We start from the raw sequence: 57,671 nt of genomic DNA, 5'->3' as shown, positions 1-57,671 counted from the left end.
TTCGGAAACACTTTTAACAAGGGGGATATTCTGATGAAAATGAAAAAGGTAGCATCTCTTTTCCTTACTGCAACAATCGCAGCATCTGCACTGGCAGGCTGTTCAACAGGCAACGGTGGCGGGAAATCGGCTGACGGAAAAACGACGATCGAATTCTGGGCAGCTCCAAATCCAACGCAGCAAGTGTATTGGAAAGAGATGGCGGAGGAATTTGAAAAAGAAAATCCGAAAATTGATGTTAAAGTAAGTCCGATAAAAGAAAGCCCGACATCAGAAGCAAGCATTCAGTCCGCGATTGCAGGTAAAAGTGCACCAACGATGTCTGAGAATATCAACCGTGGATTCGCAGCACAGCTTGCTGAAAGTAAAGCACTTGTTCCGCTAAACGAGATCGAAGGCTGGGATAAATTGCTGAAGAATCGTAACATGACAGACACCGTTAAAACGTGGAAGTTCGCGGATGACAATCAATATGTTATGCCGATTTACTCGAATCCAATGTTATTTGGCTGGAGAATCGACATTTTAAAAGAAGTGGGAGTTAATGAAATTCCTAAAACGTACAGCGAAGTTCTCGATGCTGTTAACAAGCTGAAAGACAAACACCCGGATAAATACTTGTGGGCGAAGGGTGACCTTGCAGATCCAACTGCCTGGAAACGATGGTTTGACTTTTTCATGCTCTATGATGCAGCATCCGGAGGCAACAATTTTATTGAGGGTGACAAGTTCGTTGCAGAAGATGAAGCTGGCTTAAATGTTCTGAAGTTTATGGGAGACCTTCAAAAAGAGGACGCACTATTAACGAAGCAGGCTACAGATCCGTTTGAGAGCGGATTAGGTATTTTCACTGACCTTGGACCATGGACGTTCAGCTATTGGGAAGAAAAGTTCCCTGAGATGAAGTACAACGAGACTTTTGGACTCGCGCTTCCTCCAGTTCCAGATGGAGCTGATACGGAAAACGTGAACACGTTTGCTGATACTAAAGGAATCGTAATCTATGCGTCAGCAACAGAAGAAGAGCGAAAAGCTGCGATGGAGTTTATGAATTTTGTTTATTCGAATCCAGAAAACGATCTGAAGTGGCTGGAGACAACGAAACTTCCCCCAGCACGTGATGATCTTTCATCAAACGATTCGTTCAAAGCGTTCTTCGACAAAAATCCTGAGCTGAAGCCTTATGCAGACGCTGTACCAAACGCAATACCTTCTATTGATAACGCAAAATACAACGAGCTTCAGACACATATCGGCCGTTACGCTGTGAACCCTGTCGTGAAGGGAGAAGTTGATCCTGAAAAAGGCTGGAAAGAGATGAAGAAGGCCATAAAGGAGGAACTTAAAAAATGATGAAAAGAAACGGGACGGGCTGGCTATTCGCCAGTCCTTACCTTTTATATGCGGTCCTTTTCTTTGCCATACCGCTGATCTGGTCGATGTATTTATCGTTTACGGACTGGAACTTGATTTCGCCAGTCTACTATTTTAAAGGGTTTGATAATTTTATTGAAGCTGTGAAGCATCCAGGAGTACAAGCAGCATTTTTCGTAACGTTCAAGTTCATGGCAGCGTTCGTTCCGATGGTTATCGTTTCATCGCTTGCTGTTGCGCTCGTCATTCATGGGCTGCCAAAGTTTAAAGGACTATTTCTAATCGGATTCTTCCTGCCGTATTTGGCATCAGGGGTTGTTTCATCCTTAATCGTAAAAGGATTATTGTCGCATAATAGTGCGTTCAACGTCTTTTTGCGAAAGTTTGGAATTGAAATCGACTGGCTGAGCACGCCGCTATCCGCATTGCTTGTGGTTGCGGCAATCATCGCTTGGAAGTTCACCGGCTATTACGCACTTATTTTGACTGCTGGGTTTGAAAGCATCAATAAAGACGTTTATGAAGCAGCTGCGATTGATGGCGTAACACCATCACAAAGTTTTTGGAAAATAACTTTGCCGCTGTTGTATCCAGCTATATTTACCGTGTTGATTCTCTCAATCGGCGTCTCATTCGGGATTTTTACCGAGGTTTACCAGCTGACAGGCGGTGGACCGAACTATGCTACAAACACTTGGCAGATGGAGATTTTTAAACAAGCGTTTACAAACTTGAGCGCAGGTTATGCGTCGGCGGTTGCGATCATCGCTTCAGTTGTAACGTTCGCTTCGATTTTAGTCATCAGAAAATTACTAGAGATGTGGGGGAAACGTAATGGTTGGGTCTAAAAAAGGATTAACTTTGCGCTATTTGATCGCTTTTGCATTGCTTATCGTTATGGTCTTTCCGTATCTCTATATGGTGATGAACTCGTTTGCCGACTGGACACAGGTCGATAAAAAGGTTGTGCCGACGGAGTTCACGATGAGATCGTATGAGTGGCTCTTCTCAGGCGGAGAGGCGGGAATCGCGAGACCGTGGCTGAAAGCTTTCCTTAACAGCGTCATCGTTTCAACGGCATCGACTGCACTCATGATGGTGACAGGTGCGATGGTTGCTTTCGCACTCGCAAAAATGAACTTCAAAGGACGGGACTTCATCAATAACGCAGTACTGTTCCAAATGTTTTTCCCAGCGATCATATTGCTGATCCCAACGTTTTTAATCATCCAAAACGCTGGACTTTATGACACGTATACAGCGATGATCCTGCCAAAAGCGATGAGTTTATGGGCCGTCTTCATGTACACGAACTTTTTCCGGGCGATCCCGGACACATTTATTGAAGCGGCTAAGCTCGACGGTGCTTCAAACTTTCAGATCTTATATAAAATCGTGATGCCGATGTCAAAATCAATCACAACTGTCGTTTTCCTATTCTTGTTCATGGAAAGATGGACGGAATTATTGTGGGATATGATTGTGGTTCGCAGTGATAGCATGCTGACGCTGAACGTATTGTTATCTCAAATGTTCGGACCATACGGCGGATACCCAGGTCCGATGTATGCAGCATCCGTCCTATTAACGGTACCAATCATCATCTTGTTCCTATTCTTTTCAAAACAGTTCAAAGAAGGCATGCAGTTTACGCTTAAATAGGTTTAAGGAGAAATGTTATGACAAAAACATGTGCAGAATTAGTGGAGATTTATTTAGAAAAAGATCAGCCGGCGAACCCCGAAAAGCTAACGTTTACAGGTGTTGGGGAACGTGATGTTTACAATATTACAGCTCCGTTTGAAGACGAAGGAGAGTTAGTGATCGCGGGTCGTGTTGAAGCCCGTGACACAGAGCATTCAGAGGTTTACTTTTTCGTGAGCCGTGATGGAGTTTGGACACCTAGAGAAGGTGCGCCGGTTTTGGAACTGCAGGATCCGTTCGTGACACGAATTGCCGGAGAGCTAGTACTTGGCGGAGTGGAGATCTTTCCGCATCCGACGAATGAAGGAGCGCTTGGCTGGCGGACTGTTTTTTATAAAGGTTCTTCCATAAAAATGTTGAAGCCGTTATTCAAAGGACCTGACGGGATGAAAGATTTACGGCTGGCTGAATTGAAAGATGGTGGTGTTGCTGTGCTGACTCGTCCTCAAGGAGAAAAAGGAGGACGCGGAAAAATCGGATTTGAGCGCATCCTATCATTAAATGAGTTAACACTAGATGTGGTTGAAGAGGCACCACTTTTAGAAGGACAGTTTGCTGAAGGAGAATGGGGCGGGGCGAACGAGCTTCACATTCTCAACAACGGTCTGATCGGCGTGCTCGGTCATATCGCAAGTTTTGATGAAGAAGGTAACCGTCATTATTATCCAATGGTGTTTGCGTTAAATCCTGAAACTGGTGAGTACACAGAAATTCAGCTCATTGCAATCCGCGATGACTTTTTAGCAGGAGCTTCTAAGCGACCAGATTTAGTAGATGTGGTGTTTAGCGGCGGACTTTTACGAAAAGAAGACGGAACTGCCAATTTTTACGCAGGGATTAGTGACGCAGAGGCACACAAAATTACGATAAAAGATCCATTCAACCAATTTGAAAAATAAGGGGACATGCAGCATGAATGTGTATCGATATGAAGAAAACCCGCTCGTTACGCCCAGTGACGTGAAGCCGCACCGTGACGATTTTGAAGTGATCGGCGCGTTTAACGCTGGAATTGCTAAATATAATGGCGAAGTGATCATGCTTTTGCGTGTGGCTGAGCGACCGATAAGTGATGATCCAAACATGGTGAAAGCGCCGGTTTACAATGTTGAGACTGGGGAACTGGAGATTCATTCTTTAGATTTGGACGATGAGCGGTATAATTTCTCTGATCCGCGTGTGATCTGTGAAAAAAAGAATGGGAAAAGCTTTTCGTATTTAACATCGATTTCTTACATTCGATTAGCGCGTAGTAAAGACGGACGCAACTTTACGATTGAGGATGATCCTTTCATCTACCCCTCGAATGAACTTGAGACGTTTGGTATCGAAGACCCGCGCGTGACTCAGATTGGGGACACGTACTACATCTATTACAGTGCGGTTTCTCCAGCAGGAGTGGGTGAGTCGCTTGTTTCTACCAAAGATTTTGTGGAAGTTGAACATCATGGGATGATCTTCTGCCCTGAGAACAAAGACGTGTTAATTTTTCCTGAAAAAATTAACGGCCTTTATTATGCATTGCACCGACCGGTTCCAAAAAGCACGGGTGCACCAGAAATCTGGGTCGCGGAATCTACGAACCTTTTACATTGGGGCAACCATAAACATTTGATCGGATTGCGTGATGGTATGTGGGACAACGGCAGAATCGGAGGCGGTGCGGTTCCGATCAAGACGGAAAAAGGCTGGCTTGAACTCTACCACGGCGCATCAAAAGAAGACCGTTATTGCATGGGAGCTGTTTTGCTAGATTTAGAGAATCCGGCAAAAGTGATCGCTCGATCGGAAACACCGATCCTGGAGCCTGAAGCGGATTATGAAGTGGACGGATTCTTCGGCAATGTCGTGTTTTCGTGCGGAGTTCTCGTTGAAGACGATGTCGTGATGATGTATTACGGCGTGGCGGACACATCAATGGCATGTGCAGAGCTCAGTTTACAGGAGATTTTGGACTCGTTGACGTATTTATAAAGAAGATGTGGCCAAAACATCAGGTTTTGGCTACTTTTTATTATGGAAATAATGGGTAAGAGGTTTAGTTGAGCGAAAACAGGGGCAGTTTGAGCGAACGTGTAACAAAATAAAACAACACGTACCGTAAAACACCTAAGCGCAGTTCACATAAACTCGCCACACCCGTTTCATGTTAAAATCAAGCTAACGAAAGGAGCGGTCAACATGATTTTAGGTGCAATTGAAGCAGGCGGTACAAAATTTGTATGCGGAATCGGTAACGAAAACGGAGATATCATAGAGAAGATCAGCTTTCCAACGACAACACCGGAAGAAACGCTAAAACTCGTAACAGATTATTTCAAGGACAAGCAGATTGAAACGCTTGGCGTGGGCTCATTTGGACCGATCGATCTGAACACGGAAAGCTCCACGTACGGATTCATCACGAGCACACCGAAAAAACATTGGAAAAACGTGAACTTGCTGGGCGAACTTAAAAAACATATCGATGTGCCAATGGCTTTCGATACTGATGTAAACGCAGCAGCGCTCGGTGAACTGGAATGGGGAGCGGCAAAAGGGCTCGATAGCTGCATCTATATGACAGTTGGAACGGGGATCGGAGTCGGAGCCGTCACGGAAGGGAAACTCATCCACGGCATGCTTCATCCAGAGATGGGACACATTCTCGTCAAACGGCATGAAGACGACACTTACAAAGGGAATTGCCCGTTTCACGGCGCTTGCCTAGAAGGATTAGCTTCAGGACCAGCTATCGAAAACCGCTGGGGACAAAAAGGTGTGGTACTATCAGCGAACCCTCAAGTCTGGGAACTCGAAGCTTATTATTTGGCACAAGCACTCGTTAACTATATCTTAGTGCTGTCACCAAAAAAGCTCATACTCGGCGGTGGTGTGATGCAGCAAAAACAGCTATTTCCAATCATCATTGAAAATGTGATAAATCTGCTGAACGGCTATATTCAGCATGAGAACCTTTTAGTAAATATGGATGATTATATCGTTCCGCCTGAACTCGGAGATAATGCGGGATTGTGCGGAGCATTGGCATTGGCAAAAAATATGATAACGAAACGGAGCTGATTCCAATAAGGATCAGCTTTTTGTTTGATCAAGCAGATGAAAACACCTCCTTTTACCTATAAATCTTTGGTTGTTATCCTTTTTCAATAAAACTATAATGATAAATAATTAATTAAATTAATCAAACACTCTTAAAATTCAGGACGTATTCATGTCAATTTTCGAAACGTTTCACCAATCTTCTACAAAAGAAAATAGAGGAATACTCAACATGTTAATTCATCAATGATGAAAGAATTATAATTGCCGGTCACAGCGGGAGAGACCTGCAGAATCATCCAGCTATAGAAAGGAACGGTTCACATGATGAAATTAACAGGTTTTGGAGACGAAATTTCCCCTGATCTTACGGAACAACTGAATGTTTTAGAATCTGCAGGCATTAACTATTTAGATTTTCGAAGTGTATGGGGGAAAAGCGTGGTCGAGCTAAACGAACACGAGATTACAATTATAAAAGAAGAGCTCGATAAACGTAAATTTCGGGTTTCATCTATTGCGTCGCCTATTGGTAAGACGGGCATTCTTGAAGATTTTTCATCTCAGTTAAACGACTTGGATAAAGTGATCACGCTTGCGAAGACTTTTGACACCGCTTACATTAGAGTTTTTTCATATTTCATTCCACAAGGCCAAAATCCCTACACATACAGAGAGGTAGTCATCAACAAAACAAAAGCCTTGGTAAAAATAGCAGAAGCAAAAAACGTGATTCTGCTTCATGAGAATGAAAAAGGCATATACGGTGATATTCCACAACGATGCTTAGATCTGCTCACAGAGGTTGATTCTCCAAACTACCGGGCTATCTTTGACATCGCCAACTTTGTGCAATGTGGAGTGATGCCCTTTACAAAAGCTTATCCACTTATAAAACCATATCTCGAGTATGTGCATGTTAAGGATGCGCGTTTTTCCGATTCAAAAGTAGTACCGCCGGGCTTTGGAGATGGCGAGGTGGAAGAACTGCTGACTCAGCTAATGGAAGATGAATATAACGGATTTTTATCCATCGAGCATCATCTAGGTCCAGATGGCGAATTTGAAGGATACAGCAATTCAAAGCTTTTTCAAGAAGCTGCACGAGCGTTGAACAGTGTCTTATCAAACATTAAACCAAAAGGAGGATGAAGCAAGATGAATACAGAGTTTCGATTCGGAATTATTGGCTGCGGTGTGATCAGCCGTACGCACGCTGATGAGATCGGTAAAATCCAAGGGGCATCGTTAGTAGCCGTGGCCGATGTGGCAGAAGATTGTGCAAAGAATATGGCCGAAGCTTACGGGGTAGATTGGTATTCCGATTATCTTGAGCTGCTGAAGCGTGAAGACATTGATATCGTAAACATCCTGACGCCAAGTGGTTTGAGGGCAGAAATTGCGATTGAAGCCGCCCGGTATGGAAGCATGTAATCGCAGAAAAACCGATTGATGTAACGTTTGAAAAAGCCACCGACATGATTCAAGCCTGCAGGGAAGCAGGGGTTAAGCTGGCCGTGATCTCCCAGCACCGGTTTGATACGTCAACGGTGGAAGTAAAGAAAGTGATTGAAGAAGGAAAGATGGGACATGTCGTTCTTGGCGAGTGTGCGGTGAACTGGTACCGGACCCAAGATTATTATGATAGTGGAGCTTGGCGGGGAACGTGGGCCATGGATGGAGGCGGGGCACTGATGAACCAGTCCATCCATACGATCGATCTGCTTCAATATTTGGTTGGCCCGGTCGAAAGTGTTTTTGCCCATACGGCAACACTCGCCCATGAGAGAATCGAAGTGGAAGATGTTGCGGTTGCAACCGTAAAATTTAAAAACGGTGCACTCGGAACGATCGTCGGAACAACAAGTGCGTATCCGGGTCTCTCCTCAAGGCTTGAGGTATTTGGGACGGCTGGTTCTGCGGTTATCGAACATGATAAACTCACGCATTTATACTTGAAATCTGATGAACTGTCCTCCAATTTAGCAGCAAAGAATTTAGATACGCCAGATCCCACAACGGTTTTTGGCTATGCCCATGGTATGCAGATCGAAGACATGATGAATGCAATCCTGGAAGATAGAGAGCCTTTAGTTAACGGTGAAGAAGGATTGAAGCCGCTCGAAATCATATTGGCGATCTATGAATCTGCTAGGACTGGAAAAGAAGTCACATTGCCATTAAAAACGGTGAAAACAGCCCAATAAAAAGGAGAGTGTAAGAATGATAGAAAAGTTTGCCGTACAGCTCTATACACTGCGTCATGAAGTGGAACAAGATCTCTTTAGCGTCCTTAAAGACCTTAAGGACATGGGGTGGAGCGGCGTTCAAATATCCGCGTTACCTCCTAAATATGACCCTTCTGAAGTCGCACACACGCTAAAAGAATTAAATCTAAAAGCAGCCGGCATGCACGTACCGATCCACCGGATGGAAAATGATATGGAGAATGTTTTAAACGAAACAAACCTTTACGAGACAAAAGATATCGTTTGTCCTTATTTAACGGAAGATCTCAGAACCGCTGAAGGGTATCTGCATGTTAAACAGTTGCTTAACTCGATAGCCGAAACGTATCCGGATCTTCGAGTGAGCTATCATAATCATGATTTTGAGTTCCATACGATGATCAACGGACAATCAGCGCTAGAGTTTTTACTAGATCCAACAGAAAAAAATAAAGTGCTGGCAGAGATTGATGTGTATTGGATCAAAAAGGCTGGAAGAGATCCGCTGCAATTTATTCAAACTTATCAGAATCGCATGCCTATCATCCACTTAAAAGACATGACCAATGATGAAGAAGAGACATACGCTGCACTCGGTATAGGGAGTATCGACGTAAAGCCGATCATCGAATGGGGAGAAAAATCGGGAATCGAATGGTATGTAGTGGAACAAGATGAATGTCCGGGAGATCCGTTCGATAGTTTACAAATAAGTTACAACTATATTCAGAGGTTGATAGGCTCATAAGCAGGTGGTATTATCAATATAAAATTAATAAATTTAATGAATTAATTAATTATCTTTTTTAGGAGGTGCACAAAAATGAGCTTACGAATCGGAATTGTTGGAACGGGAAGAACGATCGGTGTGGCGAGTGATCATCTGCACGGCATCCAATCAAATCCCGAATGGATACTCTCAGCTGTTTACGATATTGTCCCTGACAACGCCAAACAATGGATCCAGTTGCACAATCTTGCGTCAACATTGATCTGTTCAAGCCTTGAAGAACTATTAGATAAGGTAGATGCTGTTGTAATCTGTACAGATAACTTATCTCACGGAACGATCGCAAGAGAAGCATTCAAAAGAAAGTTGCCTGTTCTATGTGAGAAGCCTCTTTCAGTCGATTTTCACGAATCAAAAAAACTGGCTGAAGAAGCAACTGCGGCGGGTGTCGTCAATTACATGGGCATGCAATACCGGTACCATCCTTACGCTCAGCTGATTAAAGAGATCATTTCATCAGGTGAACTTGGAGACATCTTTTCATACCGTCATAAGCTTGGCGGGGGGAGAATCGGAAACCCGAACGTTGGTCTCGAATGGCGGATGAAAAAAGAAACATCTGGAGCGGGAGCAGTCGCCGATTTTGGCATACATCAGGTGGATCTCATTCATTTTTTCCTGCATGAAACGTGCGGAGAAATTACAAGCGTACAGGCTGAACTTGCAACAATTATTCAAGCGCGTCAGTCAGATGGTTCATCAAGAGCACCTGTTACAAACGATGATCTAGCCGTTGTCATCGCACGCTTAGAAAACGGAGCGATGATTACACTGAACAACTCCAGGCTTCTGCCGCAAGATGGCGATGGTCTTGAGATTGTGGGGACAAAGGCTGCCATTTCAATGGATCAGCATGGCCGGCTCTTCTTAAGAAAAAGAAATGCTGACGGTTCATGGTCAGGTGAACGGGAAGAGCTCGAGATCGAAGAGAGACATAAGTTCCCTGGACTTGCTCGCGGCAAACAATATAAAGAGTTTTATGAGGCGGTAAAAAACAACCAACCACATGAATTATCGTTTGCGTATGCAGCTCAAGCGGCTAGAGTGATCGATGCTGCTGTATTATCCAGCCAAGATGGAAGAAGAGTCTCTGTTTCAGAGGTCGAATAAAAAGGCTGTTTGTGTAAACTTTGTTGCTCTGTAGGTAATTTGAGCGAAAAAGGGATATTTTGAGCGAAACTAAAGGTAATTTGAGCGTAGCGGGAAGATTTTGAGCGTAACTCGGCGTTTTTGAGCGAAACCTCAATGAGTCTGAGCGAACGTGTAATAAATATAAGAACACGTACCGTAAAACTTCATCAACAAAGGCAGTTAAAAAAGATCTAGAAAAAAACCAATAATTAAAGGAGGATTCTATTATGGAACAAACAAAAACACAGAACACAATCGTAAATCTCGCACCGCTATTCAACCCGGAAGAAGGAAGAACAGTCATCTCGCCGATTGGAAACGAAACAGGGTATTGGGCAGGCGCGCCGACTGTTTTATATGATGAAAAAGATGAGACGTTTTATTTGTATTACCGTCTCCGCAACCCTCGCGGACACGGTGAGGATGAGCGCGGTTTTGAAGTCCGGATCGCGAGCAGCAAAGACGGTGAGAACTTTACAGACGTTTGGAGTGTCCATAAACGTGAACTAAACTCCAGCTCCATTGAACGCTCTTCGCTTGTAAAAGTTAGCGATCAACTGTACCGTCTTTACATCAGTTATGTCGATCCTGCTGATAACCGCTGGCGTATCGATGTCGTCGAAGCGGAGACACCTTCATCATTCCAAGTTGAAAACCGCAAAAAGGTTTTGACTGCAAGCGATCGTTCTAATGTTGAAGGGGTAAAAGACCCTTATATCGTGAAACATGAAAACAAGTATTACATGTATTTTGTGTATGCAAAAGGACTGGATTCAGCTGAAAAAGAAGAGATGCACCAAACAGGCGATGTCCACAATACAGGCCTGGCTGTCGCGCCAACAGCTCTAGCAATAAGTGAGGACGGACTGCATTTTGATTGGGTAGATACAGTGCTCCCGGTATGTGATGCAGGATGGGATCGATATCAATCACGTTTAACTACAATCATTCCAACACAACACGGTTACACAGTCATATGGGATGGAAGTGTCGGGGTAGAACAGAATTATGAAGAAAAAATGGCATTGGCTGTTTCGTTCGATCTGCGAACATTCGCCAAATTAAACGTGGATGGTCCAGCACTCGAAACCGCATCAGGAAAAGCCGTTCGTTACGTGGATGCGATCATACATGAAGATTCCATATGGTACTATTATGAATATACAAGGGAAGACGGTGCGCATGAACTGCGTCTATGCAAAGTGAAAATCTAGTATTTTAAGGAGTCAGGAAGTATGTCATTCATCGGTCAAAATACGTTACGAACAAAACAGTTAAACCGCTCACTCGTACTGCAATCTATTCTTAGACTAAAAAAGCCAACACGTCAGGAGATCGCGGCTTTTACTAAGCTGACACCAGCAACCATCACGAACATTATTGGTGAATTGATGGCTGAGAAACTTGTTGTCGAGACAGGCAGTATGGAAGGCGGGGAAAAGAGAGCGGGGCGCAAAACCATCGTCCTTGATTTAAATGAAGCGTCCAAGCGTATTGCGGGTGTTCATATCCGCAGTGACCGTGTTGAATTAGGAATCATGACATTAAAGGGGAAAGTGCTGCAGTTTCATCATTTTCCTCTTCCTGATAAAATCGATCAAAATGATTTTTTAGCTATATTAATAAAAGAACTCGAGAGCTTTCTGGCGACATCAAAAGTTCCCGTATCCTGTATCGGAATAGGATCAGTTGGACTTGTTGATTTCGATAATGGACGGATCCTAGAAGCAGAACATATGGGGTGGGAGAACGTTGAGCTTGTATCTGCTGTTTCTTCCCGCTTCCATATTCCTGTTTATCTGGATCATCACGTTCGAGGGATGGCACTTGCTGAAAAGCTATTCGGGTCATGCAAGAATGAAACGGACTTCCTTTGTGTTTATCTTGGACAAGGAATCGGTTCAGGGATGTATTTAAGAGACCAATTGTTTCGAAGTGACTTAACAGGAGCTGGCGAGATGGGGCATATGATCTACCAGCCAGAAGGCATTCCTTGTTGGTGCGGAAGCCGCGGCTGCTTGGAGAGATATGCCTCTGAAGCCGCGATTTCAAAAGAATTTCAGGTAAGTTCTATCGATGATTTTATAGCGGGATGCAAGCATGGCGACGAGAAAATGTGTAAAGGTGCAAGAGATGCAGGGAAACAGATCGCATCTGTTCTTACTTCTATCATCAATATGCTGCATGTTAATAAGATCATGCTAGGGGGCAAACTTGCTGATTCAGAACTACCCTTGATCTCTGAAATACGAAAAGAGGTCCGCCAGCTATCTTTTCTTGATAAAAAAAGACGCGTTGAGATCGAGGCTTCGACTATGGGAGAACAGGTCGGCGTGATTGGTGCTGCTAGTCTAGCATTGCTTTATGCCGTATTCAATACGAATTTAAACGAAAAAAGGTGAGGATATGAAGCTTGGTTTTTTAACGAATTCGTTGGTTCATCATGGGATGGACAACATGGAAGAACTAGTGAATTGGTCGGTTCAGCATAAGTTTCAGGCTTTGGAAATAGGACCGAATGTACCCTTTCATTCCCTAGAAAAAGTGGTATCAGAAAGAAAGATAGAAGTAGCTGCATTAACGTATTGCAGAAATTTTTTAAGTGAAGATGAAGAACTTGCAACTCTGCATAAAAATGAGCTCTTTAACCGGGTAAGGATGGCTGGGGAACTTGGTATTCCAGTCGTGGTAACTTCTACTGGGATATCAGCCAGTGCAAAAGGTGATCATTATGATGGCTATGATGCGATCCGTTCAAAACCTGAATACAGTTTGGAGAATGTCGTTTCATTGTTTCATGATGTAATCGAACTTGCGGAAGAAATGAACGTTAAGATTGCCTTTGAGAACTGTCCCCTCATGGGAAATATCGCTATATCACCAGAACTGTGGGGGAAACTTTTTGAAAGGCTCGATTCACCGAATGCAGGGTTAGCTTATGATCCCTCCCATTTAATCTGGCAGTTTATTGACCCGTATCTTCCGATTAAAGAATTCGGAAACAAAATCTTTCATGTTCATGCAAAAGATACGGAAATCAATCATGAACAACTAAAGAGGGTCGGTACGTTATCGGATTTCAGCTGGTGGAGATACCGTTTACCGGGCTTGGGAGACCTAAACTGGACGAAATTCATCTCTGAACTGACTGAGGCTGGATACAATGGAGTGATTAGTGTAGAACATGAAGATCCTGTTTGGGGTGGGGATTTGTCCAGAACAAAACAAGGACTAGTCATCTCAAAACAATATCTTGAAAAAATTCCTGGATTGGTTACTGATCCTCTTGTAAAGATGATAAAAGAGTAGACAAATTATCTTAAAATATTTCAAAATATTCAAAAAGTACTATTGTAAACGGTTTCAAGTTCAATTATAATAATTTCATTGAAACGTTTCAATATAATGTAAAGCCTTATATTTTTTTGCACTTCGGTGAAACGTTTCGATAACTTGTTTCCGATCTTTTTTTACAGAAAAATTGAAACGTTTCAACCAGGTGAGGAGGGTGGTAGTTGGTCACATTAAAAGATGTTGCGAAACGGGCAGGCGTCAGTGTTTCAACAGCATCTTACTCCATCAATGGAAGCTCCTTAATCACAAAAGAAACAAAACAAAAGGTTCTTCTTGCCGCAAAAGAGATCGGCTATCGTACGAACGGTCCTGCCAAAAATCTCAAAGAGAAAAAAACGAATATTATAGGCTTATTTCTCAGTGGATTCACGGGTCCGTTTTTCACGGACATGATGGAAGGCATTCAAGATGTGGTTATTCAAAACGGCTATGAGTTAATGGTTTATGCTTCGGATGACAAGCATCGGCTGCTTGTGGAACGTTATGTGGATGGGGCGATTATCCTTAACTATCATATGGAAGATTCGTTTTTAGAATCCATTGCCGACGAAAAGCTGCCGTGTATTGTGCTGGACAGAGAAATGGAAACGCCATTTATTAACCAAGTCCTTCTTCCTAATGAACGAGGATCGGCTATGGCGGTTCACTACCTTTTAGAAAAAGGGCATAAAAGAATTGGCTACATGGCAGGTTCCACTGAATCCTACGATGGCGAGATGCGTTTGAAAGGTTTTAAAAAGGAGATGCAAAAACACAACCATTCATTCTCTGAAAAAGATCTTCTGCGAGCGGATTTTACCGAATCCAGCGGCTATCTAGCAATGTTCCAATACATAGAGAAACATACACAGAACGTTCCCACGGCTTTTATTTGTGCAAACGATGAAATGGCCATGGGGGCAATCAGAGCTATAAAAGAAAAGAATCTTAAAGTGCCAGATGACATCGCCATTATCGGTTTTGATGATATTTATGTATCTCAGCATTTCAGTCCTTCGATCACGACGATAAAAGTTCCGAGAAAACAGTGGGGAATCATCGCCGCACATTCATTGTTTAAAATGATGGATTCAAAGTATAAAGTTGAAACAGACGGAGCCGTATCGATCGAATTAATGAGCCGGACTTCGGGGTGAGGTGAAATATGATTCAGATAAAAAATGAGAAAGTAATCGTAAACGGAAAAGAAGTCATGCTGTTCGGTGGAGAGCTTCACTACTTCCGTGTACCTTCAAGCGAATGGAAAACCCGCATCCGCCAGGTTAAAGAAGCCGGAGCAAACATGGTCAGTACCTATGTTCCTTGGATCTTTCATGAATATGAAGAGGGTTCGATTGATCTAACAGGGGAAACGCGTCCGGAAAGAGATCTAGAAACGTTTCTCCAACTGGTAAAAGAAGAAGGGATGTACTGTCTTGTTCGGCCAGGCCCATACGTAATGGCGGAAATCGTGGACCATGGCGTCCCAACGTGGTTCATCGATAACTACCCAGAAGCGGTCGCGAAAACAAACGAAGGAAATCAACATCCAACACGAGTTGTCAGCTACAGCCATCCGGTGTTTCTTGAAAAAGTGGAGAGCTGGTATGAAAAAGTATGCGCCGTTATCAAACCGTTTCTAGTTACGAACGGCGGATCTGTCATTCTTTTTCAGCTTGATAATGAAGTAGGGATGTTCCATTGGGTAACCAATCAGCCTGACTATAACGAATCCACTTTAAAAGAATTCACAGAACATCTAAAAAATAAATACACGCAGCAAGAATTTGAACATACATTCCGTGTTCCCTACGGAGAGATCAGTAGTTTCGCGCAGTCCAAAATTAAAAAACCAGAGCCAATTTTTGCACATGCTCTACGGAATGAGTTCGGGTTATTCCTCCGTGAACATTATCGGCGATTCATCGAGTATTTAAAGCAATCTGCTGAGAATAAAGGGATCGATGTACCTTTTGTTGTGAACATCCATGGTTTCCATACGATCGACCTCACAAAACGAGGCACGATGTACCCGATTGGCATTTCACAGCTCTTAGAAACAGCGAAGATCGACAACGTCCTTATGGCTGGAGATTACTACATCGGCAATATTGAGTACGACAACTACACGGATATTGTACTCGCAAATGCGTTTACGAAGGCGATCCAATGGAAAGAACAGCCGCTATTCTCGGCTGAATTCCAGGGTGGAAGTATCCATGACAAACCTAGGCTGCAGCCGGCAACGTTCGATCTCACAACCCGGCTTTGCATAGCTGATGGCATGAACGGGGTTAACTATTACATGTTCGCCGCGGGTGAAAACTATGAAAATATCGGTTTGTTCGGTAAGCGTCATGATTGGCAAGCGCCTCTTACGGCAGAAGGTAAGAAGAGTCCGCATTACTTTACCATCCAGCATATCGGAAAGATGCTTCAAGTCTTTGAACGCTCATTGATCGAAACAAAGCCAGAAGTGGATACTCATTTTGCATTTTATCCGGATTACTACATGACGGAATTTCACGATGAACATACGAAGGGCATGACCGATCAAATTCAGCGTGAAAGAGATGCCTATCTGTATAACGGCATTGCTAAGGCGCTAAGGGTGAACAACATCATTTATGACGCTGTAAATCTATTAGATGATGAAGAGCTTGATCCTATAAAACTTCCAACGCTCTGGATGTTCGCGACCGAGTGGATGGATGAGGATATTCAGCGTAAGCTCATAAATTACTTGGAAAACGGCGGAAAGCTTATCTTGTTCCCGACCATACCGGTAAAAACAATGAAAAACGTACCATGTACGATTTTAAAAGATTACATTGGCGTTTCTGTAAAAGAGCATAAGCAACATGCTTTCGTTAAGATCGATGACACGGAAAATGTGATCACGAATAAGGTGGAAATCTATGAAACGGAAAGTGGAGCATTCGCTTGGACAGAAGATGACAAAGAAGTAGCAGCCTTCGAAAAGCAGCTAGGAAAAGGGACTCTCATCATGTTCGGGATTGGAATTGATCATAACTTCAACTATCAGAACGATCTTATCGTCCAATTGGCAGACCGAGCTGGTATTCAAAGCCGTTTCCAACTAGATAGTGAACTTGATCTAGCTATTCGAACGAATCCAGACCATGGAAGCTATCTTTTTATCCAAAACTTTGATGAATACAAGAAGAAAACGACTCTTCACTATAAAGAAAAGCCGCTTTTTGGCGGCAAGGAGTTAGTCGTTCCGCAAAGGACCGGCCTCATGCTGCCAATCGATGTTCCGTTAAGAGATGACTTGATCATTACGTATGGAACAGGTGAGATCTACAACATGGAGCACGAGCAAGACAAGCTAGAGATTTTCATCAAAATCGCACAGCCTGAAGAAGAATTCGTTTTAACTTCTTCTGAGTGGGTTCCGTCAGAAAATGAAAACGTTATCGTTCAAAAACTGGCAGAGAATCAATTCAAAGTTTTGATTCGTTCCCGAAACGAAACAGAAAATATTCTTTTTAGCCCTGTGGCAGTACAAGCTTCAAAACTATAAATCTATTAAATTGGAGGGTTTTTTTATGAAAAAGGTTTTCTCGCTAATCGCCATCTTGGCGCTTGTGTTCTCAATGGCTGCCTGCAGCTCAGATGAAAAGGCTAGCACCGATGAGAAAAAAGAAGATGTGACCATTTCTTATGCAAGCTGGTCACTTGGTACAGAAAAAGAACAAAACCTTGAGCGTCTTATGATTAAGGCATTCGAAAAGAAACATCCAAACATTAAGGTGAAGATCGATGAGTCGATCAGCACGACAGACTGGAACGGTACACTAGCGGCAGCAGCAAGTGCTGGCAAGATGCCTGATGTTTTTGCATTACCGCAAATTCCAGCATCATTATCAAATGACTGGCTGATGGATCTTACGAAAATGACGGAAAAAGACAAAGACTTTGCAAACATTCCGGAAGCAGTACGTGATTCGGCAACATACAACGAAAAAGTGTATGCGATTCCATTCGCTCAGCATTTCTTAGGCTATTTAGTAAACAAAGACTTGTTTAACGAAGCAAACCTGGATTATCCAGAGTTCGGTTTTTCAGTAGAAGAATATACAAAAGCGATTAAAGAAGTGACAAACATCTCTAAAGGTGTTGCTGGAACAAACCATGCGTTCTCCGTAGCAGACTGGTATCCTGCAGCAGTTAACCCTGACATGGGCTGGTACACATTGGCTGACGGACAATACTCATTAGATAGCAAAGAGTTTATTGCAGGTGCAAATCTTGCAAAAGAAATCATAACAAACAACTATGCATACGAGACTCTGCCTGATGATCAAAAAGCAAACTTTAAAGGTGAAAATCCAGAGGAAGTTTGGATGAACGGACAGGTTGCTGTGAAATGGGACGGTACATGGGGTATTCCGGCACTTATTGAAAAAGGACAGTTTGAATTTGACTATATCGGACTTCCTGGTGGCAGAACGGGCGTAACAAACGACTTTGTTGGGATTTCTAAAACAAGTAAACATGCAGAAGAAGCTTTCCTTTTCTCTAAGTGGATGTCATTTGGTAAAGAAGGTTTCATGAAGCGTATGGAAATTGCACAAAAAGAAGGAAAAGCGCTAAATACTCTTCCTGTTAACGCAGATCCTGAAATCTTAGATGAATACTTCGCGATTAACGAAGTACCTGGAATCAAAACAGCTTATGACAACTTAGATAATGCCGTTGTTGAGCCTGTAAAAACGGAACCGGGTTATGTGGATGCACGCTGGGAAGCACCAACTGGTGTGAAAGTGGGAGAAGAAGCAAATGCAAAGGTAGCCATGATCTTGGATAACGTGATCAGAGGCAACTTGAAGATTGAAGATTATGCGAAGCAGCTTGATCAATTAGCAGACCAAAAAAGCAAAGAAGCACAAGAGGCTTTAAAAGATAAATAAGAAGCCGGGATTTTAAGGGGAGGTTGATAGTATGAAGTTTAAAAGATTTCTTTGGTTAGGTTTAATACTGTGCTTCATCTTTCCACAACATTTTGTAACTGCTGAAACGAACAGTAATGATAAACCTGCCGAACAAGTCGTGGAGGAAAACTATCATACCGTCCTTGAAAACTGGAAGAAAGAAGGGAAGAAGGACGCTTCAACGTTTGAAGCGTCCGTATCTCCTTCAAACTTTCAAACAGCAGATGAAAAGAACTTACTGCCTGTTGAGAGAAGCAAAGGATACAACGATCGTGTTTTCTATTGGCATAACCAGGCATCCGTTTCATACGAGGTTGATGTAAAAGAAGCGGGACTATATGAACTATCTTTTGATTACTACCCGCTGAGCAACGAGGTTGTTCCAATAGAGGGCGCTATTCAAGTAAACGGTAAATATTCATTTTACGAGAGCAGAAGAATTGTATTTTCGGCTAACTGGAAGAACGCGAAACAAACATTCGAAAATGACCGGTTTGGAAATGACATGATTCCGAAGCAAAAACGAATCGAGGAGTGGAGCCGGATCAACGCAGAGGATGCGAGCCAGCTGCAAGCCGAGCCGTTAAAATTCGAGCTGCAAAAAGGAAAAAATAAGATTACGCTTACGAACTTATCGGGTGAAATGCTTCTTGGAAATGCGTACGTGACATCACCTGACAAACTGCTCAGCTATAAAGACTATTTAAAGAAACATAAGGATCAGAAGCTCGTTAAAGAAGCGCTGATCACACGGGAAGCGGAAAAGAACTACGAAAAAAACAGCTCGTATATACGGCCGTTTGCCGCAAATGATACATCTGCTGTTCCGAGCAGTCCGAAGAAACTTCTGCTGAACACGCTTGGCGGTGAATCTTGGACAAAGTCCGGGCAAACCGTTAACTGGAAAGTAAACGTGAAGAAAGATGGCTTTTACAAGCTGACCTTTAAAGTTCTACAGAATAAAGAAACGACTGGCGCTGTTTTTCGAAAACTTTTGATCGATGGAGAAATTCCTTTCGCTGAGGCAGCACCGATCACCTTTGATTTTAATAAAAACTGGTCGAATGTAACGCTCGAAGATAAAAAGGGGAAGGCCTTTTTATTTTACCTTTCCAAAGGTGAGCATGAAATCGGTTTAGAAGCCGATGCTTCTCCTGTTGAGTCCGTCCTTCATACGACGAACAACATCATGAGGGAGATGGAAGAGCTTACGCTTGAGATCAGAAAACTGACAGGCAATCAAACGGATACGGCCCGCGGCTGGAAGATCAGTGAATATATACCGGGTATCGATAAAAAGCTTTCCGGATGGGCGGATGAGCTTGAGCACGAATTGAAGTACTTACGCACATTGGACAAATCTGATGAAGATTCAAAAGACATGATCTCATTAAAGATGGCTGTTCAAAAGCTTAGGAGTTTAAGCAAGGAACCAGACGAGATTCCGAGCAGGCTGACGGAGCTTTCAGAAGGTTCATCTTCAGCCGCACAGCTGTTGGGGAATATGCTTGTGATGCTTCCGAAACAGCCGTTAACGGTCGACCGGTTTTATGTACACGGTGATCAAAAAGAAGTGCCTGATGCGGAAGCAGGCTTTTGGGAAAAACTATTCGATTCCATCCAGCGATTCTTCTTATCGTTCTTCTCGGAAAACTATTCTGCGAGTGAAGCAGAAGAGGATACGTTAGAGGTATGGGTAAATAGACCTCGTCAATACGTGGAGCTACTGCAAAACTTATCAGATCAAACTTTTACACCGGAGACCGGAATCAAAGTCAAATTCTCGATCATGCCTGAAGAGCAGAAGCTTATTTTAGCCAACGCTTCCAACAAGCAGCCGGATATCGCGCTCGGCATCAGTTCTTGGCTGCCATATGAACTTTCAATTCGCGGGGCAGCAGTTGACCTGCATCAGTTTGACGATTTCGAGGCGTTCAGTAAACAGTTCTCACCAGGTGCATTTTTACCGCTCATGATCGGTGATTCCGTCTATGCGATGCCAGAAACGCAAGATTTCTTCGTTCAGTTTTATAGAAAAGATATTATGCAGGCGCTAGGTCTGCCGGTTCCGGATACATGGGATGACGTGAAGGGCATCCTTCCAGAACTCCAGCGCTACGGGATGAACTATTATACCCACATCGCAGGTGCTACTGGTTTCAAACCGTTCCAGGCAACGGCTCCTTTCGTTTATCAGTTTGATGGTAATTTGTACGGAAAAAATGGCATGAAAACCGCGATCGGATCTGAAGAATCATTAAAAGGAATCCAATTTATGGCGGAATTGAATACGATCTACAGCTTGCCGCTGCAAGTGCCAAACTTTTATAACCATTTCCGTTACTCAACGCTTCCGATCGGAACGGCGAACTTTACAACGTACACTCAGCTGACGGCTGCTGCTCCTGAGATCGCGGGTTGGTGGGATATCTCTCCTCATCCTGGTGTGAAAAAGGAAGATGGTACAGTCGAACGATGGGCAACCGGTTCTGGACAGTCGGCGATGATCTTTAAAGGGACGAAGAGCAAGGAAGATTCTTGGGAGCTCTTAAAGTGGTGGCTGTCTACAGATACACAAACAGAGTTCGCGACAAACCTGCAGATGCTGTACGGACCAGAGTACATGTGGAACACGTCCAACCTTGAAGCGTTTAAGAACCTTCCTTGGCCGGAAGAGCATAAGAAAACGATTCTTAAACAATGGGAGTATTTATACGAAGTTCCGAAGAATCCAGGCTCCTACATGATCGAGCGTGAGCTTTCTAACATCTGGAACCGCATTGTATTCGACGGGGTCAACCCTAGGTCGGCAGTCGATGATTCAGTCGTTGCGATCGACAGGGAGATTAAAAGAAAAATGGAAGAGTTCGGGTATGTGAAAGATGGCAAGATGGTCAAGCCATATCCGATTCCTACGATCGAACAAGTGAAAAGTTGGGCAGGGGATGAGAATGAAAACAAAAACAACTAAACGAGACCACTCACATTGGATGTTCCTTGCACCTTACATTATCCTGTTTACAACATTCATCATCATACCTGTTGGGGCGGCTATATTATTGTCATTCACGTATTTTAACGCGATTGAAACCCCAACATTTATCGGGCTGAGCAACTACGTCGGTTTGATCACGCAAGATGAAGTGTTCATGCAGAAAGTCTTGCCAAACACGTTAACGTTTGCTCTGATCGTTGGGCCAGGCGGGTATATCTTATCGTTCATTCTCGCCTGGGCACTCGCTCAAGTACCTAAACGGATGCGGACAATCCTGGCACTCGTCATCTACTCACCTTCCATGACAGCAGGTGTTGCGATGGCCGTTGTTTGGACGATCATCTTTAGTGGAGATGAGACAGGTTATTTGAACAGCTTGCTTCTTACAATAGGTGTATTGCTTGAGCCGATCCAGTGGCTGCAGTCTCCTGAATATTTAATGAAGATCATGATCTTTGTAACGCTCTGGGGCAGTATGGGAGTGGGATTCCTCGCCATGCTGTCTGGTGTTCTCAACATCAATACCGAGATCTATGAAGCAGGTTACATTGATGGGATCAACAACCGTTTTCAGGAGATCATCTACATTACGATTCCTTCTATGAAGCCGCAGATGCTGTTCGGTGCCGTAATGGCAGTGGTCGGAACATTTCAGGCTGGGGCGATCGGTGTTGCCTTGTCGGGAGCGAACCCGACACCGCAATATGCTGGTCAGTTGATGGTCAACCACTTAGAGGACTATGGTTTTATCCGCTATGAAATGGGATATGCTGCTGCGATCTCCGTTGTTCTTCTTATTGTTGTATATGCGTTCTCAAAAGTAGCCTGGAGGCTGTTTGGAGAAAAGGACTAGACGTTAGGGAGTGATAAACATGTCGGCCTTTCAAGGGACAAAGATGAACCCGTCAAAGTTTCATAAAAGCCAATTGAAGTTCCTTGCTTTTCTGATTCCATTGGCTATATTTATGGCTTTGCCGATCGTCTATATATTTTTTCATGCATTTAAACCAATTGATGAATTGTTCGCGTATCCACCGCGCTTTTTTGTAGACAAGCCAACGTTTCAAAACTTTGTGGACCTGTTTACGAAAACGAACGATACCGGAGTACCGATGTCGCGTTTCTTGTTTAACAGTGTTGTCGTTACGCTCATTGTCGTGGTTCTGACTGTTATTATCAGCACGATGGCAGGCTACGCGTTATCAAAGAAAAATTTTAAGATGAAAAAAGCAATCTTTGAGATCAACACACTCGCGCTCATGTTTGTCCCGGCAGCTGTAGCCATTCCGCGCTACCTTTTAATCGACGAACTGGGACTGATCAACACATTTTTGGTGCATATCCTGCCACTCCTTGCCATGCCGATAGGTTTGTTTCTGGTCAAGCAGTTTATCGACCAGATACCAGATGAGTTGCTCGAAGCTGCAAGGCTTGACGGAGCATCTGATTTTCAGATCTTCGTACGGATCATCGTTCCGCTCGTGAAGCCGGCTATCGCAACGATCGCGATACTCTCCTTCCAGCTCGTTTGGAACAGTATTGAGAGTTCGTCACTCTATGTGAACGATGAAGGACTGAAGACATTCTCGTTCTACATGTCGACCTTAACGTCAACGGTTGACGGTAATAATGTAGCAGGACAAGGACTTGCAGCAGCTGCCTCCTTGATCATGTTCATACCGAATCTCGTAATTTTTATTATTCTGCAAAGCCAAGTGATGAACACGATGGCCCATTCAGGAATCAAGTAAGAAAGTAGGAGGGGGGAGAAATGAAGCGTACATTACAATTTGCAGCATTATTGGTCTTTTTGCTCGTTCCGCTCCAGTCGATCGCTTCTGCTTCTGTCCCTTATAAGACAGAGACATTATCGGCGGATGGACAGACGATCGAAACACAGACCGCCTATATGCCGGTTGGCACACTTATGCCGGATGCGGGGATTACGAATCCTGAAGATATTTTTTCTGACACAAATGGAAACCTCTATGTGGCTGATTCAGGTACGAAAACCATTATTGTAGCTGACAAGAATGGAAACAGGGTCCGGGAGATCGGGAAAGGCATTTTAAAATCACCGAATGGCGTCTATGTGGACGATAAAGAAAAGATTTATGTTGCGGATTATGAGGAAGAAAAGGTTTTTCGCTTTGCTAGCGATGGCAAAGTAGAAGCGGAATTTGGGAAGCCAGACTCTCCGCTGTTCGGTAAAAAGTCTTCTTTTAAACCGCAAAAAGTGGCCGTGGACAGACGCGGCAACATCTATGTGATCAGTGAAGGATCTACGAACGGTATGATTCAGCTAAGCAACGAAGGATCTTTCCTTGGCTATTACGGGGTTAACAGCACAGAGGCTTCTTTCGGTTCATTTTTGCAAAAGCTCCTTACGTCTGAGAGCAAAAAAGCAAGAATGTTCATGAAAACACCGCCTGCACCGGATAACATCGCACTGGATGATCAGGGGCTCGTGTATTCCGTGACAGAAGGAACAACGAACGAAGTGATCAAAAAGCTTAATGTTGCAGGTAAGAACATGCTGTTTGAAAACATTTCAGAAGAAAAATCACTGCAGGATATCGCGGTTGATGCTGACGGAAACATGTTTGTCGTATCGAGCACAGGCGAAATCTATGAATATGACAGCTTTGGAAATCTATTATTTATTTTTGGCGGGAAAGACGATGGGACGAACCGGCTTGGATTATTTAAACAGCCGACCGGCATCACGATCGATCCTGACGGCAGACTGTATGTAACCGATAAAGAGCGCGGACTGATTCAAGTCTTTGAATCTACAGCCTTTTCGAATCAAGTACATAAAGGGATCGCGCTCTTTAAAGAGGGGCGTTATGTACAAAGTCAAAAGTACTGGGAATCCGTGCTGGAGATGAACTCCTCGTTTGGTTTGGCGCATTCAGCCATGGGTTCTGCCTACTATAAACAGCAAGACTATAAAAGAGCTTTAGAAGAATACAAGTTTGCTAACGATGTGTACGGCTATTCCGATTCGTTCTGGGAAGTCCGCCATGCGTGGATGCAGGAAAATCTAGAGACCGTTTTGTTTATCGTTATGATCCTGGTCGTCCTATTCTTTATCATGAAGGCCGTGGATAAGAGAAAAGGCATACTCGATAAGCCGCGCAGTAGCTTGAGAGCCGTGAAAAAACAGAAACTGATCGGGGAACTGCTCTTTTTGTTCCAGTTCTTCCGACATCCGATCGACAGCTTCTATTATTTGAAGCGTAAGAACTATGCTTCCGTCCTGTCAGCTACTATCCTGTATGTGGTGCTGATTGCGGAGTATATCTATAGTCGCTTCTATACCGGGTTCATTTACAACACGGTTGGCACGGAAGCGACGCTGCTCGGAGAATTGCTGCTCCTTCTCGTTCCTCTTAGTCTTTTTATTATCGTGAACTATTTAGTCAGTACGATTAATGACGGAGAAGGAAGATTTAAGGATATTTATATCGGAACGATCTATTCGCTGGCACCGTTTCTTGTGTTCAGTATACCGATCACGCTTTTATCAAATGTACTGACTTATAATGAAGCCTTTGTTTATGTATTTTCGATCCGCATCATCTATGCTTGGTGCTTGATCATTCTGTTCATTATGATTAAAGAAATTCACAACTATACGTTTTCTGATACAGTACGAAACATCTTCGTTACGCTGTTTGGCATGGTGATCATGCTTCTGGTCGTGTTCATCGTATTCGTGCTGATCGACCAAGTGTATGATTTCGTTTATTCCATCATAAAGGAGGCTGTTTTACGTGTATAAAAAAATCATACTTGCACTCGTATTATTGCTTGTACCGATCACGGTATTAGCGGCACAAGATGATAAGAAAAGTACGGACCAGCCTCCTGCAAAACCGAATACTAGCCAAAATCTGATGAAATACACTTCTTCTTCGTTCACAAAGCCTGAAAAGAAAGAGGCAAAGCCCGTTCAGCAACAAAACTCGTTTAAAGGCTTTGAGAAAGCAGCTGAAAACGAAAGCCTTGCTTTATACGTAAATGAAGAAAACTTAGCCATTAAGGTCCAAAACAAAGAGACCAATTACGTCTGGAACTCAGGACTTGATCAGCCTGATCAATACCGTCTGAACAAAACGTGGGAACAGATGGCGCAGTCTGCCATTACCATCGACTACATGGACCGGCGCGGAAAGGTAAGAACAGAGAGTATCACGACCAACGATTCCCGTCCAAGAGTGAAGATGACGGACGATGGATTTAAAGCTTCTCTTTATTTGAACCAATCCAAGCTCGAGTTTGAAGTGAAGGTAGAGCTTGACGGAAGTGATGTTGTTGTTTCCATTCCTGAAGAACAAATTAAAGAAAGCAAGTATACGAAGATTATCTCGATGCGGGTCTATCCGTTCTTAGGCGCGGTGAACGAGAACGACATCAACGGGTATATGTTTATTCCGGATGGAAGCGGTGCTCTGATCCGCTATGAAAAGAGCAGCAACAAAGCAGATGCTCCGTTTACAGGTACTATTTATGGTACTGACGAAGCGTTCAAGAAAACAGAAACGAAGAAGGACACAAAAGTTACACCGGCTGAGCAGATTAAGATGCCCGTTTTTGGTGCCGTTCATGGCGTAAAACAGAATGCCTTTTTAGCGGTCATTGAAGAGGGATACACACACGGCGACATCCTAGCTTATCCATCTGGTGTTTCAACAGACTTTAACTGGATCGCATCAGAGTTTCATTTTAGAAAGGAATATTATCAGCCGACGAGCAAGAACATGAAAGGCTTAACTTTATACCAAAAATCAAAGAACCCGTTCGGCGTTAAGCTGAGATACAAGTTCCTTGCAAAGGAAGAAGCGGACTATGTCGGGATGGCGAAGGCTTACCAGAACCATCTGACAGATACGAAACAGCTGGAAAAAAAGGAAGACAAGACAGGTGTAAGACTTGAGTTTCTTGGAGGAGAAGTAAAAGAAGGTCTTCTATGGGACTCTGTTCTGCCGATGACAAAGATTACGAGCATTCCGAAAATGACGGATGAACTTATACAAGAAGTAGAAAACATGTTTGTCGTTTATAAAGGGTGGTCAAAGGGCGGACTTACCGGAACACTTCCGAACAAATTTCCTTTTGAAAACAACCTCGGTAATGAGGATGAAGTAAAAGATACGATCAAAGCTCTTCAAAAAGATAACATTCCGACTTATTTTTACACGGATTATACAAAAGCCTATGATGGTGCTTCAGGCTATTCGGGCAGCAAAGATGTAGCGAAGAAGATCAGTTCCGAAACAATCTCACACAGTGAGGATAAGAAAACCGTGTTTTACTTATCTCCACAAAAAGCTTTACGGCAAGCTTTGGATGAGAGCAAAGATTACAAGGAGCTTGGAGTTTCTAATATCGCTGTGGATACGAGCGGATACACGCTGTTTTCTGACTTCAGCACGAAAAAATCGTCAGAACGCAGCCAGACGATCAAGACGTATCACAAGCTGTTCGGAACGTTGAAGAGCCAAGTTGGAAATGTCGCGCTGTATGAGCCAAACACATATTTATGGAGCGAGACAGACCGTTATTTGGATGTTCCGATGAATTCATCCAACTACGTGTTTGAAACCGACACAGTACCGTTCATGCAGATTGTTCTAAAAGGGTACATGCCGTATTATGCACCTTACTCGAACTTTAACTCAGACACGGAAGATCAGATGCTGCGCACGATTGAGTATGGTGCGTACCCATCGTTTCTGTTAACCGAAGAACCATCTCATCTTCTGGCAAAAACAGCATCCAAGCATATCTATACCTCTGAGTATTCGATCTGGAAAGACAAGATCATTGATCAATACAAACAGGTAGAAAAAAGTCTTGGGCAGGTAGAAGGCGAGGAGATCGTGAGTCGTACGGTACCACAGACTGGAGTCGTGGAAGTAGGGTATTCGAATGGGAAAGTCATTATCGTCAATTACACAAACAATGCTTATGAAAAAAATGGCATAGAGGTAGATGCGAAAGGTTTTGCTGTAACGGAAGGAGGAGAAGCGGATGAAAAGGCTGAGGAATAATAGAAACATCACTGGGCTGCTCTTTGTATCACCTTGGATTATCGGCTTTCTCATCTTTACAGCTTTTCCTCTTTTATACTCGCTGTTTCTGAGTTTTCAGCAAGTCAAGATCACGACAGATGGCATTAAGACGAAATTTGTGAAATTTGGAAACTATGAATATGCCTTTACAGTGGATGGTACGTTTTTGGACCGGGTCATGACGTACCTCGAAGAAATGGTGATCTCTGTTCCGATCATTATCGTTTTTTCATTAATTATCGCGCTTCTCTTAAACCAAAAGGTGAAATTTCGCGGTGTGTTCCGGACGATTTTCTTTCTGCCCGTCATCATAGCGAGCGGACCGGTTATCAAAGAACTGATCGATCAAGGGATCACGACGATTCCTTCTATTGAACAATACGCGATTTACCAGACGTTAAACGATAATCCAGAAGGTTTCTTTAATGGGATTCTGCTTTATCTGATCAAAAATTTAATCGTCATTCTTTGGTACTCAGGTGTTCAAATTTTGATTTTTCTTGCCGCTCTTCAAAAAATGGACAAGCAGATCTTTGAGGCGGCGAAGATCGATGGGGCAAGCAACTGGGAGTTCTTTTGGAAGATTACACTGCCTAGTCTTGTGCCGATGATCGTCGTGAATCTAATTTATACGATCGTCACGTATTCTGTTTTTTCTTTAAATCCAATTATTGAACATATACAAAAGAACATGTTTAAAGTAGATACAGGCTATGGGTATGCATCAGCACTGTCCTGGATTTACTTTCTCCTTATCGCAGCAGCTCTGGCCATTGCCGTTGGTGCGATGACGTTAAAGAGAAAGAAAAATTACACCTAAGAGGATGTGATCAAGGTGCAAACAAAAACACAACAATTGAACAAGTATTATTTTAAAACGAAACGAATGTTTTTGGGCATGCAAGGGACGGACGGTCTTCTTTTCAAAGTCTTGATCTACGGACTCTTGATCGGGATCGGATTCGTGTATTTATACCCGCTTCTCTACATGGGTGTTTACAGTTTTAAGAGTTTAGATGACTTGTTAAATCCACTTGTGAACTGGATTCCAACTCAGTTTTATACAGGGAACTATGAACAAGCGAATAAAGTGATGGATTTCTTCTCTACTTTAATGGAAACGCTTTACGTTACGGTGTTGCCTGCCTTAGCTCAAACAGCGGTTGCAGCTGTCGTTGGCTACGGGCTCGCACGCTTTGAGTTCAAAGGGAAAAAGATCATCTTTATTCTCGTTCTTGCCACATTCATCATCCCGCCGCAGGTGACGCTGATCCCGAGGTATATCTTTTTTAATGAGCTGAACATTTTGGGTAGTTTATCGGCGTTCTTGCTGCCCGCAACCTTTGGGCAAGGCTTGAACAGTGCGATTTTTATCCTGATTTTTTATCAGTTTTTTAGAGCCGTTCCAAAAGCTTTGGAAGAAGCAGCGCAGCTGGATGGAGCAGGGCATTTCAGGATCTTCTTTACGATTGCGCTTCCGATGGCGTTACCGGCGATTATCATCTCATTTTTGTTCTCGTTCGTTTGGTATTGGAACGAAACGTATTTGGCGGCTATCTATTTCGGTGACGCGTTGACGACGCTGCCGCTTCAGCTGCAAAAGTTCGTCGCTACGTATCAGAAGATGTTCCCGGCTGAGATGGGTGTGAGCGGAGGCAACCAGCTGAATGAAGGAATAAAGATGGCTGGGACTGTGCTTTCTATTCTGCCGCTTTTGATCGTTTATTTTATTACGCAAAGATGGTTTGTTGAAGGTGTAGATCGTTCGGGGATAACTGGAGAGTAATTTTAGAGAGGTAGCGTTTTTGCAGGCAAAAACGTTCGATTTTTCAACCAAAAATAGCGTGGCTGAATCCTTCTCCAAGCGGTTCCCTTATTGTAGGGATAGCTGCCGGAAACGTGGAGTTCTGCCTCCCCTTGTTTTATGTAAATGAAGAAGTTTGAGCGAAAAATGAGGATTTTGGGCGAAACGTAGGGTGTTTTGAGCGTTGCGTGGAGATTTTGAGCGTAACTCGGTAATTTTGAGCGGTTCTCAAAAATTCTGAGCGAACGTGTAACAAATATAAAAACACGTACCGTAAAATCATGAGAAACTTCTACTTTTAATAATTAGAGAGGGGAATTACGATGGATACGCAAAAACTTTTGGATTTAGAAGCTAAAGGCTGTTTCGATTTTTTCTGGAAAGAAGCGAATACGGATAAAAATAGTCCTGGTTACGGTTTGATCCTGGATCAGTCAGCGAACAAGAAAGTGGCAAGTATCGCGTCCAATGGATTTGGGTTGACGGCGATCATTATTGGAATTGAACGCGGCTGGATCACGAAGGAAGAAGGCTACGAACGTACGAAAGGAACACTCAAGACCTTTTTAAACAATGTGGAGCACGAGAGCGGATTTTTCTACCACTTTTTAAACATGCAAACAGGGAAAAAGAACGAAGAATGGTATGACTGTGCGTCGATCATCGATACAGCTATTTTCTTGTGTGGCGCTGTTACGTCTGCTGAATATTTTGGCGGAGAGATCAGTGAGCTCTTCGAAAAGATCTATGCTCGCGTGGACTGGAACGTTTATTACGATGAGCCGGTGAACCAGTTTTATATGGGCTACACTCCTGAAAGAGGCGGCTTCCACCACTGGGACATGTACGCAGAGCAGATGATGATGTATGTACTTGGCGTGGCATCACCAACGCATCCGGTTCCTGCAAAGATTTATGAAGGCTTTAAGCGAAGTAAAGGGAAGTACAAAGAGTATGAATATATTCACGCGCCAGGAAACGCGCTTTTCGTTCACCAATATTCACATGCTTTTGTTGATTTTAGAGGGATTGTAGACGGTGATGGAATCGACTGGTTCGAGAACTCGGTGAAAGCGACTCTAGCAAATCGTGAATTCTGCAAGGAAAAGTCGAGTGAATTTAAGACGTATCATGAAAACTCTTGGGGCTTAACTGCTTGTGCGAGCCCGACCGGTTATCGTGTGCCAGGTGCTCCTCCTTATTATGAAGGATGTGAACCAGAGCTTGAGGGTACGATCGCACCGACGGGAGCAGCGGGCTCTATCGCGTTCACACCTGATGAGTCGATTGCGGCGATGAAGTATTTTTATGAAGAACATCCTCAGCTTTGGGGAGAGTATGGATTCTGGGATTCATACAATCTTGATGTGAGTCCGCCTTGGTATTCCGATCATGTCATCGGAATCGATAAAGGTATTACATTGCTCATGATTGAAAACTATCAAACTGGTTTAGTGTGGGATCTTTTTATGAAAAACAAATATGTGAAAAGCGGAGCTGACCTTTTAGGCTGGAAAAAGAAAGAAGAGAGCACAGTAAAATGATTGAGATCAAGAATAAACAGATCATAATCGACGGAAAACCTGTATTGATCACGTGTGGTGAGATCCACTATTACCGTGTGGATAAAAGTGAATGGCAAGACCGATTGGACAAGCTAAAAGAAACTGGGTGCAACGCCGTGGCTACTTATGTGCCATGGCTTTGGCATGAACCGGTAGAGGGGCAGTTTGATTTTACGGGTAAAACGCGTCCCGAGACTGACCTTGCCGGCTTTATCGACCTTTGTACCGAGAACGGCTTTTATTTCTTTGTTCGCCCAGGTCCTTTTATTATGGCGGAGATGAAAAACGAAGGACTCCCTTATTGGGTGTACGAGAAACATCCTGAGATTATTCCGGTTGGCTGGGACAGAAGTGAAGCAACAACGCCGACGGTTGATTATTTGGCAACAGGCTTTTTACAGGAAGTTCGCAAGTATTATGAAAAAGTGATGGAATTGATTACGCCGAGGCTGTATCCTAATGGTGGCAAGATTATTGCGTTCCAGCTCGATAACGAGGTGGGAATGCTCTCATGGGTGAGCAATACGCCTGATCTGACAGATAACTTGTTGAATGGTTTTTCACGTTGGTTGGGTGAGCGTTATGGTGAGGACGTTAAGTCGCGCTATAAGTTTTCTTTAAAGGAAAGTGCTGAGCGCAATGATGCTATTCGCTCACCGAAGGAAGAATATGCGGCACAGCTGTTAAAAGATCTCGGTTACTATATGCGGTACCGTTTTGCAAAATATATTGCGATACTCCGGGAATATGCGGAAGAGTTTGGTGTAAAGGATATCCCGTTCGTGGTGAATATCCACGGGACAGGCGGCGGACGCGGACTGACCTATCCGATCGGAATCAGTCAGCTCTATGAATCGTATACACAAGCTCCTGGCTATATTTCGGGTTCAGATATCTATTTTGGCGACCTGGACATGAAGACGTTCCAGGATCTTTATATTATTAATGGCTTTATGGATGCTGTTCATAATGATGATCAGCCGTTGACGTCTGTTGAGTTCAACTGTGGCGACGGAAACTTTGGAGAGACGCTTGGTGAGCGTTATGATCCATCGGCAGCCGATTTTAAATTGCGTATGTGCCTTGCTCAAGGAAACCGGTTAATCAACTATTATCTGTTTTCCGGCGGGACGAATGCTAGGCTGGATTCACTAGTTGGTGACGGAAATGACCGAATCGCATCAACCGGTGAACGTCACGGATTCGCAGCGCCAATAGGTCCAGAAGGAGAGTATAACTATACCTTTCCGCGCATGTCACGTGTAAATCAGAGTGTCATGGCTGTGGGTGATAAGCTGGCTGCCATGGATGAAGATCGTGACGATGTATCTTTTGCTTTTATACCGGATTATTATATGACGGAATATCGATACCCCGGAAGTGAAGTGATGCGTGAGATTCTTTCTAACATTGAAGCGAACCGCGGATCTGGTGCATGGGAGATTATGGGCCGTGCGATGCTTTTGAACGGATACCGCTTCACAGCTGTGGATATTCAAAACAAACCGCTTGTGAAAGAGAAAACACCAGTGCTGGCACTTCCATCAGCTCGTTATTTGGATAGCGGAATTCAAGAAAAATTAGTAAACTACCTTCAAGATGGCGGTAAAATTCTTCTGTACGGTGAAGTTCCTCTTTTTGATATGGAAGGGAAGGACTGTACCATTTTAGCAGATGCTATTAATGTGAAATACAAGAGTTATAGCAGAGACAGTCACCGCCACTACCTATCAATCTATGGAGATAGCTGGGCAGAAGGGCAACCTGAAATTCGCTCTTACTATGCGCAAGGATTTGAGATTGGAGAAAATGTAACCCCGATTTTACGCGTGTATGGGTCAGATGACGTATGTGGCTTTGAGTCTGAGGTTGGCAGCGGACGCGCTATCGTTGTAGCCGGAGCGTATCGCTGTGATCTACCGTTCTTTAAGAAGGCACTTGAGAGATTAGGTGCAACGGCTCAGTTAACGCATGACTACAAGCATCATGGCATCTTTATGACCTCCACATCTAATCGTGAAGGCGAGCGTTTTATTCATCTTCTGAACCTGGATGGTTTTGATAAAGAGTTTACGATCACAGATGGTGAAGATGTGCTGTTTGAAGGAAGGAAGATCCTACTTCAAAGCAAAGACGGTGTCATGCTTCCTATGAATCTATCATTGGGTAATGTGAAAATTGCTTATTCTACTGCTGAAATTGCAGCAGTGAATGAAGGAAGTATTGATTTTCGCTTAACTCAAGCACAGGATGTTATCGCGTTTGACAATGGTGCGAAAATTTTATCAAGTGAAGAGTATGAAGTTCAAGAATCTCAAGAATTCACGCTAATTAAAAGCAAGAAACATGCGAAGGTGGATGATCAGCTTCGTGTTTTACTAGGATAAAGAATAGGGTTTTTTAGAGCATATCCGTTCATAAATGGATATGCTTTTTTACTTTTAACAAAAAAAGGAGAAATACATTATGAGGGGAATAAAGGAGTAGAAAATAAATTATCAATGTACATAACTGGGGGAAGGGAATGTTAAGAAAATATATAGTGATTGCTTCTTTGCTCGTGTTTTCCGGATGTGGAATTGTGCCAGAAGATCCTAAAGTTCAAGGAGCTAGACAAATAGAAAAAATGGAAAAAGCAACAACTAAAAAGATACTAAAAGAGGGCCAAAAGCTGTTAAAAGAAGATAAAGATTTCATTCTTGAACCTGCTTCAGGCAAGGTATGCAAATTTGAGAGAGAAGAAAACCGTATTGATAAAAATGAGTTAGACAGAAAAATACAAAAGAAATTCAAAGGTGAATTTTATAAAAACATTGATTTGTATGCTTCTAAGTTACCCATTGATACGCAAGTGTTTCATGTAAATGAGGATGGTACTGATTTTCTTTACGCAGAAGTTTCTAATGGGAAAGATCGAATCTATTCTTGTGAATACTTTTATGGAAACTAAATATGAAGAAGAGAGGACTGCTCAAATGAACAGTCTTCTTTCTCTTTATTTTACTAATCTAAAAGGAATCTCCGTTACGTCATGGCTGTTTTTCCCGATAAACGCAGTGAACTTTCCTGCATCACTCTTGAACTCCAGGTTTTCGTGATGATAGCGAAGCATTTCTTCAGTGATCTCAAATGTTACGGTTGTAGACTCGTCAGGTTCAAGGGCAACCTTCTTATAACCTTTCAACTCTTTTACCGGACGAACGACTTCACCAGCGATATCGCGAATGTACAATTGAACAATCTCGTCTCCAGCTCGATCTCCACTGTTCGTTACAGTTACAGAAGCAGTCAGCTTTCCGTCTTCCATTAAGGTGTCATCAGACAACTTCACATCATCATACTTAAATTCGGTATAGCTCAATCCGAAACCAAACGGGAATAATGGCTCGTTCGGAATATCGAGATAATGCGAGAGATAACGCTCTTTGTTATCAGGAGTTGGCTGAGGGCGGCCAGTATTAAAATGATTATAGTACACAGGCACTTGTCCCACCGAAAACGGCATCGACATGGATAAACGTCCAGACGGATTCACGTCTCCGAACAATAAATCGGCAATCGCTGCTCCGGCTTCTGTACCTGGATACCAAGCTTCCAGTACCGCATCTACATGTTCTACAACACCGTGCAAATCGAGCGGACGGCCGTTAAACAGTACCGCTACCGTTGGCTTCCCAAGTTTCTTCATCTCTTGAATCAATTGAAGCTGTGGTTCAGGCAGTCGGATATCTGCACGGCAGCCTGCTTCACCGCTCATGAAAGAGGCTTCTCCAAGCGCCAGCACAACCACATCAGCATCTTTCGCTGTATCCACTGCCTTCTTTAACTGCTCAGGTGTGACGGTTTCAACATCACTTCCGACAGCTACCGAAAGAAGGGAAGGATCTGCTAGTTTTGTACGCAATCCAGCATCCACTTTTACAACGTCATCATGAGCTCCTTGCCATGACCACGGTCCCATCAGATCACCGCTTTCTGCAAACGGACCGATCAATGCAATTTTTTGTTCTGATTTCAACGGCAGTACATTTTCATTTTTCAAAAGAACACACGATTTGGCTGCCAGTTCACGAGCCGATTGGCGGTGTTCCTCACATAAAATGACTTCAGCTGCACGTTTTTCATCTGCTCCACGATAAGGATCTTCAAAGAGTCCGAGTTTGTGTTTGAGTGTTAAAATTCGTTTAACCGACTCATCGACAAGCGATTCTGGTAATGCTCCGCTTTCCACGAGCTCTTTTACATGGTCGATATAACAAGTGGTCATCATCTCAATATCAACGCCAGCTTGAAGCGCTTTGTACGCCGCTTCTGCTTCATCTTCAGCTACACCGTGCGGCAGCTGTTCTTTTACTGCACCCCAGTCGGAAATGATAACACCGTTAAAGCCCCACTCATTCCGAAGCAGTTCACGCATCAGCTTCTTGTTCGCAGTTGCTGGAATGCCATCGACCGTGTTAAAAGCAGTCATCACCATTTCACAGCCTTCATCAAGAGCTGCTTTATAAGCAGGAAGGTACGACTCTCGCAGTTGGCGCTCTGACATGTTTACTGTATTGTAATCGCGTCCGCCTTCAGGTGCGCCGTACGCCGCAAAGTGCTTCACGCAGGCTGCTACCCGGTCTTTATCATTCGTCAAATCTAACCCCTGGAATCCTCGTACAAACGCACGAGCAAATTCGCTGTTCAAGTAAGGGTCTTCACCTGTAGATTCCATCACTCGGCCCCAGCGCGGATCTCGAACTAGATCGACCATCGGTGCAAACGTGACATGGACACCAGAAACGGAAGCTTCTTTTGCCGCAATCTCAGCACTTTTTTTAGCCAGTTCCATATCCCAAGAACAGCCGATCGCAAGCGGGACTGGAAAGATGGTTTTAAAACCATGGACGATGTCAGCCATCATTAATAGAGGAATGCCAAGGCGGTTATCCTTTAAGTGAGCATCCTGAATATTTCTTGTTTCTTTTGCTCCGGACCCTCCGAGCACAGAGCCTGTATTTCTGACATTTTCGTCGGTGATCCCCATTTCCTGCATAGGCCCTGTAATGAATCCTTGATCGGATGAACCTTTGAAAAAAGGAGTAGCTAACTGGAGCAATTGGCCGATCTTTTCATCTAATGTCATTTCGTCAATCAAATGTTGTACTTTTTGCTTAAGCATAAATAAGTACCTCCAGATATTTGATAGTAGTTTTATTATGTATGTACATGATGGCGAATCGAAACGTTTCGACAATTCTGTTAATAAAAATTATAAGCGCTTTCATTTTGAGAGTCAACGGAAAATCGAAACGATTCACCAAGTTGCGTGCACATAATTGTCTTTTAATCTTTAGCGTTAGAAAAATAGACTGATAAAACTTTTCAGACATAACATGTAGGGTGTTTCATAAAGTGTAAAGTTATATTTTTTCGAGGATTTCATGTAAAGAAAAAGAAGGATAGAATATGGGAAAGGGGATGAATTGGTGAAGAGAGTCCTTAGGTTTGGAATCTTGTTTACACTTGTTTTCACTTTTACTGCATGTTCTAGTGATGAAAAAGAAACAGTAAAACCTCAAAAACCCCCTACAGAAGTCAAAGAAAAAGAAAACGATAAAGAAAAGGAAAATCAGCCAGAGTCAAACCTTCCACCGACTAAAAATATCGAAGTAGAAATTGAGGGGATGAAAGAGCAGCGGCCAGCTGAACTCCAGCAAAGCGCTAACGGCTATCATTTATACATGCTGGACCTTTACAATTTTGAAAAAGAGAACGAGAAGACTGGAAAAATTACTTTCGCGAACGAACCTACGTTGTATGGCACGATTGAAAAGTTGGATGAATCAGCAAATATCGAGAGTTTAAAAGAATCGTCGATGAAGCGTGCGGAAGAACAAACAGGAAAAGCGAGTGACTTGCCAGCAACCGACATCTACTTTCCCTATTTTCATGATGCGAAGTTTTTTGTTAAAGGAATAAGCCACAAGTATGATGTAGTGATGTATTTTGTGAAGGAAGTAGAAGGAGAATTATTTTATTTCTCCCTAAACATTCCGTCAAAAGCAGAGATGGAAGGCGTTGAACCGAGCTTGTGGGCGATGCTGAAGACCGTAAAACCAAATTAAATAACAAATGAAAAACCCGGACACTTGCGCCGGGTTTTCTTACTTAACTAAACGATTTAGTTTCTCGTTCCGTACTTCTCTTTCTTTTTCATCGGCCAAATCGTACTTTTTTAAAAGATGAAAGACTTCGTTCAAAAACCCTTGATCGGCTTCTTTATTTAATGAACCTTTCACTTCACCCACGAGATTTTCTGGCATGAACGGTGCTTGGTCAACCAACTTTTGTTTTACATCTTCCAACGTATGATCAATCGTGCATTTCCCCATAGAAACTCACTCCTAACAAAAGGTTTGTATTCTTTATACCACAAGTTAACTGCCAGCGGCTTTTTTTAACGCCTTGTTTTCGTCTTTAAATGAATATGCGTACCACATCGCGATTAATAGCATTATACCTGTTACGACGAATACTATCTCAACGGGGAAGAATCCGCCGATCACTCCCCCAACTAGCGGTCCGAGCATGGCGCCGATCTGAGTGGCGGTTTGCTGAAGTCCGAAAGCTCGTCCTCTGAATTCGTCCGGTGTGGTTTGAACGACCAGTCCATTTAAGGCTGGGAAAACGCCGCAAAAGAAAATTCCGTATAGAAAACGTACAGAAGAAAAGCCCCAAACACCATCAAACCAAGCCTGTGCAATGGTTCCGATTCCGCCACCCAATAAGCCGATCATCAATACGGTTTGAAAGCCGATCTTATCAGACATCCGCCCCCAGTAAGCAGCAAAAATGATGCTCGCGATACCAGGCAAGGAAAAGACGATTCCTGCCAGTAGTGCCGTATTATCGGATGAACCACTGATTTTCAATATATGAAGGGGGAGAACGGGTTCGATCGTTAAGATGGAGAGAGCGGTGATGATCGATAAAAACAACACGTTCATAAACGGTTTGTTGGCTGCTGCGACCCGAACATCTTTTAGTACAGATCCTTTTTCTTTGCTCGGTGTAAACTTTTCTTCGGTTACCCAGAAGATAACTAGAAGAGTTGAGATGAGAGATAAGAAACCTCCGCTCGCAAACGCCCAGCGGTTACCGAACAATTCTGCTAGTCCACCACCAAGAAGCGGGCCCATGATTCCGCCTGATGCACCGGCTGATGAAATCATCGCAAGTGCGTAGCCGACGTTCTTTTTCGGCGTGTTTGTTCCGATCAGTGCAATCGCACCTGGAATGTAGCCGGTCAATAATCCTTGCGCTACACGCAGTGCCAACAGCTGATAAGCGTTCGTAACAAATGCAGTTAATGTATAGATGATGAACAGAAAAGCACCAGCGCGGATGATCATCGGCTTTCTCCCGTATCGATCGGCCATCATCCCCCAATAAGGAGAAGCGATGGCACCTGCAAAAAAGGCTGAGCTGAAAATAAGTCCTGACCAAATCTCGGTGTGATCATGAACACCAATCTGAAGAAGAAAAAGAGGTAAAAAAGGAACGACCATGGAGTAGCTGGCTGAAGTAAAGAAAACGCCGACCCACAGTACCCACAAATTTCGCTTCCATATCGCCATAATGTGTACACTTCCTTATGCTGTACTCTAGGAAACTTTAATAATAGTAAACTTTATTAATTATTGGAAAAAAGAAATATATTAGAAATAGTAACAAACTAGTGCTCGAAAGGGAAGAAAGCAGGCTTGTTTTTCCATTGGAATAGAAGGAAGAAAAGCAGTATTACTCGCTAACTACGGCTTCCTATTCGAAGCTAAAAACATCGCAACCCCCTTTACAAACACAGAAGAAATCGAGTTCTGCTGCGAGATTTCTACCGTACAAAATGTATCGGAAAACCAGTGATATTAGACGATGAAGAAATGGAACTTATGACTGGAAAGTTCAAAGTTATGGGCAGAAATAAGAAGGAAATCACTTCAGGGATGGTGTGGTTTTTTTAAACATTTGTTTAACTTTAACAGCAGAAACTTGATATGCAATTTGGTATAATAACTAAGAGGAGGTGAGGAAATGGAGAAAAAGATGATGGATATAATGTTACAGGTTCAACAAAGTGTTCTAGAATTAAGAGATGATGTAAACGTAATAAAAGCAGATGTAGCAGATTTAAAAGTAAGAGTGACAAACATCGAAGAAAATATGGTTAGAAAAAGCGATCTTAAGTATTATAATTTTAAAATTGCTGAGCATGATCGTGATATCTTTCAACTAAAACAACAGAACTAACCCCACGTGAAACCTTTAAACTTCATAAATGTCCTCTTAAACCGGGTCTTACAATCACATATGAAACAATAAAACCCGGGAGAAATTTCCGGGTTTTACTATGACAATATCCACTGAACAATCAAAAACGATGCTACAAAAGCCACGACAAATGAAATGATACCTGCTATTTTTCTTCCGTTCACTTCTTAACCCCCAACTTAATGAAATCAACCGTTATACATATGCTACCATCACACTATCATTCAAATAAAGATTAATGTTACGCTGAAAAGGAAATATAGATAGTGGAGGTGTTGTTAAACATGCGTTTAAAAGGTAAAAAAGTAATCAGCCTCGTTCATCATGATTTCGAGGACCTTGAGTTGTGGTATCCGATTCTTCGGTTGCGTGAAGAAGGCGCTGTTGTAGAACTTGCTGGTGAAAAGGCAGGAGAAACGTACATCGGAAAATATGGTGTACCTGCAGAAGCTGATTTTGCATTTGGTGATGTGAATGCTGCCGATTATGACGCCATTTTAGTTCCTGGCGGATGGGCACCGGACAAGCTACGCCGCTTTCCTGAAGTTATTGAGATGGTTCAGCACATGGAACAAGAGAAGAAACCGATCGGTCAGATTTGTCATGCCGGCTGGGTGCTAATCTCTGCAAAAGTGTTAAACGGTAAAAAAGTAACGAGCACACCTGGAATCAAAGATGATATGGAGAATGCAGGTTCCGAGTGGATCGATGAGCCGGTAGTAGTTGACGGTCACCTCGTTTCAAGCCGCCGTCCGCCTGATTTGCCGGATTATATGAGAGAATTTATCGAAGTTTTATATCAGAGATAAATAAACTAAACGAAAACTGACTAATAGTGGCGTGCTTTGATGACGCGGCTAGGAGTCAGTTTTTTAATTTAATAAAAAAGTATTGAAAAATCGGAATATTTTGTATATATTGATCATGTGGGCTGTCGACAGACGACATAAATATTTTCAAAGCCCAAAGGTCTTCACAAATCCCCTCCACCAAAAAGCATCTTTCAATCTCAACTCAACAAAATTTTTATAAAAAAACAGATTCACTTATTCCTTATTAACAACAGATAGGAGACTGATCTTCAAATGAATCAGGGAATGCTGCAAAAAGCGATACCTTATTATGAACAAGTACAACAAACCATTAAAGAGCGAATCTTCAACGGGGTATATGAACCGGGTGACCGTTTGTATGAGGTGCAGATTGCTAGAGAATTTGCTATCAGCCGCAGTCCGGTCAGGGAAGCTATTAGAACCTTGATAAATGAGGGTTTGTTGATTATGGATGATAAGTCTCAAATCTATGTTTATGAACCTTCTTTAAAGGATGTATATGAAATCTACGAATGCCGAGTAGCTCTTGAATCTACTGCTGTTGCATTAGTGGCTCAAAAAGCTAGTGAAGATCAAATTTTACAGCTCGAGAAAACGTTATCTGATTCTGCTTCTGCAATTAAAAAAGGCGAGAAGGAAGAGATGGCATGTTTAAACGCAAAATTTCATGAGCTCATTATTGATTTTAGTGACAATATGAGGTTGAAAAAGCTTGTAAATGAACTTAAATCACTTACAAACTATTATCGATTTTTAAACTTGGAAGGAGAGGATCGGCCAAACGTTATATATAAGGGGCATTTTGATATTTTTCAAGCGATAAAAGAAAGAAATCCTGAAAAAGCATCTCAGAAATTAAAAGAACATACGCATGATGACCTTGAAAATTTGGTAAACCTATTAAACCATAAAAGGGAGAGATAATCTTGCGAGTCGTTCATGTTAAAGAACTGACGGAAACTGTAGCAAAACTTTGCTGGGAAGCGTGTTATTATTTGCCGGATGATGTTTTAAATGGTTTTAAAAAAGCAGAACGAACAGAGGCATCTCCAATTGGGAGGTCCATTTTGCAGCAGTTAGTTGAGAATGCAGAGGAAGCGAAGGCGAACCATATGCCTTATTGCCACGACACGGGAATGGCAGTTGTTTTTGTGGAATTAGGTCAAGACGTACATGTCACGGGAGGCGACCTAATGGACTCTATTCAGGAAGGAGTGCGTACTGGATATCGAGAGGGCTACCTTCGAAAATCGGTTGTCGGTGATCCACTTTTACGTATTAATACGAATGATAACACACCAGCCGTTGTACATACGGATATCGTTCCTGGCGATTCTGTGAAAATCACTGTGCTGCCTAAAGGTGGAGGAAGTGAAAATATGAGTGCCATGAAGTTTTTGCTGCCGGGAGAAGGTGCTGAGGGAGTTAAAAACTTCGTCTTGCAAACGATCAAGGAAGCAGGAGGGAAGGCGTGCCCGCCAATTGTAGTTGGTGTCGGAATTGGTGGTAGTTTTGATAAAGTAACATCACTAGCGAAACATGCTGTTTTAAGAGAAATTGGTGTGCATCATCCAGACCCGCATATCGCTGAATTGGAAAAAGAGCTTTTAGAAGAAATAAATCATACAGGGATTGGTCCACAGGGGCTTGGAGGAACGAACACAGCGATGTGGGTTCCTATCGAAACATTCGCATGCCATATTACAGCACTACCGGTTGCTGTAAATATCCAATGTCATGCTGCTCGTAAAAAAACGGCAGTGATTTGAGGAGGAAATGAAAAATGGCTGAATATCGATTAAAGACTCCGTTATCTGATGAGGACATTCAAAACCTGAAAGTGGGTGATAGTGTACTTCTGACAGGCAGGATTTATATGGCAAGAGATGCTGCACATAAACGAATGATAGAGCTTCTTGATAAAAACGAATCATTACCTGTGGACTTAAAAGGCGAGATTATTTTCTATGCAGGTCCATGCCCTCCTAAGCCTGGTCAGGTTATCGGTCCTGTAGCTCCAACAACTGCATTTAGAATGGATCCATATGCGCCTGCTATGTATAAATATGGTGTAAAAGGAACGATTGGTAAAGGACCAAGAAGGCAGATGGTGAAAGATGCTTGCAAAGAGTACAATGCAATTTCTTTTGCAGCCATCGGTGGATTATCTACAATTTTAAGCCGAAAAGTAAAGTCTGAAGAAATAGTAGCATATGAAGATCTTGGACCTGAGGCGATCAGAAAGTTAGAGGTAGAAGACTTTCCCGTCTTAGTGGCATATGATGCACATGGACTAGATCTGTATGAACAAGAGATTGCGAAATACGAAAACTATAATAAACATTCCAAAGAAGGAGCTGTAAATTATGAAAACGTATGATATCGCAGTAATACCAGGAGATGGGATCGGAAAGGAAGTCGTTCCTGTATCATTAAAAGTATTGGATACGATTGCCGAGATTCATGGCGGTTTGAAGTTTAACTATACGGAGTTCCCGTGGAGTTGTGATTATTACTTAGAACATGGCAAAATGATGCCTGAAGATGGTATTGAAACACTTAGCAATTTTAATGGAATTTTCCTCGGTGCAATTGGAAATCCAAATGTTGTTGCTGATCACATCTCATTATGGGGACTATTAATCAAAATTCGAAGATCGTTTGAACAATCAATCAATATCCGACCTGCCAAATACTTTAAAGGGTTACGATCCCCATTAGTGAACCCAAACGATTTTGATCTAATCGTTGTCAGGGAAAACAGTGAGGGAGAATACAGTGAGGTCGGCGGCCGAATTCATAAAGGTGTAGACGAAATTGCGATTCAGAATGCAGTATTCACAAAAAAGGGAACTGAACGGGCGATGAAATACGCATTTGAATTAGCTCAGAAGCGAAGAGGCCATGTTACATCAGCAACAAAATCCAATGGAATATTTCATTCAATGCCGTTTTGGGATGATGTATTTAACGAAACCAAACAAAAGTATTCCGATGTTCAGACGTCTTCCTATCATATTGATGCTTTAGCAGCCTTCTTTGTGACCCGCCCTGAAATCTTTGATGTTATCGTGGCAAGTAACTTATTTGGTGACATACTCACGGATATTGGAGGGGCGATCATGGGAAGCATTGGTATCGCACCAGCGGCCAATATCAACCTGAATGGAAAATACCCGTCGATGTTTGAACCCGTACACGGATCTGCTCCGGATATATATGGTCAAGGGATTGCGAATCCGATCGGACAGATATGGACAGCGAAAATGATGCTTGATCATTTTGGAGAGGCGGAGTTAGGTAAAAAATTACTAGATGTAGTAGAAGACGTCACGAATGATGGATTCAAAACACCTGATATTGGCGGGAAATCATCGACTACAGAAGTGGCTGATGAAATTTGCAGCAGATTACAAAAAACATATTCACATTCATAAGATAAACGGGTTCTGTATTCGATGATGGTCGAATTGGAACCCGTTTTTTTATCATTAACAACAAAAAAGGACTGAACCTATTTTAGGTCAGTCCTTTGGATTAATTATTCGTTTTTGCTTTCTGCATCTTTAATGATATCTGCTCCGATTTTTTCTGCCCATTCTTTGTAAACAGGCTCAAGCTTTTTCTTGAAAGCATCGATTTCACTTTCAGAGAGTTCATGGATTTCGACTTGGCCGCGATCTTTTAGTGTTTTTAAAGCATCATCATTTAAATCCATGGCTGAGTCTCTCGCTACTGTTGTTCCTTCTTCTACTCCCTTTTCAATAATTTTTCTTGTTTCATCGTTCAATTCATCCCAAAATTTTGTGTTCGTAAGTAAAGCGTAGTCAACACGTGTGTGTCCCATGATTGTCATATACTTTTGTACTTCATCAAATTTTTTAGATTCGATGTTACTATACGTGTTTTCTTGACCATCAACTGTTCCTTGCTGTAATGCAGTATAAAGTTCCGCGAAAGGAATGGATGTTGAACCAGCACCTAAGTCACCATATATTGCTTCTAGAAGCTGTCCGCCTTGCGTACGGATTTTCAGACCTTTCAAATCATCCGGAGTTTTGATTGCCTTTTTTTCATTTGTGATGTGCTTGGCTCCATTTGGCCACATAGAAAGTCCAAGAACACCATCTTTTTCAAGGCGTTTGAAAATTTCTTGTCCTTTTTCTCCGTCCCAAAATGCGTTAGCTGCTTCATCATCCTTGAATAGAAAAGGCATAGCAGGAATATTAAATCCTGGGTCATTTCCTACGAGCTTGGACATATCTGGAATAATAAATTGAACGTTGTTTGCTACAAGATTTTGGTACTCATCTTTATCACCGAATAGCTGGCTGTTTGGATACACTTGAACCTTAATTTTTCCATCAGATTCTTTTTCAATGTATTCTTTCATCGCCAATGCACCTTGATGTTTAGGTGTGTTCTCAGCAACAACGTGTGAGATTTTAATTGTGAGTTCTTGCACACCATCCGCTTCGCCGCTTCCGCCTGAATCAGCAGAACTACATGCCGCTAGACTAAAGGCCAGAGCGAATGTCAGTAGGGCTAGGTACCATTTCTTCATTTTCTTCACGAGAATTCCCCCTTTTTAATAGATAAGAAGTTACATAACGGTAGATTTCCGTATGATCTGCAAATGATTCCAATGCTTGACTCGCTTCTTCAAAACGCTGATGAACGACGCGTGGCAGAACGGTTTCTGCACCATAATCTTCAAACAAGTGCTTAGCCATCTCTACATCTTTTTTCATTAATTCAAGACTAAAACCTGAATCAAACCTCTTGTTTAAAATAAAGGATGGAAATTTGTACTCTGTGGATCCGCTTCTGCCTGTGCTGTGGTTGAAAACCTCAATCCCCTTTTCGGGCTGCACTCCGTAACGTTCCATTAGTTGTACGGCTTCACATGCAGATAGAAGGTGGGTGGCAGATAAGTAATTATTCAACGCTTTTAATAAGTGGCCGCTTCCAAGGGGTCCTATATGAAAGACTTGTTTGCCTAAAGAATGGAGCAAGCGCTTACATTTTTTGAAAACTTCTTCTTCTCCGCCTGCAATAATGGTTAAAGAGGCAGACCGAGCTTTTTGAATACCACCGCTGACAGGGGCATCCATAAAATCAATCTTACGTAATTTTAGTTTTTCGCCGTTAGTTTTTGTGTCATGAGGATACGAACTGCTCATATCAATAATGGTTAAGCGTTCTGTTTGATTGGAATGCATAGTTTCATATGTAGCTAGAATCTCTTCTATTACATGGTTGACTATCGTGGAGGAAGGAAGCATCAGAATGATGGTTTGAACAGCAGGTACCCAGTTTGAAAAATGACCGGTGTTTCCGCCAGCTTTTTGAAGCTCGCTCGCGGAGGCGGGATTCACATCGGATCCATAGACACGATAACCGCTGTTCAATAGATTCATAGCCATTGGAAGACCCATTTTACCTAAACCGATAAAACCGATGTTTTCATTGTTTTCATTCATGAGGGAAACACGCCCTCTAGTTCTTTATGCAGAGAGCCAATGCGCGGGTGAGCCCGGCCGCTTGAAGTGACAACTGCAGCTATGACAATTTCGTCATTTCTTGGAGCGTCAGGGATTCTTACTTCAAAGGTCATATGATGGCTTCTAATTTTCGGATCCATCTTATGTTTAATAGCTAAGTCTAGACTGCTTCCAGCTGCACCTCTTTTTTCTGCCGATGGAAGCAAAGTTTCTGCTTGGTCACATTGAGAACGAAACGGGTTGCCAAAGGTAAGAGTATGAATAATGGCAGAGCCATGTTCAATTTCTCCGTCAAGGCCTACTAAAGCTCCCTTGCCGTATGCTTCGACTTCCTGACCTGAAATTCCTAAGGCTGCTATTGCCTTTTGCGGTAATATCTCGCCAAGTTTTTCAGAATAAGTTTTAATGAGAGGCAGGAGATCCTCTACATATTTCCCTGCATAAGGATTTTTAATAACAGCTAAAGCGGCAGCAATACGTACAGGTTTAGCAGATTTCTTAAATCCTTCAATAAATGTTTCTTCACAGATTGTTACGACTTTTCTAATCTCAAGTTCCATCGTTTCACCTCCTTTAATTTTTGGATCTTGGATACAATCATAAAAAACAGGTGTCCTAATCTATAGATGTTAAAAAGAGTATAACAAAACTATAAACTATTGTGAATACTTAAAATATTAATAAAAATTTAAATTTTCTGTTTTCTTTTTCGTTTACATTTAGTATATTGGAAATTAAGTATAAAACTAAGATTGGATACAATCCATCAAAAAGGAGTTGAATGTAATGAAACTCTTTAAATGGCTTGATCGCATCGAAGAAATACTAGCAGGGACGCTGTTTATTGGAGGGGTACTGGTAAGTTTGTATGGAGTATTCACAAGGTATGTGTTAAATGCACCTCAAGCTTGGATTACGGAAGTTTTTGAGTTTTTACTTGTTTGGTCTATTTTTATCGGGTTCGGTATGGCTTTAAAAGACAATAGACATATCCAAGTTGAATTAGTGTTCGATATGTTATCTACCACGTTTAAGAAAATTTTAGCGGCAATAAGTAATGTAATAGGAGGCATCTATTCCTTCTATTTAACTTTTTCATCTTTTGAATTGATAACGCTTTCAAAACAACAAGGAATTAAAACTATCGATGTTGGAATTCCGTTATGGATTACTTATTTAATATTACCTATTGGTATGGGGCTGCTGGGTATTTATTTCTTCATTAAAGCAGCTAAAGCAATCCGCGGGGACAAGAGTGAAATTACAGGCGAACTTGAAGTCATGTATGAGACCTTAATAAAAAATGATGATGAGTTAGAAACTGAAACTAAAAAGAAAGGGGTAGGAGCATGAGTCCTGTACTAGTATTATTTTTAGTGTTTGCCTTTCTTTGCTTAATCAGGGTCCCTATTGCCATCTCTTTAGGTTTATCGAGTGTAATCGCTCTTTCTATGATTGATTTTACCCTCTATACAGTTATCCAAAAAATGTTTAACTCACTGAATTCTGCCACGCTTATGGCGATTCCTGGATTCGTTTTTGCCGGGATCATCATGTCAAAAGGCGGGATATCTAAATACTTAATCGAATCATTGAGATCATGGGTTGGTCATATTTCAGGCGGCCTAGCTGTTGTAACCATTCTTTCATGTATGATATTTGCGGCTATTTCCGGTTCGAGTCCGGCAACTGCAGCTGCTATAGGGAGCATCATGATTCCAGGTATGGTACAAGCAGGATATGATAAAAAGTATGCAATGGGTTTGGTGGCAGCATCAGGAACACTAGGAATCTTAATTCCTCCCTCCATACCTCTTATCATTTATGCCTCAGTAGCAGAAGAATCAGTAGGTAAGCTATTTGCTGCTGGAGTAATTCCTGGATTGCTGCTAGGCGGGATCCTTCTCGTTTCTGCGATTATTCACGCAAGAATTAAAAAATATGGAAAATTACCGAAAGAGAGTATGGAACAGCGTGTAAAAAAGACATTAAAGGCCATACCTGGTTTTTTGCTTCCAGTTATCATTCTGGGCGGGATTTATTCTGGTATCGTAACGCCTACAGAAGCAGCATTTCTTGCTTGTCTATATGGCGTGGTTGTATCTGTATTTATTTACAAAGAACTTTCATTCCCCGTATTTAGAGAAGTACTGAAGGAATCTATTAATATTACATCTATGATATTCCTAGTCATCGCAGCTGCAATGATCTTTGGAATGTTTCTTACTACAGAACAAGTTCCTCAAGCTTTCGCACAATGGATTGAAGAAAGTACGACGAATAAGTGGATCTTTATGCTTGGTGTCAACTTCATGTTCTTTATCATGGGAATGTTCTTAGAGGCCGTGGCTATTATCTTGATCACACTGCCAATCTTATTGCCTGTATTGGTGATGTTTGATATTAACGTCATTCATTTTGCGATCATTATGACGATTAATATGGAATTAGCAATGATCACTCCGCCGGTAGGGCTGAATCTATTTGTGGTAAGCGGTATATCCAGAGAAAAAGTAGGCGCTGTCGTAAAGGGAGTTATGCCATTCTTTGCGCTGATGATCTTAGCTTTAATCCTTGTTGTCATTTTCCCGCAGCTTTCCTTATATCTAGCAAAATAAAAAACTACAAAATCAGCACAGAACTTGAGAGGTACAAAAATGAAACAATCTATTGATTTTACAACATTGCAGGAAAAAGTAACTGCGACAATAAGAGAAGCCATCTTCACTCAAACATTTAAGCCTGGTGAACGGCTCATTCAAGATGAACTTGCAGCAAAACTGGGTGTAAGCAGAATGCCTATACGAGAAGCATTGCGCTGCCTTGAGAGAGAAGGGTTAGTTGAGGTGCTTCCTCATAAAGGTGCTCAAGTAATCGGGATTTCCAAAGAGGATATTGAAGAGCTCTATTATCTTCGTTCCTTTCTTGAAGGAGTGACGGTTCAGAAATCGATGAATTTCCTTACATCAGGTGACAGGGAAGAATTGCAGCACCTTGTAGAAAAAATGGATCAAGATATCCGCAATAACAATCTCGATCTATTCGTTACCCATAATCAGGAGTTTCATACTTTACTGCAAAAAGGGTGCAACTGGAAAAAAGTGAAGATGCTTAATAAGCAATTTATTGAAGGGTATCCCGCACATGTTCCGAGCTTAATTCCTCATTCTATGCAGGTCTCGAATGAAGAACATAAAGCGATGCTGGAAGCGCTTGACCAAAAAGATCCTGTGAAATTACGCCAACTTGTTGAACATCATATTATGAGAGCTGGAGAAAAGCTTACTCAATTAATTGAGTAAGCCCGTTCTTCGCTTAAAATTGGATCCAATATCCTGGAAACGGAGGTTTCTTTATATGAATACTCATTTACGATCTTATTTATTTGTACCCGCTGCCTCAATAAAAATTATGGACAAGGCACTAAACAGCGAGGCGGATAGCATAATTGTTGATTTTGAAGATGCTGTAGCACTTGCTGAAAAAGAAGCCTCAAGAGAAAGAGCCAAAAGCCATCTGCTTAGCAGACAAACCGAAAAAAGAGTCTTTATTAGAATCAATGACATTACAACACCTTTTTGGAAAGAAGATTTAGAAGCTGCCATTTTAGCTGGGGTTTCAGGCGTGATCGTTCCTAAAGCAGAAAATGCAGGGAATATGCAGGTAATATGCCAAACAGCACTTCATTATTTACACAAAGTGAACCGCACCCCTGATTCGTTTGAAGTATTGGCATTGATCGAAACCGCACGTGGTGTGCATTTTGCCTACGAAATTGCTTCTTCTCATTACTTAGTGAAACGTCTCGTTTTTGGTTCCATCGATTATTCTCTCGATGTGAATTGTGAACTAACACCTCATGGAACGGAGCTGCTATTTGCTAGATCCCAGATTGTTAATGCTTCAAAAGCTGCCGGTATCGATAACCCTGTTGATGCCGTTTATCCTGATCTTCAAAATGAACCCGGATTGAAAAATGAGGCGGAACGCGCAAAATCTCTCGGGTTCACCGCAAAACTCGCTATTCACCCTAAACAAATTCCTATCATCCATGACACCTACACACCCACACAACAAGAAGTTGAATCAGCACTGGAAATCGTAAAAGCATTTGAAGAAGCAGAACAGCAAAATATCGCTTCTATTTCAGTTGGAGGAAAGCTTGTTGATTATCCCGTTTATAAAAAAGCAAAAGCTCAACTGCATTTTTTAACAAAAGAAGGAGAGCAAAAGGTATGATAACAAAATCGTTAGTTACTCAAATTATTGAAACACGGTATGAAGATATTAGCGAGCATGCTCTTTATGAAGCAAAGCGCAGTCTGTTAAATTGGCTAGGTGTCGCGATTGGGGCTGCAGATCATGAATCCATGGACAAACTTTTTGCTGTCGCTAAACTGATGAGCAGTCAACCCCAAGCCACAGTTTTTGGCAGAGAAGAAAAAGCCGATCTTCTATTTGCATCATTACTAAACGGTATGTCCTCTCATGTATACGATTTTGATGATACGCTGCTTGAAACAGTCCTGCATCCTTCAGCACCTGTCTTTCCAGCTATTCTGGCTGTGGCTGAAAACAAGGGTAAAAGCGGGAAAGATGTGCTCGAAGCTTTTGTAATTGGATGTGAGGTAGAAGCCAGGCTTGCACTAGCCGTTTATCCATCCCACTATTGGAGAGGGTGGCACATTACGGGAAGTGTCGGCGGGATTGGAGCAGCTGTGGCGGTCAGTAAGTTACTGAATCTTGATCATGAAAAAACGACTTATGCAATCGGGATTGCGGCAACTGAACCTGTAGGTTTAAGGGAAATGTTCGGAACGATGACTAAACCATTTCACCCTGGAAAAGCGGCAATGAACGGGTTGCTGGCAGCATTAATGGCGGAGCAAGGATTCACAAGTTCTCATCAATCCTTAGAAGCAGAACGTGGGTTCGTAAACGTTCTCTCAGAGGAAAACAAATTGGACATTCTGACGGAAAAATGGAATGAAAAATGGGAAGTAGAAAAGAACAGCTATAAACCTTTTGCAAGTGGAATCGTCACACACCCAGCCATTGATGCGATTATCTCCTTACAATCTAGATTTCAATTTAAACACGATCAAGTTGTCTCGATTCACATTATAGGACATCCTCTTGTAAAAGAATTGACGGGCAAGCGAGTTCTTAATACCGGACTGGAAGGTAAGTTCAGCGTCTATCATTGTGTGGCTGCTGCATTTATGTACGGAAAAGCAGGTGTTGATCAGTTTACCGATGAGTGTGTAAATGATGAAACAATAAAGAATTTACGCGAAAAGATTACATTAGAAGTGGACGAAAAGATACAAGAAGATCAAGTGCAATTGGTAGTTAAACTAGCAGATGGCAGAGAGTTTACTGAATTTGTAGAACATGCTATCGGGAGTGCAGATAAACCGATGACGAATGACCAGCTCATCGATAAATTCTATGACGTTACGGGAGACATAATTAGTTCTAATGCAAAAAGAGAACTGGTAGATCTAATCTACAAGTTAGAGGAACTAGATGATCTAACTCCTTTTTTTGAATTGTGCCAGCCTGCAAAGTCGTTAAATAAGAATTAAAAACATATAAATTGTGTTCTCTTTGATGAGTTGAAAGGAGAGTACGTATGAGTTCTCCAAAGCCTCGAGCAAATTTAGAACCTGTAACGGGCTCATCTGCTGTAACGAAAAATCATATTAAAAAAACACTTGTATTAATTCTGGGTGTAGCTCTTACGGCAATTGTTTATCAAATTTTGCCGGCAGAATATGCTGAACCCGCGAGAATTATGCTGGCTTTTCTGGTACTCAGCGTTTTTTACTGGACCTTCGAACCGATTCCTTTAGGTTTAACTGCCCTGCTGCTGCTCGTATTGATGCTGGTATTTCACGTTGTTTCAACTGAAATTGTTTACAGCGGCTTTTCATCTCCTGCGGTCTTTTTAATAATAGGTGGCATGATGCTGGCAAAAGGAGTAAATGATACGCCGCTTGCCAGGCGTGTTGCTTACATTTTTCTGGCCAAGTGGGGAGGAAGCGCAAAAGGGTTATTAGCAAGTATTATGATCATCCCGCAGATTCAATCTTTCTTTATTCCAGCCGCTGCGGTAAGAACGACATTGCTTCTGCCTGTGGCCCTTATGTCGCTCGATACGATTGGGGAAAGAGGAAATGGGAATCTTAAAAAAATGATCCTTTTAGGCGTTGCATTTGGAGGAACGATCAGTGGCACTGCAGTTATGACGGCGGCGATTGGGAATATATTAACCGTTGAATTATTAAAAGAATTTGTTGGTATAAAGATCACGTATCTTCAGTGGTTTTTGTATACGTTTCCGTTGTGGCTTGCGCTCATACCTGTTGCCTGGTTGTTACTCATTAAAAAATTTCCTTTAACTGACAAGGAAAAAGAATTTCCTCACTTAAAAGCTGAGATGGGAAAAAAACTGGAGAACTTAGGGAAGATGAACAGTCAGGAAAAAAGGTGCTTAGTCATACTGATTTTCATCGTAAGTTTGTGGTTAACAGAGCCCTTTCATGGACTACATCCGAGTGTACCCGCATTAATTGGTGTTATCTTGATGGCTCTTCCTGTTATAGGGTGCACTACATGGAATAACCTGATAAAAATCAATTTTGACACAGTTCTCTTGATGGGAGTTACCTTATCACTTGGGTATGCTTTTAATGAATCAGGTGCCGCCAAGCTTGTTGGGGAAAGCTTAAGTGCTGGATGGATCATCGAGCTTCTGAGATCACCGTTAATAGCGGTAGCCATCGTATTAATCATTACACACATCTTGCATCTGGCTGTAGCCAATGTATCAACGGCAGTCGTTACGCTAATCCCTATTTTTATTGGACTTGCTTCCAAAGCAGGAGCGGACCCGGCATTAATCTGTATTACCGCTTCATTAGCTTGCTTGCATGGCTATATTCTTGTGGTTGAAGCAACTCCTAATATCATTGTCCATAGCTCAGGTGAAATCGAACAAAAGGAATTTTTGATTCCCGGAGTCATTCTTACGCTCATTATGAGCATTTTTACTATTCTTTTAGCGGCAACTTGGTGGAAGTGGATAGGTTTCCTGTAAAAAGTCTGAATATTATAGACATTTTATTTTGGATCCTGTATCCTAAATACAAATTAGAAACAAAGGAAGGTAATATACAGAATGCCGCCAAAGTATGATTTACGGATTGAAAATAGAGATACTCTTCACTTAAAAGTATCAAATGTGATAAGAGAAGCCATTATTAGAGGCGACTTTAAGCCAGGAGAACGTTTAAAGCAATCTGATCTCGCGGATACGTTAGGTGTTAGCAGAATGCCGGTTAGAGAGGCATTTCGAAAACTGGAATCAGAGGGACTTATCGAGCTGGAGCCACATAAAGGTGCTATCGTAAAATCGATTCAAGTCAATGATATTGAAGAGATCTACACATTAAGAGCAGAGCTTGAAAAGATGGCCGTCTATCAAAGTATTGATTATTTTTCAGATTCAGATCTGAAACAATTAAATGAATTAGTAAATAACATGGATGCTGCAGAAGATATTGAGGATTTTGTTTTGTACAACATTGAATTTCACAAACTCTTAATCAAGCGGTGCAATTGGAACCGGCTAAACACGTTTATCAGCACATTATGGAGCGGTTTTCCTCAGCAGACTCCGCATCTGTTAAAAGGACAGACGGAAACATCGAACAAAGAGCATCGCCAAATCGTAGAGGCTATCATGAAGAAGGATAAGGAGAAAGCCGGCGATCTTGTTTCGGAACATATTTTACGTACAGGACAACTATTAATAAAAAGCTTAAAAGTTGATGCGCGAAAATAGCGCGTTTCTTTTTAAGATAAATTGGATCCAATATCCACAATAGGAGGGAAAGTTCATATGGGAAGAATGTTGGAAAATGCGAGTAAGAAATTATTAAAAGAAAACGGTATTCCTGCTCCAAATCATTGGGTGATCCATAAAAGTGACGAAATACAAGCGTTACATCTTAAGAAACCGTGCGTGTTAAAAGCATTGGTTCCTGTCGGAAAAAGAGGAAAGGCTGGAGCTATCAAGTTTGCAGACTCCGTACAGGAAGCTCAAGAAAAAACGGAAGAACTGCTGAAAATGACAGTTAGAAATTATGAAGTGAATAGAGTCCTGCTAGAAGAAAAACTCGAAATCGCTGAAGAATGGTATGTTTCCATTACGATTGATCCTAAAAAACAGATGCCGGTTATCATCGCAACAACTGAAGGAGGAGTAGAGGTGGAAGATCTTGTTAAGGAAGCTCCTGAAAAGGTAGTCATCTATCATGTGGAACCCTTCTCCAAACTCTATTCCTATCAGGCGAAAGAAATCTGGAGCAAACTTGGTGTAACAGGAAAACCTCTCATTCAAGCCACCTCCGTTTTATGCGGACTTTATGACATCTTTTTAAAATACGACTGTTACATATTGGAGATCAATCCGTTAGTGCTTACGAAAGATCAACAAGTCATGGCAGCGGCTTCTGTTATGGGTATTGATGACTCTGCACTTTTTAGGCAGCCTGAGCTCGCAGGGCAAGTGGAATCAGGAAGTGAACGTTCGTGGAGGCCATTAACTGAACTTGAAAAAGCGATGGTTCGAGTGAATGATGCGGATTACAGAGGGACAGCCAGGTATACAGAAATGGATGGAGGCAGCATCGGTTTTATGTGCGGAGGGGGAGGAGGCAGCTTGCTAAGTTTTGATGCCCTTACCTTCTTAGGTGCACAACCTGCGAACTACACGGAAACCGGTGGAAATCCTTCAGAAGAAAAAGTGTATGGTCTGACAAAAGGAATCCTTTCTAAAGAAGGAGTGAAAGGACTGTTTGTTGCTCACAACATTACAAACAATACACAAATCGATGTTATGGCTAGAGGGATTGTAAAAGCCGTTCAGGAACTGGGAGTAAATCTTGATGAATTTCCTATTGTTGTCCGTGAAGCTGGTGTAAATGATGAAGAAGGCAAGCGAGAATTTGAAAGCGCTGGCATTACGTATTACGGAGAAGAAGTGACCATTGAACAAGCCGCCGCTGAAATGGTGAAAAAGATGGAAGGGGTGATCTAAATGGCAATTCTAATTGATCAGAATACGCGGATGGTCATTCAAGGAATTACCGGCCGTGAAGCGCAGATGGTAGTTGATCATACACTTGCTTACGGTACACGCATCTATGCAGGTGTTACACCCGGGAAGGGCGGACAAAATGTATTAGGTGTACCTGTATATGACACGGTATGGGAAGCGGTAAAAAAACAGAATGTGAATGCTAGCTTAGTTGTTGTCCCCCCGGCATTTGCACTCGATGCTGTGTTAGAGGCAATTGATAACGGAATCAAACTTATTGTCGTAACAACAGAAAACATTCCGCAGCTTGATTCGGTAAGGATGCTGTATGAAGCTCGGAAGAAAAATGTTGTTATCATCGGACCTAATACGGTCGGCATCATTAATCCAAAAGACAATGTGAAGATGGGATCGATTGGCGGAGACCGGCCGGAGCGCTGTTTTGTACCAGGCAATGTAGGCGTTATCTCAAGAAGCGGCGGAATGACAGCTGAAACATCCTGGATGGTGAAGCGTGCCGGATTTGGAGTTACAACCTCTGTCGGAATCGGAGGAGATAGTTTTATAGGATCAACCATAAAAGATTTACTTGCCTTGTTTGAAGAGGATGAAGAAACAAAAGCAGTCGTTACTTTTTCAGAACCAGGAACTTCTTTTGAAGAAGATGCGGCACAATTTTTAAAAGAAGGCGGATTTACTAAACCTTTAATTTCATACGTGGCAGGGAGATTTACAGAATCCATGCCAGAAGGAACGGTGTTTGGTCATGCAGGAGCAATGATCTCCGGAAATACGGGCAGACCTTCACTCAAAATGAAAGCACTCCAAGATGCGGGGGCTCACGTGATCGAACGTTATGACGATGTGATATCTGTTTTAAAAACGGTACTTGGAGAAAGGGTTGGGGGAGTAAAATGACATTATCTCAAACTTTAGCAAGCTATGTTAATCGTACGCGCTATGAAGATTTACCGGAAAATGCCGTTGAATTTACGAAGCTTTGCATTCTCGATTGGTATGGTTCTGCAGTTGCGGGTAAAGATACTAAGCCCATTCAGGCGATAAAAGAACTTGTTGAAGAATGGGGAGGAAAGGAACAGGCGAGTCTTGTAACAGGAGGTAAATCTTCTGTTGGAAACAGCATTCTAGTAAATGCGGCGTCCAGTCATATTGTTGAATTGGACGATATTCATAAGTCATCTATTATTCATGCAGGTACGGTTGTAATCCCTGCTGCAGTTGCCGTTGCAGAAGCGTATGGATTAAGCGGAAAAGAACTGATCACAGCTATTGTAGTAGGTTATGAAGTTTGCTATAGAGTTGGAGAAGCGGTTTCTCCTTCTCATTATTACTATTTTCATAACACAGCTACGTGCGGAACGTTCGGAGCAGCAGCAGCTGTCGGTAAATTATTAAAATTGAACGATGAACAGTTATCGCATGCTCTAGGGAACGCCGGATCGCAAGCAGCTGGGTTATGGGAATTTATTGAAGATGGAGCGATGACCAAACAGCTTCATACTGCTAAAGCAGCTTACAATGGAGCAATAGCCGCTCTGCTAGCAAAAAAAGATTTTACAGGTGCCAGTCAGATTCTTGAAGGAAGACGCGGTTTCTTTCATGCCATGGCAGAGTCAGTAGACCCTTCAAGAATTACGAATGAACTCGGCCATGTCTATAAAATAGTAGAAAATAGTTTTAAAATACACGCATCTTGCCGGCATACTCATCCGGCAGTTGATTGCATCCTCGACATCATGACAAATCATGACATCAACCATACATCAATTCAAAGAATTAAGATCCACACATATCAAACTGTATTGAACATCACAGATAAACCTAACCCTGACACCGTATATGCATCTAAGTTTAGCAGCCAGTTCTGCTCAGCCCTCGCAGCAGTTAATGGCAGCGCTTCCTTAGATGACTTTAATAAAGACACATTAAAAAGACCAGAGATCAAAGAATTAATGAACAAAGTAGAGGTTCATGCTGATCCTTACTATGAAAATCTGTATCCAGAAAAATGGGGAGCAAAGGTAGAAATTGAGTTGCAGAATGGCGAGGTTTATACCGAAGCGACCGACTATCCAAAAGGCGACCCTGAAAAACCAGCCAGTAAGGAAGAATTGGTTGAGAAGTTCTTATCCATGACGTCTTCTAAGTTAGAAAAAGCAGAAAAACATGCAGAAAAAATTCTAAAGCTAGAAGGGATTACGGTAAGAGAGTGGCTTGCTGAAGAAACGAGGGATGAAGCGTGCAATCCAATTCATTAACAGCGGATCCTCAACCAGTAAGTAACAACATAAGGAAACGTTTTGTCCTTTCAAGGCTTCACTCTCTAGCTGGTATCGTTCCATTAGGAATCTTCATGGTAGAGCATCTATTAACAAATTCAACTGCTCTGTTTGGCAGTGAAAAATATAACGAACAAATTCATCTGATTCAAAGCATTCCTTTTTTGCCATTGCTGGAGATCTTTTTAGTAGCCATCCCGCTTATTTTTCATGCAGGGTACGGAATCTATTTGTCTATGATTTCCAAATCAAATATTCAAACATACAAGTATGAAAGAAACAGATTGTTTTTCTTTCAGAGAGTTACGGGAATAACGACACTCGTTTTTATTATTTATCATGTCTGGTCTTTTCGATTAGCACCTGTGTTTTATGGAACCGAAATAAATTTTGACCTTGTGAATAGTCACCTGGAAAATGTATTCATCTTTTCTTTCTATGTGATCGGAGTAGTTGGGGCAGTTTTTCATTTCACAAATGGTATACGTACAGGACTAATAACATGGGGAGTGACGAAAGGTCCTGCCTCTCAGCGAATTGCACAAAAAATTTGTTTACTATTTTTTGCGGTGTTTGGTGTTCTAGGCGTAGCGAGCTTATTCGCATTTATA

51 protein-coding genes (1 of these 51 only partly in view) are annotated in these 57,671 nt (G+C 42.3%); 45 read left to right on the top strand and 6 right to left on the bottom strand.

Annotated elements, in window-relative coordinates; all coding sequences use genetic code 11:
- Window positions 1–33 precede the first annotated feature (33 nt).
- The 27 genes from UN64_RS04795 (at window position 34) to UN64_RS04670 (ending at window position 33,954) form a co-directional block, all read left to right on the top strand.
- Window positions 34–1,353 carry an ABC transporter substrate-binding protein gene (locus tag UN64_RS04795; protein ID WP_216352789.1) on the top strand — a complete coding sequence of 440 codons (1,320 nt, stop codon included), beginning with the start codon at window positions 34–36 and terminating at the stop codon, window positions 1,351–1,353.
- Window positions 1,350–2,222 (top strand): carbohydrate ABC transporter permease, encoded by an 873-nt coding sequence (locus tag UN64_RS04790; protein WP_077360213.1) that lies wholly within the window; start codon window positions 1,350–1,352, stop codon window positions 2,220–2,222. Before UN64_RS04795 ends, UN64_RS04790 begins: the two co-directional genes overlap by 4 nt.
- A complete protein-coding gene (locus UN64_RS04785) occupies window positions 2,209–3,036 on the top strand; it encodes a carbohydrate ABC transporter permease (protein ID WP_077360211.1) in 828 nt (275 codons plus the stop codon). The genes UN64_RS04790 and UN64_RS04785 overlap by 14 nt, the downstream gene beginning before the upstream one ends.
- A 17-nt stretch (window positions 3,037–3,053) precedes the next feature.
- A complete protein-coding gene (locus UN64_RS04780; protein WP_077360209.1) occupies window positions 3,054–3,977 on the top strand; it encodes an MTP-1 family protein in 924 nt (307 codons plus the stop codon).
- Window positions 3,978–3,990: 13 nt separating this feature from the next.
- Window positions 3,991–5,052, top strand: a complete 1,062-nt coding sequence (locus UN64_RS04775) for a BtaManbiosPhlase (RefSeq protein ID WP_077360207.1) — start codon at window positions 3,991–3,993, stop codon at window positions 5,050–5,052.
- Between the two features lie 207 nt (window positions 5,053–5,259).
- Entirely contained in the window at window positions 5,260–6,141 is an 882-nt protein-coding gene (locus UN64_RS04770) for an ROK family protein (RefSeq protein WP_077360205.1), read from the top strand.
- 303 nt (window positions 6,142–6,444) lie between these two features.
- On the top strand, window positions 6,445–7,272 hold the full coding sequence (locus UN64_RS04765) for a sugar phosphate isomerase/epimerase family protein (protein WP_077360203.1): 828 nt from the start codon (window positions 6,445–6,447) through the stop codon (window positions 7,270–7,272).
- Between the two features lie 6 nt (window positions 7,273–7,278).
- Window positions 7,279–7,554 (top strand): Gfo/Idh/MocA family protein, encoded by a 276-nt coding sequence (locus UN64_RS21120; protein ID WP_216352788.1) that lies wholly within the window; start codon window positions 7,279–7,281, stop codon window positions 7,552–7,554.
- A 44-nt stretch (window positions 7,555–7,598) separates the two neighbouring features.
- A complete protein-coding gene (locus tag UN64_RS04760) occupies window positions 7,599–8,327 on the top strand; it encodes a Gfo/Idh/MocA family protein (protein ID WP_216352787.1) in 729 nt (242 codons plus the stop codon).
- 16 nt (window positions 8,328–8,343) lie between these two features.
- On the top strand, window positions 8,344–9,096 hold the full coding sequence (locus tag UN64_RS04755; protein WP_077360201.1) for a sugar phosphate isomerase/epimerase family protein: 753 nt from the start codon (window positions 8,344–8,346) through the stop codon (window positions 9,094–9,096).
- A gap of 75 nt (window positions 9,097–9,171) precedes the next feature.
- A complete protein-coding gene (locus UN64_RS04750) occupies window positions 9,172–10,248 on the top strand; it encodes a Gfo/Idh/MocA family protein (protein WP_077360199.1) in 1,077 nt (358 codons plus the stop codon).
- Between the two features lie 248 nt (window positions 10,249–10,496).
- Window positions 10,497–11,483, top strand: a complete 987-nt coding sequence (locus UN64_RS04745; protein WP_077360197.1) for a glycoside hydrolase family protein — start codon at window positions 10,497–10,499, stop codon at window positions 11,481–11,483.
- 21 nt (window positions 11,484–11,504) lie between these two features.
- Window positions 11,505–12,671: an ROK family transcriptional regulator gene (locus UN64_RS04740; protein ID WP_077360195.1), complete on the top strand. Its 1,167-nt coding sequence runs from the start codon at window positions 11,505–11,507 to the stop codon at window positions 12,669–12,671.
- Window positions 12,672–12,675: 4 nt separating this feature from the next.
- The gene (locus tag UN64_RS04735; protein ID WP_077360193.1) at window positions 12,676–13,578 is read left to right on the top strand and encodes a sugar phosphate isomerase/epimerase family protein; all 903 of its coding nucleotides are present in this window, start codon (window positions 12,676–12,678) and stop codon (window positions 13,576–13,578) included.
- Between the two features lie 206 nt (window positions 13,579–13,784).
- Window positions 13,785–14,759, top strand: a complete 975-nt coding sequence (locus tag UN64_RS04730; protein ID WP_077360191.1) for a LacI family DNA-binding transcriptional regulator — start codon at window positions 13,785–13,787, stop codon at window positions 14,757–14,759.
- Between the two features lie 8 nt (window positions 14,760–14,767).
- Window positions 14,768–17,149 carry a beta-galactosidase gene (locus UN64_RS04725; RefSeq protein WP_077360189.1) on the top strand — a complete coding sequence of 794 codons (2,382 nt, stop codon included), beginning with the start codon at window positions 14,768–14,770 and terminating at the stop codon, window positions 17,147–17,149.
- Window positions 17,150–17,174: 25 nt separating this feature from the next.
- Window positions 17,175–18,539 (top strand): ABC transporter substrate-binding protein, encoded by a 1,365-nt coding sequence (locus UN64_RS04720; protein WP_077360187.1) that lies wholly within the window; start codon window positions 17,175–17,177, stop codon window positions 18,537–18,539.
- A 31-nt stretch (window positions 18,540–18,570) separates the two neighbouring features.
- The gene (locus tag UN64_RS04715; RefSeq protein WP_077360185.1) at window positions 18,571–21,531 is read left to right on the top strand and encodes an extracellular solute-binding protein; all 2,961 of its coding nucleotides are present in this window, start codon (window positions 18,571–18,573) and stop codon (window positions 21,529–21,531) included.
- Window positions 21,512–22,408, top strand: a complete 897-nt coding sequence (locus UN64_RS04710) for a carbohydrate ABC transporter permease (RefSeq protein ID WP_139343014.1) — start codon at window positions 21,512–21,514, stop codon at window positions 22,406–22,408. Before UN64_RS04715 ends, UN64_RS04710 begins: the two co-directional genes overlap by 20 nt.
- 19 nt (window positions 22,409–22,427) lie before the next feature.
- The gene (locus UN64_RS04705; RefSeq protein WP_066293245.1) at window positions 22,428–23,306 is read left to right on the top strand and encodes a carbohydrate ABC transporter permease; all 879 of its coding nucleotides are present in this window, start codon (window positions 22,428–22,430) and stop codon (window positions 23,304–23,306) included.
- A gap of 20 nt (window positions 23,307–23,326) precedes the next feature.
- A complete protein-coding gene (locus UN64_RS04700) occupies window positions 23,327–25,342 on the top strand; it encodes a YIP1 family protein (RefSeq protein ID WP_077360181.1) in 2,016 nt (671 codons plus the stop codon).
- Window positions 25,335–27,614: a DUF5696 domain-containing protein gene (locus UN64_RS04695; RefSeq protein WP_077360179.1), complete on the top strand. Its 2,280-nt coding sequence runs from the start codon at window positions 25,335–25,337 to the stop codon at window positions 27,612–27,614. The genes UN64_RS04700 and UN64_RS04695 overlap by 8 nt, the downstream gene beginning before the upstream one ends.
- Window positions 27,595–28,455, top strand: coding sequence for a carbohydrate ABC transporter permease (locus UN64_RS04690; protein ID WP_077360177.1), 861 nt, complete (start codon window positions 27,595–27,597; stop codon window positions 28,453–28,455). Before UN64_RS04695 ends, UN64_RS04690 begins: the two co-directional genes overlap by 20 nt.
- Window positions 28,456–28,470: 15 nt before the next feature.
- Window positions 28,471–29,421 (top strand): carbohydrate ABC transporter permease, encoded by a 951-nt coding sequence (locus UN64_RS04685; protein WP_245801959.1) that lies wholly within the window; start codon window positions 28,471–28,473, stop codon window positions 29,419–29,421.
- 341 nt (window positions 29,422–29,762) lie between these two features.
- Entirely contained in the window at window positions 29,763–30,983 is a 1,221-nt protein-coding gene (locus UN64_RS04680) for a glucoamylase family protein (RefSeq protein WP_077360175.1), read from the top strand.
- Window positions 30,980–33,391, top strand: a complete 2,412-nt coding sequence (locus UN64_RS04675; RefSeq protein ID WP_077360173.1) for a beta-galactosidase — start codon at window positions 30,980–30,982, stop codon at window positions 33,389–33,391. Before UN64_RS04680 ends, UN64_RS04675 begins: the two co-directional genes overlap by 4 nt.
- Window positions 33,392–33,528: 137 nt before the next feature.
- Window positions 33,529–33,954, top strand: coding sequence for a hypothetical protein (locus UN64_RS04670; RefSeq protein WP_077360171.1), 426 nt, complete (start codon window positions 33,529–33,531; stop codon window positions 33,952–33,954).
- A 45-nt stretch (window positions 33,955–33,999) separates the two neighbouring features.
- On the opposite strand, the gene bglX is transcribed toward UN64_RS04670, so the two are convergent.
- Window positions 34,000–36,168, bottom strand: coding sequence for a beta-glucosidase BglX (bglX, locus tag UN64_RS04665; protein WP_077360169.1), 2,169 nt, complete (start codon window positions 36,166–36,168; stop codon window positions 34,000–34,002).
- A gap of 307 nt (window positions 36,169–36,475) precedes the next feature.
- On the opposite strand from bglX, the gene UN64_RS04660 reads away from it, so the two are divergent.
- Window positions 36,476–37,114: a hypothetical protein gene (locus UN64_RS04660; protein ID WP_077360167.1), complete on the top strand. Its 639-nt coding sequence runs from the start codon at window positions 36,476–36,478 to the stop codon at window positions 37,112–37,114.
- A 39-nt stretch (window positions 37,115–37,153) separates the two neighbouring features.
- Here UN64_RS04660 and UN64_RS04655 read toward each other — a convergent pair whose 3' ends face one another.
- Both UN64_RS04655 and UN64_RS04650 read right to left on the bottom strand, forming a co-directional pair.
- On the bottom strand, window positions 37,154–37,381 hold the full coding sequence (locus UN64_RS04655) for a hypothetical protein (protein WP_077360165.1): 228 nt from the start codon (window positions 37,379–37,381) through the stop codon (window positions 37,154–37,156).
- A gap of 45 nt (window positions 37,382–37,426) precedes the next feature.
- The gene (locus UN64_RS04650; RefSeq protein ID WP_077360163.1) at window positions 37,427–38,626 is read right to left on the bottom strand and encodes an MFS transporter; all 1,200 of its coding nucleotides are present in this window, start codon (window positions 38,624–38,626) and stop codon (window positions 37,427–37,429) included.
- Window positions 38,627–39,080: 454 nt separating this feature from the next.
- Between UN64_RS04650 and UN64_RS04645 the strand changes: the two genes are divergently transcribed.
- From UN64_RS04645 to UN64_RS04620, 6 genes are all read left to right on the top strand, one after another.
- The gene (locus UN64_RS04645) at window positions 39,081–39,296 is read left to right on the top strand and encodes a hypothetical protein (protein ID WP_077360161.1); all 216 of its coding nucleotides are present in this window, start codon (window positions 39,081–39,083) and stop codon (window positions 39,294–39,296) included.
- A 305-nt stretch (window positions 39,297–39,601) separates the two neighbouring features.
- The gene (locus tag UN64_RS04640) at window positions 39,602–40,126 is read left to right on the top strand and encodes a type 1 glutamine amidotransferase domain-containing protein (RefSeq protein WP_077360159.1); all 525 of its coding nucleotides are present in this window, start codon (window positions 39,602–39,604) and stop codon (window positions 40,124–40,126) included.
- A 276-nt stretch (window positions 40,127–40,402) separates the two neighbouring features.
- Window positions 40,403–41,074, top strand: coding sequence for a GntR family transcriptional regulator (locus UN64_RS04635; protein ID WP_245801958.1), 672 nt, complete (start codon window positions 40,403–40,405; stop codon window positions 41,072–41,074).
- A 2-nt stretch (window positions 41,075–41,076) separates the two neighbouring features.
- On the top strand, window positions 41,077–41,919 hold the full coding sequence (locus UN64_RS04630; protein WP_077360157.1) for a fumarate hydratase: 843 nt from the start codon (window positions 41,077–41,079) through the stop codon (window positions 41,917–41,919).
- 14 nt (window positions 41,920–41,933) lie between these two features.
- Window positions 41,934–42,530 (top strand): FumA C-terminus/TtdB family hydratase beta subunit, encoded by a 597-nt coding sequence (locus tag UN64_RS04625; RefSeq protein ID WP_077360155.1) that lies wholly within the window; start codon window positions 41,934–41,936, stop codon window positions 42,528–42,530.
- Complete coding sequence (locus tag UN64_RS04620) at window positions 42,517–43,587, top strand: tartrate dehydrogenase (RefSeq protein WP_077360153.1); 1,071 nt, start codon at window positions 42,517–42,519, stop codon at window positions 43,585–43,587. The genes UN64_RS04625 and UN64_RS04620 overlap by 14 nt, the downstream gene beginning before the upstream one ends.
- A 104-nt stretch (window positions 43,588–43,691) precedes the next feature.
- Here the strand turns inward: UN64_RS04620 and UN64_RS04615 are convergent, their stop codons facing one another.
- The 3 genes from UN64_RS04615 to UN64_RS04605 are packed head-to-tail and all read right to left on the bottom strand — an operon-like array spanning window position 43,692 to window position 46,214.
- The gene (locus UN64_RS04615; RefSeq protein WP_245801980.1) at window positions 43,692–44,714 is read right to left on the bottom strand and encodes a DctP family TRAP transporter solute-binding subunit; all 1,023 of its coding nucleotides are present in this window, start codon (window positions 44,712–44,714) and stop codon (window positions 43,692–43,694) included.
- Complete coding sequence (locus tag UN64_RS04610; protein ID WP_077360149.1) at window positions 44,668–45,633, bottom strand: NAD(P)-dependent oxidoreductase; 966 nt, start codon at window positions 45,631–45,633, stop codon at window positions 44,668–44,670. Before UN64_RS04610 ends, UN64_RS04615 begins: the two co-directional genes overlap by 47 nt.
- Entirely contained in the window at window positions 45,630–46,214 is a 585-nt protein-coding gene (locus UN64_RS04605; RefSeq protein WP_066245300.1) for an amino acid synthesis family protein, read from the bottom strand. Before UN64_RS04605 ends, UN64_RS04610 begins: the two co-directional genes overlap by 4 nt.
- Window positions 46,215–46,440: 226 nt before the next feature.
- On the opposite strand from UN64_RS04605, the gene UN64_RS04600 reads away from it, so the two are divergent.
- The 11 genes from UN64_RS04600 to UN64_RS04550 all read left to right on the top strand — a co-directional run.
- Window positions 46,441–47,007, top strand: coding sequence for a TRAP transporter small permease (locus UN64_RS04600; RefSeq protein WP_077360147.1), 567 nt, complete (start codon window positions 46,441–46,443; stop codon window positions 47,005–47,007).
- Window positions 47,004–48,272 (top strand): TRAP transporter large permease, encoded by a 1,269-nt coding sequence (locus UN64_RS04595; protein WP_077360145.1) that lies wholly within the window; start codon window positions 47,004–47,006, stop codon window positions 48,270–48,272. The genes UN64_RS04600 and UN64_RS04595 overlap by 4 nt, the downstream gene beginning before the upstream one ends.
- Before the next feature lie 39 nt (window positions 48,273–48,311).
- Entirely contained in the window at window positions 48,312–48,956 is a 645-nt protein-coding gene (locus UN64_RS04590) for a GntR family transcriptional regulator (RefSeq protein ID WP_077360143.1), read from the top strand.
- Between the two features lie 55 nt (window positions 48,957–49,011).
- A complete protein-coding gene (locus tag UN64_RS04585; RefSeq protein ID WP_077360140.1) occupies window positions 49,012–49,893 on the top strand; it encodes an HpcH/HpaI aldolase/citrate lyase family protein in 882 nt (293 codons plus the stop codon).
- Window positions 49,890–51,242, top strand: a complete 1,353-nt coding sequence (locus UN64_RS04580; protein ID WP_077360138.1) for an MmgE/PrpD family protein — start codon at window positions 49,890–49,892, stop codon at window positions 51,240–51,242. The genes UN64_RS04585 and UN64_RS04580 overlap by 4 nt, the downstream gene beginning before the upstream one ends.
- A 47-nt stretch (window positions 51,243–51,289) precedes the next feature.
- The gene (locus UN64_RS04575) at window positions 51,290–52,756 is read left to right on the top strand and encodes an SLC13 family permease (protein WP_077360136.1); all 1,467 of its coding nucleotides are present in this window, start codon (window positions 51,290–51,292) and stop codon (window positions 52,754–52,756) included.
- A gap of 81 nt (window positions 52,757–52,837) precedes the next feature.
- A complete protein-coding gene (locus tag UN64_RS04570; protein ID WP_077360134.1) occupies window positions 52,838–53,503 on the top strand; it encodes a GntR family transcriptional regulator in 666 nt (221 codons plus the stop codon).
- A gap of 57 nt (window positions 53,504–53,560) precedes the next feature.
- Window positions 53,561–54,760, top strand: a complete 1,200-nt coding sequence (locus UN64_RS04565; RefSeq protein WP_077360132.1) for an ATP-grasp domain-containing protein — start codon at window positions 53,561–53,563, stop codon at window positions 54,758–54,760.
- A complete protein-coding gene (locus UN64_RS04560; RefSeq protein ID WP_077360130.1) occupies window positions 54,761–55,678 on the top strand; it encodes a succinate--CoA ligase subunit alpha in 918 nt (305 codons plus the stop codon).
- Window positions 55,675–57,039, top strand: coding sequence for an MmgE/PrpD family protein (locus tag UN64_RS04555; protein WP_077360128.1), 1,365 nt, complete (start codon window positions 55,675–55,677; stop codon window positions 57,037–57,039). The genes UN64_RS04560 and UN64_RS04555 overlap by 4 nt, the downstream gene beginning before the upstream one ends.
- Window positions 57,021–57,671: the 5' portion of a succinate dehydrogenase cytochrome b558 subunit gene (locus tag UN64_RS04550; RefSeq protein WP_077360126.1), read on the top strand. 3 nt of this gene lie beyond the right edge of the window; the window shows 651 of its 654 coding nt (coding positions 1–651); it begins with the start codon at window positions 57,021–57,023; its stop codon lies beyond the right edge, outside the window. Before UN64_RS04555 ends, UN64_RS04550 begins: the two co-directional genes overlap by 19 nt.

It is taken from the genome of Fictibacillus arsenicus (assembly GCF_001999465.1).
Taxonomy (GTDB): Bacteria; Bacillota; Bacilli; order Bacillales; family Fictibacillaceae; genus Fictibacillus; species Fictibacillus arsenicus.
Note: the sequence above shows the minus strand (reverse complement) of the source record. Positions and strands in the feature narration are given on the sequence as shown.

Bases quoted from the DNA above. Each gene is read 5' to 3' on its own strand.
- UN64_RS04670 (WP_077360171.1), top strand. From the start codon at position 33,529: ATGTTAAGAAAATATATAGTGATTGCTTCTTTGCTCGTGTTTTCCGGA.
- UN64_RS04625 (WP_077360155.1), top strand. From the start codon at position 41,934: ATGGCTGAATATCGATTAAAGACTCCGTTATCTGATGAGGACATTCAA.
- UN64_RS04725 (WP_077360189.1), top strand. From the start codon at position 14,768: ATGATTCAGATAAAAAATGAGAAAGTAATCGTAAACGGAAAAGAAGTC.
- UN64_RS04645 (WP_077360161.1), top strand. From the start codon at position 39,081: ATGGAGAAAAAGATGATGGATATAATGTTACAGGTTCAACAAAGTGTT.
- UN64_RS04700 (WP_077360181.1), top strand. From the start codon at position 23,327: ATGAAGCGTACATTACAATTTGCAGCATTATTGGTCTTTTTGCTCGTT.
- UN64_RS04720 (WP_077360187.1), top strand. From the start codon at position 17,175: ATGAAAAAGGTTTTCTCGCTAATCGCCATCTTGGCGCTTGTGTTCTCA.
- UN64_RS04785 (WP_077360211.1), top strand. From the start codon at position 2,209: ATGGTTGGGTCTAAAAAAGGATTAACTTTGCGCTATTTGATCGCTTTT.
- UN64_RS04710 (WP_139343014.1), top strand. From the start codon at position 21,512: ATGAAAACAAAAACAACTAAACGAGACCACTCACATTGGATGTTCCTT.
- UN64_RS04735 (WP_077360193.1), top strand. From the start codon at position 12,676: ATGAAGCTTGGTTTTTTAACGAATTCGTTGGTTCATCATGGGATGGAC.
- UN64_RS04745 (WP_077360197.1), top strand. From the start codon at position 10,497: ATGGAACAAACAAAAACACAGAACACAATCGTAAATCTCGCACCGCTA.
- UN64_RS04565 (WP_077360132.1), top strand. From the start codon at position 53,561: ATGGGAAGAATGTTGGAAAATGCGAGTAAGAAATTATTAAAAGAAAAC.
- UN64_RS04600 (WP_077360147.1), top strand. From the start codon at position 46,441: ATGAAACTCTTTAAATGGCTTGATCGCATCGAAGAAATACTAGCAGGG.
- UN64_RS04740 (WP_077360195.1), top strand. From the start codon at position 11,505: ATGTCATTCATCGGTCAAAATACGTTACGAACAAAACAGTTAAACCGC.
- UN64_RS04680 (WP_077360175.1), top strand. From the start codon at position 29,763: ATGGATACGCAAAAACTTTTGGATTTAGAAGCTAAAGGCTGTTTCGAT.
- UN64_RS04690 (WP_077360177.1), top strand. From the start codon at position 27,595: ATGAAAAGGCTGAGGAATAATAGAAACATCACTGGGCTGCTCTTTGTA.
- UN64_RS04615 (WP_245801980.1), bottom strand. From the start codon at position 44,714: ATGAAGAAATGGTACCTAGCCCTACTGACATTCGCTCTGGCCTTTAGT.
- UN64_RS04770 (WP_077360205.1), top strand. From the start codon at position 5,260: ATGATTTTAGGTGCAATTGAAGCAGGCGGTACAAAATTTGTATGCGGA.
- UN64_RS04655 (WP_077360165.1), bottom strand. From the start codon at position 37,381: ATGGGGAAATGCACGATTGATCATACGTTGGAAGATGTAAAACAAAAG.
- UN64_RS04780 (WP_077360209.1), top strand. From the start codon at position 3,054: ATGACAAAAACATGTGCAGAATTAGTGGAGATTTATTTAGAAAAAGAT.
- UN64_RS21120 (WP_216352788.1), top strand. From the start codon at position 7,279: ATGAATACAGAGTTTCGATTCGGAATTATTGGCTGCGGTGTGATCAGC.
- UN64_RS04790 (WP_077360213.1), top strand. From the start codon at position 1,350: ATGATGAAAAGAAACGGGACGGGCTGGCTATTCGCCAGTCCTTACCTT.
- UN64_RS04760 (WP_216352787.1), top strand. From the start codon at position 7,599: ATGATTCAAGCCTGCAGGGAAGCAGGGGTTAAGCTGGCCGTGATCTCC.
- UN64_RS04585 (WP_077360140.1), top strand. From the start codon at position 49,012: ATGAATACTCATTTACGATCTTATTTATTTGTACCCGCTGCCTCAATA.
- bglX (WP_077360169.1), bottom strand. From the start codon at position 36,168: ATGCTTAAGCAAAAAGTACAACATTTGATTGACGAAATGACATTAGAT.
- UN64_RS04580 (WP_077360138.1), top strand. From the start codon at position 49,890: ATGATAACAAAATCGTTAGTTACTCAAATTATTGAAACACGGTATGAA.
- UN64_RS04675 (WP_077360173.1), top strand. From the start codon at position 30,980: ATGATTGAGATCAAGAATAAACAGATCATAATCGACGGAAAACCTGTA.
- UN64_RS04715 (WP_077360185.1), top strand. From the start codon at position 18,571: ATGAAGTTTAAAAGATTTCTTTGGTTAGGTTTAATACTGTGCTTCATC.
- UN64_RS04595 (WP_077360145.1), top strand. From the start codon at position 47,004: ATGAGTCCTGTACTAGTATTATTTTTAGTGTTTGCCTTTCTTTGCTTA.
- UN64_RS04560 (WP_077360130.1), top strand. From the start codon at position 54,761: ATGGCAATTCTAATTGATCAGAATACGCGGATGGTCATTCAAGGAATT.
- UN64_RS04755 (WP_077360201.1), top strand. From the start codon at position 8,344: ATGATAGAAAAGTTTGCCGTACAGCTCTATACACTGCGTCATGAAGTG.
- UN64_RS04765 (WP_077360203.1), top strand. From the start codon at position 6,445: ATGATGAAATTAACAGGTTTTGGAGACGAAATTTCCCCTGATCTTACG.
- UN64_RS04620 (WP_077360153.1), top strand. From the start codon at position 42,517: ATGAAAACGTATGATATCGCAGTAATACCAGGAGATGGGATCGGAAAG.
- UN64_RS04555 (WP_077360128.1), top strand. From the start codon at position 55,675: ATGACATTATCTCAAACTTTAGCAAGCTATGTTAATCGTACGCGCTAT.
- UN64_RS04570 (WP_077360134.1), top strand. From the start codon at position 52,838: ATGCCGCCAAAGTATGATTTACGGATTGAAAATAGAGATACTCTTCAC.
- UN64_RS04610 (WP_077360149.1), bottom strand. From the start codon at position 45,633: ATGAATGAAAACAATGAAAACATCGGTTTTATCGGTTTAGGTAAAATG.
- UN64_RS04775 (WP_077360207.1), top strand. From the start codon at position 3,991: ATGAATGTGTATCGATATGAAGAAAACCCGCTCGTTACGCCCAGTGAC.
- UN64_RS04750 (WP_077360199.1), top strand. From the start codon at position 9,172: ATGAGCTTACGAATCGGAATTGTTGGAACGGGAAGAACGATCGGTGTG.
- UN64_RS04590 (WP_077360143.1), top strand. From the start codon at position 48,312: ATGAAACAATCTATTGATTTTACAACATTGCAGGAAAAAGTAACTGCG.
- UN64_RS04795 (WP_216352789.1), top strand. From the start codon at position 34: ATGAAAATGAAAAAGGTAGCATCTCTTTTCCTTACTGCAACAATCGCA.
- UN64_RS04635 (WP_245801958.1), top strand. From the start codon at position 40,403: ATGAATCAGGGAATGCTGCAAAAAGCGATACCTTATTATGAACAAGTA.
- UN64_RS04650 (WP_077360163.1), bottom strand. From the start codon at position 38,626: ATGGCGATATGGAAGCGAAATTTGTGGGTACTGTGGGTCGGCGTTTTC.
- UN64_RS04575 (WP_077360136.1), top strand. From the start codon at position 51,290: ATGAGTTCTCCAAAGCCTCGAGCAAATTTAGAACCTGTAACGGGCTCA.
- UN64_RS04605 (WP_066245300.1), bottom strand. From the start codon at position 46,214: ATGGAACTTGAGATTAGAAAAGTCGTAACAATCTGTGAAGAAACATTT.
- UN64_RS04705 (WP_066293245.1), top strand. From the start codon at position 22,428: ATGTCGGCCTTTCAAGGGACAAAGATGAACCCGTCAAAGTTTCATAAA.
- UN64_RS04640 (WP_077360159.1), top strand. From the start codon at position 39,602: ATGCGTTTAAAAGGTAAAAAAGTAATCAGCCTCGTTCATCATGATTTC.